Source organism: Actinophytocola sp. (assembly GCF_009379765.1).
In the GTDB taxonomy this organism is placed as follows: domain Bacteria; phylum Actinomycetota; class Actinomycetes; order Mycobacteriales; family Pseudonocardiaceae; genus Actinophytocola.
The window spans coordinates 1-54426 of sequence record NZ_WHTD01000017.1; the positions used below are offsets into that span (position 1 = coordinate 1).

Consider the following 54426-nt stretch of genomic DNA (forward strand, 5'->3'; position numbering starts at 1 on the left):
ACCACGTCCGCACCGAGCCACGCCAGGATCTGCGTGCACGACGGTCCACTTTGGACGTGGGTCATGTCGAGGACGCGAACACCCTCGAGAGCCTTTCCCATGAAAAGTCCCCTTACTTGTACATGGTCTGGTTCATCGTCCCGGGTGCGTACACCTCCGGGTCGACCCACACGTTGATCAGCGAGGGCAGGCCGCTCTCCCGCGCGCGTTCGAGCGCGGGACGGATGTCCTTCGGGTCGCGGACCTCCTCGCCGTACCCACCGAGCAGCCTGGCGAACTCGTCGTAGCGGACGTCGCCGAGCGTGTTGCCGACCCGGCCGCGGTCCGCGCCGTACTTCTGGATCTGGCCGTAGCGGATCTGGTTCATCGACGAGTTGTTGCCGACGACGCCGACGAAGGGCAGGTTGAACCGGACCAGCGTCTCGAAGTCGAAGCCGGTGAGGCTGAACGCGCCGTCCCCGAACAGGGCGACGACCTCCTTGTCCGGCCGCGCGTACTTGGCCGCCATCACGAACGGCACACCGACCCCGAGTGTCCCGAGTGGACCCGGGTCCATCCAGTGGCCGGGCGACTTGGGCTGCACGACCTGGCCGGAGAAGGTGACGATGTCGCCGCCGTCGCCGATGTAGATCGAGTCCTCGGTGAGGAACTCGTTGATCTCGTGCACCAGCCGGTACGGGTCGATCGGGGACGCGTCGGAGAGCTGGCGGGGCAGCCGCTTCTCATACGCCGCCAGCTCGACCGCGCGCAGCTCCTCGAGCCACGTCTTGCGGGCGACAGAGCCGTTGTCGACCCGGCCGGAGGCGGCCTGCGTGACCGCGGCGAGCACGGCGCCCGCGTCGCCGACGATGCCCAGGTCGATGTCGCGGTTCTTGCCGACCGTGCGGTAGTCCAGGTCGATCTGGACGACCGTGGCCTGCTGGGAGAGTCGCTTGCCGTAGCCCATCCGGAAGTCGAACGGGGTGCCGACGATGATGATCAGGTCGGCGTTCTGGAACGCGTAGCGGCGGGCGAGCTGCAGGTGGTGCGGGTCGCCGGGGGGCAGTGTGCCGCGACCGGAGCCGTTCATGAAGGCCGGCACGTTCAGCGTGCGGACGAACTCGGTGGCCGCGTCCGTGCCGCGGGTGGTCCATACCTGGCTGCCGAGCAGCACGCAGGGCTTCTCGGCGCCCACGACGAGGTCGGCGAGCCGCTCGACGGCCGCCGGGTCGCCCGCGGACCTGGTCGACGCGCGGTAGGCGCCCGTCTTGGGGATGCGTGCCTTCTCCAGCGGGACCTTGGCGTCCAGCACGTCGCGCGGGATCTCCAGGAAGGACGGCCCGGGAGCGCCGAGGAAGCACTCGCGGAACGCCATCGACACCAGTCCGCGGCCCGCTCGGTGCTCGGCACCGTGGCGGCGAACTTGGTGATCGGGTTCATCATGTCGACGTGCGGGAGGTCCTGCAGCGAGCCCATCTTGTGCTGGGACAGCGCCCCCTGGCCGCCGATCAGCAGCATCGGGCTCTCCGCCCGGAGCGCGTTGGCCACGCCGGTGACCGCGTCGGTGGTGCCGGGGCCCGCGGTGACGACCGCTACGCCCGGCTTCCCGGTGATGCGGGCGTAGCCGTCGGCGGCGTGCGCGGCGACCTGCTCGTGGCGTACGTCGATGACGTCGATGCCCTCGTCGACGCAGCCGTCGTAGATGTCGATGATGTGCCCACCGCACAGCGTGAAGATCACGTCCACGCCCTCGGCCTTCAGCGCCTTGGCCACCAGATGACCGCCGGAGATCATCTCCGGGTTCTCCTGACCGTCGCTGCCCGGTGTCTCCCGGACCGTTGAAGCCATGTGACTTGTCATCTCCTCATGTCATCCGTGTGTCGAGGTGTGGCGCATACTGCATACCGTATGACCTTAGTGAGGGCCAGGCCCCCCGGTCTACGTTTTGTCACTCGCGCCTGCCGAAGGCGTTACCTGGTCCCTGTCGAACTGGCCCGCCGGCCTGCCCACCGGCCGCCGCACGCCTCTGAGCAGCCGATCCATGCTCGTCTCTTCTAGTTTTGCCGAACATCTCATACTGTATGCTGCATACCAAATGAACACAAGAACGGAGCTTGCGGTGAAAGTTGCTGTTCTTGGGGCCGGCGCCATCGGCGCGTATGTCGGTGCCGCCCTGCACCGAGCCGGAGTCGAGGTGCATCTCATTGCCAGAGGTCCCCACCTGGAGAAGATCCGCGAGTCGGGTGTACGGGTCGAGAGCCCGCGCGGCGATTTCCAGGCCCGTCCACACGCAACCGACGATCCGACCGAGGTAGGGACGGTCGACCACATTTTCCTTGGCCTGAAAGCAAACCGATACGCCGACGCCGGTCCGATGATCAGGCCGCTGCTGCATGACGACACGACGATCATCGCCGCGCAGAACGGGATCCCGTGGTGGTACTTCCACGGTGTCCCCTCCAAGTACGAGGGCTACCGGATCGACAGCGTGGACCCCGGCGGTGCGGTGTCCGCGGCGTTGCCGGTGGAACGGGCGATCGGCTGCGTCGTCTACGCGGCCACCGAGATCGTCTCCCCGGGGGTGATCCGCCATCTGGAGGGCACCCGCTTCTCCATCGGAGAGCCGAGCGGTGAGATCTCCGCGCGCTGCACCTCCTTCGCCGAGGCGATGGTCGCCGGCGGGCTGAAGTGCCCGGTCGAGCCGGACCTGCGCAAGGACATCTGGCTCAAGCTGATGGGGAACATCGCGTTCAACCCGATCAGCGCGCTGACCCGGGCCACGATGGCCGGGATCTGCCGCCATCTGACCACCCGCGAGCTGGTGGTCCGGATGATGAGGGAGACCCTCGACGTGGCCGCCCGGCTGGACGCCCACCCCGAGATCTCCATCGAACGCCGCATGGCCGGGGCCGAGCGGGCCGGTGAGCACAAGACGTCGACCCTGCAGGACCTGGAGAAAGGCAAGCCGCTGGAGCTCGACGTGATCCTGAAGGCGGTCGTCGAGCTCGCCGACCTGACGGGGGCGGAGGCGCCGACGGTGCGGGTGGTCAGCGCGCTGGCCGACCTCCTGAACGAGCAGGTGGCGACGGTGCCCCGGCTGACCCCACCGACCCCGGGCTGACCGCCCGGCAGCTCCACGGCAGGGCGCGCCCCGGACGAGACCCGTCCGGGGCGCGCCTCATTCGTCCAGCGGGGCGCCGCGCCAGCGCCGGCCCGTCCGCCGCGGCTCGCCGTCGACCCGGCCCGTCGCCCACAGCAGCGACGCCCACGGCTCCTCGACCGTCACCTGGGGAAACATCCGTGCGAGTACGCGCGCACACGTCCCGCGACGGGTCGAGGGCCAGCCCCAGACCACGGGCGATGTCCTCGCCGTGCACGAGGAGCTCGACGCAGCCCAGCCCCGCGAACCCTGTCTGCCCAACTAAACTTTGCGGTTAATTAACCGACAAGTTGAATGTGGAGGGTTCACGAACGTGAGCCAGCCGCCGCTAGATCCGATCTAGCACCCCGTCTCGCGCCTGGATGGTGAGGCACGAGGAGGACCGATGAACGCACGGCTGCGGATCGCGGTGATCGTCGGCAGCACTCGGGAGGGCCGCGTCGGCGACGCGATCGCCCGGTGGTTCGTCGATCTCGTGAAGCAGCGCGGCGACGTCGAGCTCGACCTGCTCGACCTGGCCGATTTCGACTTTCCCCACCACTACCCGGAGGAGGCGACCCCGCGGATGACGACGTTCACCTCGGCGATCGACCGCGCCGACGGATATGTGGTGGTCACCCCCGAGTACAACCGCAGCTTCCCGGCGTCGCTCAAGCAGGCCATCGACTTCGCCTACGACGAGTGGCACGCCAAGCCCGTCGGCTTCGTGTCCTACGGGTGCCGCAGCCGCGGCCACTACGCGGTGGAGTCGCTGCGGGTCGTGTTCACCGAGCTGCACACGGTGGCCGTGCGCGACGAGGTCGCCATCGACCTGATGGCCGTGCGCGGCGACGGCACCCCGCGGGACAAGGCGGTTCTCGAGGTCGCCGTCACGACCATGCTCGACCAGCTGACGTGGTGGGCCCTCGCGCTGCGGGAGGCGCGCGCGGCCCGCCCCTACATCGCCTGACCCACGCTCGACATCTCGCTCGACACACCGCTTGACACACCGCTTGACACACCGCTTGACACGAGGGGAAGGAACCATGCCCGACCTGGCCATCGAGACATCAGGTCTCGTCAAGACATTCGGCACCACACGCGCGGTGGACGGCGTCGACCTCGCGGTGCCCGCCGGCACCGTGTACGGCGTCCTCGGCCCGAACGGTGCCGGCAAGACGACCGCGGTGAGGATGCTCGCCACGCTGCTGCGCCCGGACGGCGGGGAGGCGCGGGTGTTCGGCCACGACGTGATCCGCGAGGCGGACAAGGTGCGCAGCCTCGTCAGCCTCACCGGCCAGTACGCCTCGGTCGACGAGGACCTGACGGGCACCGAGAACCTCGTGCTGATCGGCAGGCTGCTCGGCCATCGCAAGCCCAGGGCCCGGGAGCGGTCGGCGCAGCTGCTGGAGGCGTTCGGGCTCACCGACGCCGCCGGCAAGCAGGTCAAGAACTACTCCGGCGGCATGCGGCGGCGTATCGACATCGCGGCGAGCATCCTCAAGACGCCGGACGTGCTGTTCCTCGACGAGCCGACCACCGGTCTCGATCCCCGCAGCCGCAACCAGGTCTGGGACATCATCCGGATCATCGTCGCGCAGGGCACCACGGTCATGCTCACCACACAGTACCTGGACGAGGCCGACCAGCTCGCGTCCCGGATCGCGGTCATCGACCACGGCAAGGTGATCGCCGAGGGCACGCCCGGCCAGCTGAAGGCGTCGGTCGGCGCAGGCTCCATCCACGTGCGGCTGCGCGACGCGGCGCGGCGCGAGGAGGCGCTGCGGGTGCTGACCACGGTGCTCGGCCCCGCGGTGCATCTCGACCCCGACCCGGTGGCACTCACCGCGCAGCTGTCCGGCGAGGACTCCGACCGGGAGGCCGCCGAGCAGGCGTCGCGGGCGCTCGCCGAGCTGGCCGCGGCCGGCATCACCGTCGACAACTTCTCCTTGGGCCAGCCGACCCTCGACGAGGTGTTCCTGGCCCTCACCGACCACCTCGCCACCGAGTCCGAGGAGGCCGCGGCATGAGCAAACCAACCACCGTGCTTCGCGCGAATGCCGCCCACGCCGAGCGGAGCGAGGCAGGTGCCACAGCATGAGCAAACCAACCAACGCAACCACCGTGCTTCGCGCGAATGCCGCCCACGCCGAGCGGAGCGAGGCAGGTGCCACAGCATGAGCAAACCAACCAACCCAACCACCGTGCTTCGCGCGAATGCCGCCCACGCCGAGCGGAGCGAGGCAGGTGTCACAGCATGAGCACCACAACCACCGAGCCCGCTGTCAGCACCTACACGCCCGCGGCGGAGAGCCTGAACGCCGTGCTCGCCGCCGGCGAGCAGCCGCCGAGACCGAGTGCCTGGTCGGCGTCGCTGACCTTCGGCTGGCGGGCCATGCTCAAGATCAAGCACGTGCCCGAGCAGATGTTCGACGTCACCGCGTTCCCGATCATGATGACGTTGATGTTCACCTACCTGTTCGGCGGCGCGCTGGCCGGGTCGGTCACCGAGTACCTGCAGTTCCTGCTGCCGGGCATCATGGTCACGAGCGTCGTCATGATCACGATGTACACCGGTATGGGCGTGAACATCGACATCGAGAAGGGCGTGTTCGACCGCTTCCGCACGCTGCCGGTGTGGCGCCCGTCGGCACTGGTCGGCGCCCTGTTCGGCGACGTGTTCCGCTACATCACGGCCGCGGCGGTCATCCTCGTGGTCGGCCTGATCCTCGGCTTCCGCCCGGGCGGCGGGGTGCTCGGGGTACTGCTCGGGATCGTGCTGCTGGTCGGCTTCTCGTTCGCGTTCTCCTGGATCTGGACGATGTTCGGTCTGTTCCTGCGGTCGGAGAAGTCGGTGATGGGCGTCAGTATGATGGTGCTGTTCCCGCTGACCTTCCTGTCGAACGTCTTCGTCGAGCCGGAAACGATGCCGGGCTGGCTGCGCACGTTCGTCGAGGTCAACCCGATCACCCACCTGGTGGCCGCTGTCCGCGGCTTGATGCAGGGCACCCCGGACGCCGGTGAGATCACCTGGGTCCTGGTGGCCGCCGTGGTGATCATCGCGATCTTCGGCACCCTGACGATGCGGCTCTACAACAGGAAGTGACCCGGGGGGCGGTAGCGGCGGGGCCTTCTCAGCGCGAGGAGGCCCCGCCGAGGCGCCTTGCGCAGTCCGCATGATTACGCCAGGAAACCTCAGTCGGTGGCTCAGGCTGCGTGGGTGTGGGGGTGGTGGAGGGTGTTGCGTTGGGGTGTTTGGGTGGGGTCGATCCATGGGGGTGGGATGAAGTGGACTCTCGGAGTTCAGGCCGTAGTCGCGCTCGACCACGACGCGTTGCCCACCCGTGAGTGCTCGGACCTGCTCGCCGCCGCCCTGGACGCCCTGGCAGCCGCGGCGTTCGCCATGCGGAGCCGGTTCGGCCCCGCCTTCGGCGAGCCCTGGTCGACGATCACCGTCCTGACCCGCGGACGGCTCCTCGCTCTGGCCTCGACCGGCTGAGCCACCGGCATCGGTCCTGGCCGCGCCCTGCCTTCTTTCGTCCACGCACGACGAACCCGCGACTCGTCGACGCGACCGGCGGTCCTGCTCACCCATGAATCCGGCACCATGCCGACGAACACCGGCACGTGCCGATGACACCGTCCACTTTGACCGAATCCCGGTCGGCACGGCTAACGCCCGCTCCATCGCATTTTCAGCGCCGGGCAACATCCGCTGATCGTGCGGGTCCTTCGTGCCCTGTCGCTCCGCACCAACTGGCCCGTCCTGGTGACTTACCCGGGGTGGTGGAGGGCAGTTCGGGACAGGTGGGTGACCTGCGAGAACATCTCGCCGCGGTGCCGGATCCCCGTGCTCTTCGTGTCGTGGAGTGCGGCACACCTTGGGTCGATCCTGCTCGTCGCCGCGGCCGCGGTCCGTGCTGGTGCCCGGTCTGTCACCGCGATCGGCGCGTGGTTCTCCGGCCGATCAGGAATCACTCAGCTAGTGTCGCGTGATCCTGTTCCTTTGCGTCCGCTGTGGATCAACGTGGTTCCTGGCAAGGCGGAGGAAAGTCGCTCGTACTGGATGTACTTGGGCTTCTCTCCAACGCTGTAACACAGACAGGGCCGCTGTTGGCCGCAGCGGCGTAAAGGTTTCAGGGTCACGCGACACTAGAGCGTCCAGCGGGTCGGGCTCGGCGGCTGGTAGCAGCACGTGGCGCCGGTCGATACCGAGTCGCGGAGGTGGGTGGCCAGCTCGGGGTGGCGGTCGTCCAGTTTGCGGAGGGTGTCGCGGATTCTCGCGGTCACCGTCTTTCGTGCGCGTTCGGCCTCGTCGCCCAGGCGGCGTTGGCGGACGCCCAAGCCCGTCGCCTTGCGGAGCTCGTCCAGCAGGGCCTCGCGTTCCTGGTCGTGGGCCGCTGCCTTCTCGTCGTCGCCGCGGAGGGTGGCGGCATCGATCATCTCGTCCAGTGTGGACAGTCGGCGCCGGTAGGCCGCGCGGGCCCCGGCGTCGAGGACGTCGTCGCCGCTCAGCCGGGCCGCGGCCACGACCTCCTGGCCGCCTTCCGGGTTCAGCAGGCGGGTCGCCGAGACCTCGGTGCCGGGAGAGGACAACAACACGTGCAGGTCTCTCAGGCCCTTGGCATCCGGGACGTGCACGGTGCGGCCGGCCATGGTCAGCGACCAGGTCTCACCCGTGTAGTGGAACTCGTTGCGGGGCGCGGAAAGCGCCGGCACGAGGCCCGCGCGATGGCGGATGTCCAGCTCGGCCGCCTCGCGGGACGCCTCGTCCCGCAGGACCGCGGCCCGCGCCTCGTCCCCCGCGGCGGACAGCACGCCGGCGAGGCCAACCTTGGCCTCGACGACCCACGGGCGGGCACCCAGGGTCTCGGCCGAGCGGAGGGCCTCGGCGTAGCTCGACTCCGCCGCGTCCCGGTTGCCCAGCGCCGACTCGACCGCGGCGAGCCACAGGTCGGCCGGACCGCCGATGTCGCAGCCGTACAACGCGACCAGCCACTCCCCCGCGTGCGGCGCCAGCGCCGACCGCGCGCGGTCGCCCAGCGACGGGTCGCCGGTGAGCGAGGCGGCCTGGGCGAGCAGCCGCAGCCACAGCGCGCGGAACGGCCCCGGCACCGGCCGGTCCCGCGCGTCGGCCTCGGCCACGCACCGCAGAGCCGTCTCGCGGTGGCCGCGCGCGGCGGCCGTGATGCCCTCGAGCAGCTCCGGGAACGGGTAGCGCACGTCGAGCGCGCGCAGGCGCAGCTCGTCGAGGTCGTCCCACCTGCCCTGCAGCTGCAACGACGCCCAGCGCAGGTGATGCACCGCGTGCCGCATGTGTGGGTGGTCCGTCTCCTGCGGCACCGACATCGCCTTGGCGAACATGGCGTCGGACTCGGCGAACCGCCCGCACATGGCCGCGATGATGCTCTGGTCGATGTCGGCGCCGACCACCATCGAGCCTTCCGGCCTCTGCTCGGTCAGCGCGACGAACCGGATGAACCTGTCGTGGTAGCGCGGGTCGCCCAGCTCGAGCAACGCCACCCAGCTCAGCGACGTGGCCCACTGCTCCATCTCGGCGTCGTCGAGGCGTCGGCCGATGGCCGCCAGCTCGTCGCACAGCTCGAGCCGCTCGGCCCCGTGCCCCGGCTCCCACAGCGTGTCGTGCATGGTCCACAGCGAGAAGCCCAGCGCGTCGTCGTCGTTGCCGCTCCGGGCCATGGCGACGACCTGCAGGATCACCTCGCCCACCAGCTGGTCGGGCGACTTGCCGTCCTGGTCGGTGCCGACCATCCTGCGGTGCGCCGCACGCAGCAGGCGGGCCTTGAGCTCCGCCCGGCCGTCCGGGCTGCCCACGCCATGGAGCGTGAGCGCGACCCGGGGCAGCATCTCGGTGTCGTCCAGCCGCAGCGCGACCTCGGCCGCCTCCCCCAGCCAGTTCCACGCCTCCCCGACCGGGCCGAAGTGGTACAGCTGGCTGCCGAGGTCGAGGCTGAGCCTGGCCCGCCGCGGGTCGTCCCGGCCTACCAGCGCGAGCGCCCGACGGTAGTGCGCCGCCGACTCCTCGACCGCCATCCGCTTGCGCGCGTCGCGGGCGGCGGCGGTGAGGAGCTCCACGACCACGTCCGGCTCGATCTCGGCACCCGCCAGGTAGGCGTGCCGGGCGCGGTCGGCGGGGAAGATCCGTTCGGAGAGCGCCGGTGACCGGCCGAGCGCGCCGACGACCGCGGCGTGCCGGCTCCGCGCCTCGGCCTCGTCGAGTGCCTCGTACAGCGTCTCCCGGACCAGGTCGTGGGCGAACGCGAACCGGCCGTCGCCGAGCGCGACCACCAGGCGAGCCGCGATCGACTCGGCCAGCAGCCGGTCGACGTGCGGCACCGGCGCGGCCACGACCGCGGCCAGCACCTGGCGGTGGAACTCCCGGCCGAGCACGGCCGCGTCGGTGAGCAGCGTCGACACCATCGTCGGCAGCAGCGACAGCCGGCGGCGCACCGCGTCGCGCACGCCGGGCGCGACCGTGGTGAGCGCGCTGCCGCTGTGCCACAGCCGGGCGGTCTGCTCGACGAAGAACGGGTTGCCGCCCGTGCGCAGGTGCACCTCGGTGACGAGGTCCGCGGCCGGCTCCGCGCCCGTGGTGCGCGCGATGAGCGCGCCGACCTCGGCCTCGCCGAGCCCGGTGAGCGTGACCGTGGTGGCCCTGGCCAGGAGCGGCAGCATGAGCGGGGCCAGCGGGTGATCGGCGGCCTCCACCTCGACGTCGCGGTAGGTGCCGACGAGCAGCAGCCGCTCGAACCAGGTGTGCTGTGCGACGAACTCCAGCAGCCGCACCGACTCCGGGTCGGCCCAGTGCAGGTCGTCGAGCACGACCACGACCGGCCGGCGCTGCGCGACCGCCACCAGCGCGCTGGTGACCGCGTCGTACATCTGGAACCCGTCGGCCTGCTCGCCCCGGGTGTCGCCGAGCAGGAACGCGAGCGGCGGGCCCGCCGCCTCCTGCACCGCCATCCACTCCTCGGCCGTGGCCTGGCGGCGCAGCCCCCGGACCACCTGCACCCACGGCCAGTAGCCGGGCGCCGCGGTGGAGTCCCAGCACGACCCGGACAGCACCAGCGCGCCGTCCCGCCGCGCGGTCTCCATGCCGGCGGTGACCAGCGTGGTCTTGCCGATGCCGGCCTCCCCGGTGACCAGCACGAGCCCACCGTGGCTGCCCGCGGCGCGGCCGATCTCGGCGCGCAGCACCCCGGCGGGGTGGTCGCGGCCGATGAGCTCAGCTGTAGCCATGTCCGGTTCGCCGCCTCTGGGAGGATCTGGGGGATCTGGGCGGGCTCGATAGTAGGCAAACCCACCGACAGTCCGCCTGTTCCTTATCCGCCGGAGCCGCCGGAGCCGTCGTCGTCGTGCATCTGGTCGGAGAACACGAACACCCGGATGGCGCTGCCGGTGTCCGGGTGGACCTGGGCGAGGTAGGCGGTGGCCGGCCTGCCCACGATGCCCTCGACGGCCTCGAGGAAGTCGGCGCGGGTGGCCTCGTGCAGTGCCTCGTGGTGGCGGATCACCGCCTCCCGGTGGCCGCGCTCGCCGAGCACGGCGTCGGCGACGGTGAGGCTGTCGATGGACAGCACGACGAGGCTGACGGGGTCGTCGTCGCTCACCGAAACCTGGACGTTGCGCGGGCCGCGGCCGTAGAACGTCCGCTCGAGGCTGGTGATCCGCTCGGCTACCGCGTTGCGTTGCGCCCTGGTTATCCGCATGGCGCCATTCCCTTCGCCGGCTGCCGGGCCCATTGTGCCCGCACTCCCCCGCCGGATACTCTCCCTGGTGAGCGCATCGCTCACCCCACCGGGAAACCATAGTGGCTGATCGGGCTGTGCCGCAGTGCGCCCGTCGAACGCGGGCGGGCCGCGCGGCGGGACGACTCGAGCGAGACACCACTCGTGATGGCCTCGACCGAAGGTCGTGAACAGCGACCGGCGAGCGAGGACACCGCGGGTGCCAAGCGAAAGGGCTTGTCTCGTGGAAATGCATCGCCAATCCGTCGCGCCTTCTTTTCCGACGAGTTCGGATCCACATTATTCACCGCAGGAACTATGCGCGATGGTCACCGAAATTGCCGGCTCGCCCATTCATTGGACGAACTCCGTGCGATTCGACCTGACCGAACGCTTCTACTCCCGGCTGCACGTCGACGAGGCCGTCGAGGTGTGGCTGATCTGCTGGGACATCGGGCAGGACACGCTCCTGCACGACCACGGCGGCAGCGTCGGCGCGTTCACCGTGGCCAGCGGCTCGCTGCTGGAGGATTTCGGCGCGGTGCACCGAACGGGGTTGCGCACCCGCCGGCACGCGGCCGGGGACTCGGTCGGTTTCGGCGTCGACTACCTGCACAACCTGGTGAACGTCGGCACCGAGCCGACGGTGTCCATCCACGCCTACTCCCCCCCACTGAGCGCGATGAACTTCTACTGCTGGCTGCCGACCGGGATGCACCATCTGCGCGAGATCCGGTGCGACACCCCGGAGCCGGAGGTCACCGCGCTCGAGGCCGAGGCCGTGGGGCTCCGGAAGGCGGCGTCGTGACCGACATCGTGAGCGGGCTCCTGGAGCACGCGCGGTCGCGGATCACCCGGTACGCGCCGGCCGAGGCGGCGGAGGCCATGCGGCGCGGCGCGATCCTGGTCGACCTGCGCCCCACCGAGTTCCGGTGGCGGTTCGGCGAGGTGCCCGGTGCGATCGCGGTGTCCCGGCACGTGCTGGAGTGGCGGCTCGACGTCACCAGCGAGCACCGGCTCAAGGAGTTGCGCGCCGGCGACCGTGACCAGGAGATCGTCCTCATGTGCAACGAGGGCTACACCTCCAGCCTCGCCGCGCACCAGGTGATGACCCAGCTCGGGCTGACCAACGTCACCGACGTGATCGGCGGGTTCGCCGCATGGCACGAGGCCGACCTGCCGACCGTGTCCCGGCTGACCAGGTAACCTCGACTAGAACGTGTTCTAGTCGAGGCGGCGGCTGGCACGCGGGGCGCGGGTCGCCGGCGGCGCGAGCGGCATCGGGCGCGCCTGTGCCGCCCGGCTCGCGGGTGGCGGGCTCGACGTGGTCACCATGGACCTCGCGACCGGCGCCGACCTGCGGGCCACCGACACGGCCGCGGTGGCCGGCGCCGTCGAGCGGGTGGGCCGGGTCGACGTGCGGTGAACAGCGCCGGCGTGGCCGGCCCCGGCCGAGCCCCTCGCCGAGGTGACCGACGCGGAGTGGGCGGCGACGTTCGCGGTCAACGTGACCGGGCTGACCAAGGCGCTGGGCAAGGAGCTCGCGATGACCGGGGTGCTGGTGAACGCGGTCGCGCCAGCGGTGATCGAGACACCCATGAGCGCGACCGCCGATCCGGCGGTGATGGCGAGCCTGATCCCAATGGGCCGGCTGGCTCGGTTCGGATCGTTGCAGCTTCTCCACTGACGCGGTCTACGACATCAGCGGAGGCCGGGCGACCTACTCGGAGCTGTACTAGGCGCTCGCGCGGTTGGGAGTCAGCACCAGACCGGGCGTACGGTCGTCCGGCAGCGCGAGCATGGCGCCGAGGACCGCGTCCACCGGTCCGACCTCCCGCCAGAACACCCGGCTGGGCGCCAAGATGTCCTGGTCGGGGGGCACTCGGGCGGCGACGACCTCGTCCTCGCCGTGCAGCTGCACCACGTCGACGACGTTGTGGTGGGCCCGCACGCCGACGACCGCCACGATGTCGCCGTTCTCGTCTCTGGGGTCGACGAACCGGAAACCGCGCGCCACGAGCGCACGGAGCTGGGCATCGGTGCTGGTCGCGGCGCGGGCCGACGACGCGGCACTGGCGGCCATCAAACCCCCCGCTTCCGCACGTCGCCCAGGAAGGCGACCAGGTCGGTGCGGGAGTACACGAGCACCGGACCGCCCGGGTTGCGCGAGTTCCGTACCGCGACGACCTCGCGTCCCGGCCAGGTCAGCTCGACGCAGTTGCCGACCGCGCCGCTGCGGCTGCTCTTGCGCCACCTGGCGTTCTCGAGCCGATCCGCGGACATGCCGTTACGAACTTTGCCTGCCATGATCCCCACCTCAATTCCGACTACTACAGTGGGTGCACCTGCACGTGCAGTTGCATACACTCAAGATAACATGTGCTAGTGCAGCGGTAAATGCACGTGCAGATGAATGCGCAGGGACGCGGGGGATTGATCGGCTACCAGTTGTGTTCGCCCAGGTAGAGCCTCATGGACCGGTCATCACGAGGACCAGGCACTTATCGTGACCACCTGATCAGGTGACACCCACGGGTGAGGAAACCGCGTGGACTAGCCGAGTTCGGCGCGGAGCTTGGACAGCGTCTGGCGACTGCGGTCCGGGGTCTCGGCGTCGACGGCGAGGCGGTCGATCACGCGGCCGTAGACCTCGATCTCGTTCGGGCGGTCGAGGTACAGGGCGCCGTTGAGGTGCTCGATGTAGACCACGTCCGGCAGGGTCGGCTCGGCGAACCGCAGCATGCTGAACGAGCCCTCGGCCGAGTAGCCGCTCAGCGAGTACGGCACGACCTGCAGCGTGACGTTCGGCTGCTTGGTGACCTCGAGCAGGTGCTCGATCTGCCGCCGCAGGGTCGCGATGCCGCCGAGCGGGCGGTGCAGCACCGACTCGTCGATGACCGCCCACATGCGGGGCGCGCCCTGGCGGAACAGCACCCGCTGCCGCTGCACGCGCAGGTTCACCCGGCGCTCGGTCTCGTCGTCGATGCGAGCCGGCTGGCCGTGGCTCGCGACCGCGCGGATGTACTCCTCGGTCTGCAGCAGGCCCGGCACGAACAGCAGCTCGTAGTTCTGGATGAGCGACGCGGACTCCTCCAGGCCGACGAAGTTGGAGAACCAGTCGGGCATGAGGTCGTTGTAGCGGTGCCACCAGCCGCGCTCGTTGGACTTGCTCACGAGGTCCAGATAGAAGGCACGCTCGTTCTCGTCCTCGACGCCGTACATGGTGAGCAGGTCGGCGACGTCGCGCTCCTTGAAGCCGACCCGGCCGAGCTCCATCCGGCTGATCTTGGAGTCGGAGCCTCGGATGGCGTAGCCGGCGTCGGCCCGGGAGATGTCGGCGGCCTCACGCAGCCGCCGCAGCTGGGCGCCCAGCACGATTCGGCGGGCCGTCGGCGCTCCGCTGCCCTCGCCACCGGCGAGCGTGGCAGACTCGGCGGCACCGCGAGGGTCGTCCGCGGCCATCTCCGCCTCCCCAGCTCTCGATCTTCGCGTCACCATCGGACAACTCAGAGTACGTGTTCGAGGGTCGTGCCGGGAAGTCGCACCGCCGTTCGCCAGGTCGAACGCACCCGGCGAACGGCGGCGGAAAACGCGTCAGCCGACCGGTAGCTGCAGCTCAGTGACCCAGCGGTCGAATTCCCCCCGCGGGCACTCCAGGTCGACTTCACGCGGATAGCCCAACGACCGGTACCCGTGCCGCTCGACCCAGGCGGCCAGCGCCTGCTCGGTCGGCAGGATGTTCTCCATCTCGCCGCGGTGCACGATCGTGGTCGCCTTCGCCAGCGGCGGCAGGTCGACCACGCCGAACCCGGCGCCGTCGGCGCCCAGCGGGCGGTCCACCGGCAGCGTCGCGTGCACGACGACCTTGCCGCCGCCGTCCGGCACGTCCTCGTACCGGGCGACCGCGGGCCCGGTCGGCGTGACGCCGGCCTTGTCCAGCTGGTCGCACAGGTCGCGGTACAGCGGCTGGATGACCGGCCCGATGTCCTCCGGCGCCCAGCTCGCCGCGATGGCGGTCAGCTCGGCGACGCGTTGCGCCGGGATGCTCTTGAGCACGACGTCCTCGGTCGGCATGTGACCCTCACTCTCGATGAGCCGGAGCCTCGCCTCGACCCGGCGCAGCCGGTCGGTCTCCTCCGCGATCCTGGCCTGGACCTCGGCCTGCCGGAGCTGCAGCATGCCGCGCAGCCGCTCCCCGCCGACCGGCTCGTCGAGCAGCTCGCCGACCTGGCCGAGGGTGAACCCCAGGCCCTTCAGCGCGATGATCCGGTTGAGCCGGGCCAGCTGGCGCGCCTGGTAGAGGCGGTATCCGGTGGCGTGGTCGACGTGCGCGGGCCGCAGCAGGCCGAGGGCGTCGTAGTGGCGCAGCATGCGCACCGACACCTGGCCGTGCCTGGCGAAGTCTCCGATACCGAACATGACGGGTCAGTTCTACGAGCTGACACGGTGTCAGGGTCAACACCGCCGCGCCCTGGGTGGGCGCGGCGGTGCGCACCTTACTTATGCCGTCACCAGCGAGAGGCCGTACACCCCCAGCACCTCGTTGACCGGCTGGAACCAGGTCTGCCCGCCACTGGAGCAGTTGCCCCACCCGCCGGAGGTCATGCCCTGGGCCTGGTCGCCGGTGATGAACGAGCCGCCGGAGTCGCCGGGCTCGGCGCACACGCTGGTCTTCGTCATCTGGTACACCGCGCCCTGCGCGTAGTTGACCGTCTCGTTCTTGGCCAGCACCGTGCCGCAGTGCCAGTGCGTCGTGGAGCCCGAGCGGCAGATCGACGAGCCGACCGGCGCCTCACCGGAGCCGCGCACCAGCCGGTCCGGCACCGTGCCCCAGCCCAGCACGACCGGCGCGCCCCACCAGCCGTTGCCGATCCGGATGAAGGAGTAGTCGTTGCCCGGGAAGGACGAGCCGGCGAAGGTGCCCATCCACGAGCCGTCCCAACCGACCACCGAGCTGCCGACCCCGCCGCAGTGCCCGGCGCTCACGAAGCCGCCGTGCACGGAGAAGCCGATCGAGCAGCGGGTGTTGCCGTTGATGTAGTACGAGTCGCCACCGACCGTGCCGGCCGAGAACGGTCGCGGCAGCTGGTCGGTCTCCTCGACCGTCACCGGCCCGGCTTTCCGCGCCAGGTCGAGGAAGTCGGCGACCTCGGTTCCGGCATCGGCCCGCACCGGCCCGGCGGCGGCGCCGCGCCGGATCGTGACGACCACGCTGCCGCTGCGCGGGTCGACGCGCCAGCCGGCGACGTCCGCGGGCGCCTTGACCGCGTCCAGCTTCGCCTTGACCGCGTCCAGCTCGGCCTGGGTGTGCGCCACCGTGGCCACGCCGGCCCCGGTCGCGCGCACGGCCGCCGCGGCCGCGGGGTCCGGCGTGGCCAGCCCGACCACGAGGGAACCGCTGGCCGGGTCGAACCAGGAGCCGCCGTAGGCCGCACCGGCCGCGTCGCGCGCGGCCGGCTCGATCTCGATCGCCACCGACTCCTGCGCGAGGCGGGTGACCGCCTGCGCTTCGGACAGGCCGAGGTCACGCTGCATCGCCGCGACCACGCCGGAAGACGCGATCGCGCTGTCCACCTCCGCGGCCGACGACGTGCCGCCGGCGACGATCGTGCTCAGTGCCGCGAGCGCACACGCGCCCACCGACCCGAGCAACCTTGCTCGCTTCATGGTGCTCTCGTTTCTCAGCAGGGGTGAGAGAGGTGAGAGCGCTCTCATGCACCAAAGTGGTATATCCGGCGGCGCCCCGTCAAGGTCTAGACCAAATTTCGTCCACTCCTAAGGTGGGCGGATGACCTCCACGGCCCACGACATCACCTCCCCCGCCCCGCCGCGTGTCGAGGAGGTGAGCGACGGCGTCTTCGCCTACCTGCAACCGGACGGCACTTGGTGGATCAACAACACCGGCTTCCTGGTGGGTGCGCGCGGCGTGCTGAGCGTCGACGCGTGCGCGACCGTGCGCCGCACCCGCGCCTACCTCGAGGCCATCGCGGCGGTGACGCCGCGGCCGGTGCGCACCCTGGTCAACACCCACCACCACGGCGACCACACGTTCGGCAACTTCCTGTTCGAGGGTGCGACGATCGTGGCGCACGAGGCGACCCGCGACTCGGTACTCGCGTGGGGCAAGCCGTTCGACGAGCCGTTCTGGACCAAGGTCGACTGGGGCGAGGTGCGGATCGAGCCGCCGTTCCTGACCTACACCGAGGGCGTCACCGTCTGGGTGGACGACCTGCGCTGCGAGGTCCGGCACACCGGCACCCCCGCGCACACCACGAACGACTCGATCCTGTGGGTCCCCGAGCGCCGCCTGCTGTTCTGCGGCGACCTGCTGTTCAACGGGGGCACCCCGTTCCTGCTGCAGGGCTCGGTCGCCGGCGCGATCGAGGTGCTCACCGAGGTGGTGCGGCCGCTGGACGCGGTGACGATCGTGCCCGGCCACGGCCCGGTCGCCGGCCCGGAGCTGATCGACGACGTGCTCGGCTACCTGCGGTTCGTGCAGACCACCGCGCGGGACGGGAAGGCCGCGGGGCTCACGCCGCTGGAGGTCGCCCGCGAGACCGACCTCGGCGACTTCGCGGCGCTGCGGGACCAGGAGCGGATCGTCGGCAACCTGCACCGCGCGTACGCCGAGCTCGACGGCACCGAGCCGGGCGGGCAGATCGACGCGGTGGCCGCGCTGCGGGACATGGTGGCCTACAACGGCGGAAAGCCCCTGACCTGCCTGGCCTGAACGCCGGAAGCGAAACCGGCCGACGAACCGATCCCGGACAAGGGACACTGGACCCGACCGACGCCCACGGCCGCAGGGGAGCTCAGGTGACCGAGGCCAGTACGCAGGCGGCCGGCCAGGACCCGCTGGTCGGCCGAGCCGTCCGGCTGTTCGAGTTCCTCGGCCGGACCCAACAGCTGCGCAACCTCCCGCCACCCACCGTCGACGGCTACCGCTCGGTGCTCTGGCTCCACGACCTGCCCGAACACCCGGCGGTCACCGCCGCGCACCGCGGCGAGCCGGGGCTGGACGACCCGTTGCTCACCGTCGACCGGGTCGCCCGGGTCGAGCCGCCCGCGCCGGACGGGTTCACCCTCGACCGCTGGGACGACCCGGAGCTGCCGCCACCGCCGCCGGAGGACGCGGTGCTGCGCGCGCGGTACGACGAGTGGCTCGCCGGCTGGCGGGAGTGGGCGGCGCAGGAGCTGCGGGACCAGCCGGTGCGTGCCTGGTACGGCCGGCTCTTCGCCACCTATGTCGCCGCCACCGGCAACCCCGAGGAGCTGGAGCTGGTCGTCGGCCTCGGATGCCTCGCGTGGGCGCCGCCCGGGCACCCCGCGGTCCGCCGGCACCTCGTCACCGCGCCGGTGGGCATCACGCTCGACGACGACACCGGGCGCCTCGCGGTGCGGCGGGTCGAGTCGGTCGACGCGGCGGACGTCGAGCTGGACATGCTCGACCCCGGCCTGATCCCGAACCCGCGGCACGTCAACGACATCCGCGCGCAGGCCCGCGAGCTCGCCGGCCACCCGCTCGACCGGGCCGGAACAGGCGCGCTGGTCCGCCGCACGGTGCACACGCTCGACGCGGGCGGCGAGTACCGCGACGCCGACACCGTGCCCGCGCCGGCCGGGCACGCGGTGGCCGTGTTCGCCCCCGCGGTGATCCTGCGCAGGCGCTCGCAGCAAGGCCTCGTCGAGATCTTCGGCACGATCGTCGACCAGCTCACCGAGTCCGGCGAGGTCCCCGACGGGCTGCGGCCGCTCGTCGACCCGGACCACCGGCCGCGCCCGCGGACCACGCCGCCCGAGGCCGGCGCGCTGGTCGCGGTCGACGACGACGAGTTCCTCCCGCTGCCGGTCAACGACACCCAGCTGCGGATCGTCCGGCAGGTCGACACCCAGGCGCAGACCCTCGTGCAGGGCCCGCCGGGCACCGGCAAGACGCACACCGCCGCCGCGCTGCTGTCGCACCTGCTGGCGCAGGGCAAGCGGGTACTGGTCACCGCGCACACCGACCGCGCGCTGCGCGAGGTGCGGGACAAGCTGCCGGCGGAGATCAAGCCGCTGTCGGTGGCCGTGGTCGGCACCTCGCGCGAGGACATGTCCGACCTGAAGGTGGCCGTCGAGCGGATCGCCGCGGCGGCCACCGAGCACGACCCGGAGGCCGCGAAGGAGACGATCCGCGGGTGCCTCGACGCGGTCGAGCGGCTCCGGCTGCGCCGGGCGGAGCTGCACGCGCGGCTGGTCGCGGCGCGCGAGGACGAGGTGCGGGAGCACTCGCACGCCGGCTACACCGGCACGCTCGCCGCGATCGCCCGGTCGCTGGAAGCGTGGCGGCCGCGGTTCGGCTGGCTCACGTCGCCGGCCGACGTCCGGGCCGACGAGGAACCGCCACTGACCACCGTCGAGATCGTCGAGTGGCGGGCGCTGCTCCTGGACCGCGCACTCGCGGACGACGAGCTCGAGGCCGGCGGCCGGCTCGTCGACCTCACCACGGTGCCCCCGCCGCCCGGGTTCGCCGACCTGGTCCTCGCCGAGGGCGCGGCGGCCGCCGACGACCAGCGGCACGACGTCGAGAAGGCACACCTGGCCTTCGACGCGGTCCGCCGGGTCGACGGCGCCGCGCGGGAGCAGCTGCGCAGGCGGCTGCGCGAGCTGGCCGACGAGGCCGACGACCTGGCCCGGCGCCGCGAGACGTGGATGAACGACGCGCTCGCCGACATCCGGTCCGGGCGCGGCCGGGCCTGGCACGGTCGCGCGCAGCAGATCACCGCGCTGGTGGCCCAGGCCGATCAGCTGGTCGCCCGGTTGGGTCCACTCACGACGGTCGAAGTGGACGGTCAGATACAGCTGCTGCTGCCGGTGGCGCGGCAGTTGCACGCGCACCTCGCGGGCGGCGCGCTGAGGACAGGGCCGGACGGTATGCCCAAGGTCGGCGCGCTGGCGCCGCGGCCGGTCAAGCAGGCGCAGGTGCTGTTCGCCCAGGTGCGGGTGGACGGGCTGCCGCCCACGAACACCGGCCAGCTGACCGCGTTCCTGGTGTGGGCCGACCTGACCAAGATTCTCACCGCGCTGGACCGGGCGTGGCCCGCCGGTGCCGTGCCGCCGGCCGGGTCCGCGCACGAGCGGGTTCAGTGGCACAGCACGGAGCTGGACCAGCTGCACCGGGTGCTGCGGCTGTCCGAGGCGCTGGAGACCGAGCAGCGGCTGCTGCACGACGCCGGCCTGCCGAGGCCGGACTGGGCAGACCTCGACGCGGTGCGCCTCTACGCGAACCTCGTCGACGTGGCCGCGGCGGCGGACGCGCACGCGGCGGCAACCGTGCCGCTGCGCCGGATCGAGGCGACGCTGTCGGTCGCGGCCGGGCACGCCGACGCGGCGCCGTGCGTGCGGGCGTTGCGGCAAGCGGCAAAGCAGCGCGATCCCGACGAGTACGCGGTCGCGCACAAGCGGCTGGAACGGCTGCACGAGGTGCGCCGTCTCGTTCTGCGCCGCGACGGCCTCGCGAGCCGGATCCCTCCCCGACTGCGCACCGCCGTCGAGTCCACCGCCGCCGAGTCCACTTGGGACGATCGGCTCGCCGGGTTCGCCGACGCGTGGGTGTGGGCGTCGACCGGCGCGTGGGTGCTCGACCAGGGCACGGCGGACGTCAACGCGCTGCAGGCCGAGATCGGGCTGACCGAGCACCGGATCCGGCGCGAGGTCGAGACGCTGGCCGCCACCAAGGCGTGGGGGCACGCGGTGTCGCCGGACCGGCTGACCGGCCAGGCGCGGGCGAACCTGGAGCACTACGCGTACCTCGTGCGCCGGCTGGGCAAGGGCACCGGGCGGTACGCGGCGCAGCGGCGGGTCGAGGTGCGCCAGGCGATGGACCGGTGCCGGCCGGCCGTGCCGGTGTGGATCATGCCGGTGTACCGGATCGCCGAGCAGCTGGCGATCCGTGCGGACATGTTCGACGTGGTGATCGTCGACGAGGCGTCGCAAGCCGGGCTCGAGGCGACGTTCCTGCAGTACCTGGCGCCGCGGATGGTCGTGATCGGCGACGACAAGCAGGTGTCGCCGTCCGCGGTCGGGGTCGACCAGCAGCAGCTGCGCGACCTCGCCGGCCAGTACCTCGCGGACGACCCGTACCGGTCGGCGTGGCAGGACCCGCAGCGCAGCCTCTTCGACGAGGCCAAGATGCGCTACCGCGGGCTGCTCACCCTCACCGAGCACCGGCGGTGCGTGCCGGAGATCATCGGGTTCTCCAACCGGGTGGCCTACGAACCGGACGGGATCCGGCTGGTGCCGGTGCGCCAGTACGGCGCGGACCGGCTCGAGCCCGTGCGCGCGGTGTACCTGCCGGACGGGCACGTCGTCGGGACGACCGACAAGGTCAACCCCGTCGAGGTCGAGGCGCTGGTCGAGCAGCTGGAGAAGTGTGTCGCCGACCCGCGCTACGACGGCATGACCTTCGGCGTCATCTCGCTGCTCGGCTCCGCGCAGGCCAAGGCGATCGAGCGGCGGCTGCTGGAGCGGATCGCGCCGGAGGACTGGGCGGCGCGGCGGATCCAGTGCGGTGACTCGGCGGACTTCCAAGGTGCCGAGCGGGACGTGATGTTCCTGTCGATGGTGGCCGCCGGGCCGGCGCAGGTGCCGCTGACCCGGGACCTCTACGTGCAGCGGTACAACGTCGCCGCGTCGCGGGCGAAGGACCAGATGTGGCTGTTCCACTCGATCCCGCCGGGTGCCCTGGACAACGCCGAGGACATGCGGTTCCAGCTGCTCGACCACTGCTACGGGGTGCTCGCGTCGCCGCCGGACGAGTCCCTGCGGATGGTGGCGCCGGAGGACACGCTGGTCGAGCCGTTCCCGTCGCTGTTCACCCAGCACGTGGCGAACCGGTTGGTGGCACTGGGCTACTCGGTCGTGCCACGGTACACAGTGGACTCCTACGTGCTGGACCTCGTGGTCGTCGGCGCCCGGGCCCGGCTCGCGGTGCTGTGCGAGGGCGACGAGTGGCGCGGCGCGGCCGCGTACGAACGGGACCTGGCCAGGCAGCGGGACCTGGAGCGGTGCGGGTGGCGGTTCTTCCGCATCCGCGCGTCGTCGTTCTACGTGGCCCCGGCCGTGGTGCTGGAGCGGCTCACGGCCGCGCTGCGCCGGCTCGACATCGTGCCTACGCCGCTGCCGGCGGGAAGCCCGGCGGCACCGGGTCCGACCACACCGGGGTGATCCGGGCGCCGTCGAAGCGCCAGCCCTCCTCGGTTCGCCTGGCGGTGAAGTCGTAGCGGGTGCCGGCCTGCCGGTGCGGTGGCTGGCCGTCGCGGAAGAAGATGTTGAGCAGGTTGGCGGAGACGTCGGCCCGGTCGCCGGCCACATCGACCAGGACGTCGGTGGAGAGGTGCTGGGTTCGCCCGCCGTCGACGGTGCTGCTGGTTCGGGCGCTGACGAGCACCTCGTCGAAGCCGGTCGACATGCCGCGCGGGGCGTGCACGACGGCGTCCTTGGCGAAGACGGTGCGCAGCCCGTCGTCCTCGCGCGGGTCGTCGAGCCAGCGGCCGAGCTTCACCACCAGGTCCGTGAGCTCCAGTCGGTCCTCGATCATGGTTCCTCAATTCGTTGGCCATACCAATGTTGGCACGACCAACAGTACACGATCGTTGGCCCGACCAACTAATATGGGCGCCATGTCTCCCCCGTCGCGGTTGTCCTCGTTGCCGAGCTGGCTGCTCACCCAGCTGGCCAGGCACGCGCAGCGGCTGGTTTCCGCGGGCTTCGCGGGGGCCGGGGCGCGCGGGTACCACTACCGGCTGCTTGCGGCGCTGCGCGAGTTCGGCCCGACGAGCCAGGCCGAGCTGGGGCGGTGGTGTGCCATCGACCGCAGCGACGTCGTGGCGGCGATCAACGAGCTGGCCGCGGCGGGGTACGTGTCGCGGTCCCCCGACCCGGTGGACCGGCGGCGCAACATCGTCGAGATCACCCCGGCCGGCGAGCGGCAGGCGGCCCGGCTGGACGAGGCGGTGGACGGCGTGCAGGACGAGCTGCTGGCGCCGCTGTCGGCCGCCGAGCGCCGCCAGCTCACGGCACTGCTCGGCCGGTTGCTCGACCACCACGCGCCGCCCCACTAGGGGGCGACCCGGAATCCTCCCCCATCTATGGCGTCACCGCTGGCAGAGGGGTGGAAATCGGGGTGACCATAAGGGTATGAGTCACGAGCTGAGCAGCGCAGACCTGATGGCCATCGCGCACCTGAAGGACGATCCGACGCGCCGCTTCGAGCTGACCGCCGAGATCACGATCGTCGTCCACGACCTGGACGCGCTCAGGGCGGCGGCCCGCAAGTCCTTCGACCACGGCCGCTTCGCCAGTGAGAAGGAACGGGCCCGGGCCTGGGCCGCGATCGAGGACAACCCCACCGGCCTGATCTCCCAGGCCATCGACTTCGCCCGGCTGACCGAGGACATCCCCGGCCTACTGGGCCACACCGCCGACTGGACCGTCCGCCGCGCCACCCCCGACCCATAACCCCCGCGAGTCCAACACTCCGGAATGTTGGACTCGCGGGTTCTGGGCGTTGGACTCGCGGGTTAGCGGCGGTTGCGGGTGCCTGGGAGGTCGGCTTCCACTCGGGCGGCGGCCTTCAGCAACGGTGGCAGCAGGTCTCGGCGCATGGCTTCCAGGCTCGTGCGGCTCGCGTGCGCGGAGACGTTCAGCGCCGCCACCACCTTGCCGGTCCGGTCGCGGATCGGGACGGCCAGGGCACGCAGGCCCTCCTCGAGCTCCTGGTTCACCAGCGCCCACCCCTGGGTCCGCACCCGCGCGATCTCCCCGCGCAGCGCCGCCACCGACGACACCGTCCGGGCGGTCAGGCGCTCCAGCCGCACGGCGGACAGGTAGTCGGTGAGCTCGGGGTCGGGCAGGCCGGCCAGCAGCACCCGGCCCATCGACGTCACGTACGCCGGGAAGCGGGTGCCCACGCTGATCGACACCGTCATGATGCGGCTCACCGGGACGCGCGCGACGTACACGACATCATGACCGTCCAACACGGACACCGACGACGACTCGTTCACCTCGCCGACCAAGGCTTCGAGGTGCGGCTCCGCCACCTCCGGCAACGAGAGGCTCGACAGGTACGCGTACCCGAGCTCCAGCACCTTCGCGGTCAGCGAGAAGAACCGGCCGTCCGACCGCACGTAACCCAGCTCCGCCAGCGTCAGCAGGAACCGCCGCGCGACGGCGCGGGTCACGCCGGTCACCGCGGCGACCTCGCTCAGCGTCAGCTCCGGGTGCTCGTGGTCGAACGCGCGGATCACCGCCAGCCCACGTTCCAGCGACTGCACGAAATCGGACCCACGTCCGGCCATGACACACCCCGACCAAGAACTAGATGCTGAAGAAGACTGTCTCACGCTCGCCCTGGAGCCGAATGTCGAACGCGTACCCGTCATCGGTGAGCCTCGCCACCAGCGTGCTGCGCCCCGGCTCCGGCACCGTGGCCAGCACCGGATCGTCCACATTGGACGGCTCGTCCGGCAGGTACACCCGGGTCACCACGCGGTCCAGCAGACCGCGGGCGAACACCGACAGGTCGATGTGCGGCGCCTGCAGCCGGCCGTCCGCGCCGGGCACCCGACCGGGCTTGACCGTCCGGACCCCCCACCGGCCGCCGTCGTCGGTGAGGGAGCGGCCAAAACCGCGGAAGCCCGGCACCGGGCCGCGGGGGTCGTCCGGGTGGTCGAACCGGCCGTCGGGCGAGGCCTGCCAGCTCTCGATCAACGCGTCCGGCACGGGCTCGCCTGCGCCGTCGAAAACCATGCCGCGCAACCAGAAGGCGCCCGGGGCGCCCTCGGCGACCACATCCGGACCGTCCAACCAGGTCAGTGCGTGCGAGAAGAACGGGCCCAGGGTCTGCGAAGGGGTCAACCCGTAGCTCACTGCGACTCCATCGGCGTCTGGTCCCGGCCACGCAGGACGATGTCGAACTTGTACGCCAGCGCCCATTCCGGCACCGTCTCGGACAGGTCGAACGACGAGATCATCCGTCCCCGGGCCGCCGCGGGAACCGCGTTGTAGATCGGGTCCTGGTAGAACAGCGGGTCGCCCGGGAAGTACATCTGGGTCACCAGGCGCTGCACGAACGCCCGGCCGAACAGGGAGAAGTGGATGTGCTGCGCGCGCCAGGCGTTCTCGTGGTTGCGCCACGGGTACGCGCCGGGCTTGAGCGTGACGAACCGGAAGTGCCCGGTCGAGTCGGTCATGCAGCGCCCGACGCCGGTGAAGTTCGGGTCTAGCGGCGCCGGGTGTTGGTCGCGCGAGTGCGAGTAGCGGCCGGCCGAGTTGGCCTGCCACAGCTCCACGAGCGTGTCCGGCACCGCGCGGCCGTCGCTGTCGAGCACCCGGCCGTGCACGATGATGCGCTCGCCGAGCGGCTCGCCCTCGTGCTGCCTGGTCAGGTCGTGGTCGGTCGGCAGCACCCGCCCCTCCCCCAACGCCGGGCCGGTGATCTCGGTCAGCGTATGCGGCAGCGGCACGGGCTCCTGGCTCGGCGCACGCAGCACGGTCGAGCCGTACCCCGGCGAGGCGAGCGGCGGGTGTGTCCCGCCGGGGTCGCGCCGGTAGCCGGGCACCACCAGATCCGTCATGATGGACTCCCCTCCACGAGCCGGCGCAGCACCGCCAGCTCCTCGTCGGTCGGCGGCTCGGTCACCGCCACCTCGTCGGCCACCTTGAGGCCCCAACCGGTCGCGGCGAGGACATCGGCCACCGCCACCCCAGGATGTACCCGGGTCAGCGTGAGCTCACGCGTGACCGGGTCGGGTTCGAGCACCGCGATGTCGGTGACCACCCGCACCGGCCCCTTGCCGCGCAGGCCGAGCCGCTCCCGCGAGCCGTGGCCGTCGCCGTAGCCGACCGAGGTGATGAAGTCGACCCGGTCCACGAACGTCCGCAGGCTCTGCCGGACCATGATGAACACCTCGCGGCAGGACGCCGCGATCTCCGGAGCGCCACCGGAACCCGGCAGCCGCACCCGCGGGTGCTTGTAGTCGCCGCCGATCACCGTCGTGTTCAGGTTGCCGAAGCGGTCCAGCTGCGCGGCGGAGAGGAACCCGACGCCGATCCGGCCGGGCTGCAGCCAGTAGTTGAACACCTCCGGCACGCTCACCACGGCGTCCGCGGTCAGCGCCAGCTCACCGTCCCCGATGGACAGTGGCAGCACGGACGGCTTGGCGCCGATCGCGCCGGACTCGTAGACCAGCACCAGGTCCGGCGCGTGCACCCGGCGGGCCAGGTTGGCCGCGGTGCTCGGCAGCCCGATGCCGACGAAGCACGACGTGTGGCCGGCGAGCGCCCGCGCGGCCTCTACCGACATCATCTCCTCGGCGGTCCATGTGATGGCGCGGTCCGTCATGCCGACTCCGCGGTCTCGTAGATGGTGTCGGCGAGCCAGGCGTTGAACGTCTCCCGGTCCCGGCTCACCTCGTCCCACGCGCGGTAGGCGTCGTTGTCGCGCTCGTAGTAGTCCTGTGCGTAGGACGGCCGCGCGCCGCCCGGCACCTCGGCCACCGCGGACACCACCCAGGTCGGCAGCACCACCGCGTCCGGCCGCGGCTCCAGCTCCTCGACGATCTCCTCGACGGTCACGAGCGACCGCGTCGACGCGAGCACCGCCTCCTTCTGCACCCCCGCGAGGCCCCACAGCTGCACGTTGCCGCGCCGGTCGGCGCGCTGCGCGTGGATCACCGCGACGTCCGGCCGGATCGCCGGCACCGCGGCGAGCTCCTCACCGGTGAACGGGCAGATGACGGTCCTGATCGTGTCGGTGTGCTCGGCGAGGTCGGTGCCCTGGTAGCCACGCAGCACCGCGAACGGCAGGTCGGAGGCGCCGGCCACGTACCGGTTCGCCATGCCCGCGTGACTGTGCTCGTCCAGCTCAAGCGGCGCTGGCCAGCCGTTCTCCACCGCGTCCCGGAAGCGGTGCAACGAGCCGACGCCGGGGTTGCCGCCCCACGCGAACACCAGCCGGCGCGCGCAGCCGGCCCCGATCAACTGGTCGTAGACGATGTCCGGGGTCATCCGGACCAGCGTGAGGTTGCGTCTCCGCTGGCGGATGATCTCCTGCCCCGCCCGCACCGGAATGAGGTGGGTGAAGCCTTCCAGCGCCACCGTGTCCCCGTCCCGCACCAGCTCGGCGATCCCGTCGGCCAGTCCCACCACCTCGGCCACGAGCGGGCCTCCCGTGTTGTACGCATAACGAACGACTGTTCTCTTGTCGCACAATAGGTAACCACGTCGTCGCACGTCAATGTATTGACGGTCGGGTGGCGTACCTCTACGTTCTCCCTGAGAACGAGCGTGCGATCTCCGAACAATGCCGTTTCAATCCTCTTCCCGGGTGGATGGAGTCCCGCCGATGCGCCGACACCTCGCTGTTCTCTTGGCGACAACACTGCTCCTCACGGCCGCGTGCGGCTCGGACGACGGCGGGGGCGAAGCCTCCGGTGACTCCGGCCAGCCGGACAAGGTCACCGTCGGGGTGATCCCCATCCTGGACGTCGCGCCGATCTACCTCGGCGTGGAGAAGGGCTTCTTCGAGAAGCGCAACATCGACATCACGCTCGAACAGGCCGAGGGCGGCGCGGCGATCGTGCCGGCGGTGGTCGCGGGCCAGTACCAGTTCGGCTTCAGCAACATGATCTCGTTGCTGCTGGCGCACTCCCAGGGCCTGCCGCTCAAGGTGGTGTCCAACGGGGTCAACTCCACCGGGGTGGAGGACGAGGACTTCGCCGCGCTGATGGTCAAGGGCGACAGTCCCATCGAGAGCCCGGCCGACCTCGAGGGCAAGACGGTCGCGGCGAACACGCTGAAGAACATCGTGGACACCAGCGTCCGCGCGTCGGTGCGCAAGGCGGGCGCCGACCCGGCCAAGGTGAAGTTCGCCGCGCTGCCGTTCCCCGACCAGCCGGGCGCGCTCGCGTCCGGCCGGGTCGACGCGGTGTTCGTGGTCGAGCCGTTCCAGCAGGCGGTGCTGGCCGAAGGTGGCCGCAAGATCGCCTCCAGCTACGTCGACGCGGCGCCGAACCTCACCGTGGCCGCGTACTTCGCCTCGCAGCAGCTGATCGGTGACAACCCGGACCTGGTCAAGCGGTTCGGCGAGGCCATGCAGGAGGCACTGTCCTATGCGGACTCCCACCCGGAGGAGGCGCGGGAGATCATCGGCAGCTACACCGACATCGCGCCCGACGTGATCGCCAAGGTCACGCTGCCGAAGTGGCCCGCCGACGTGAACAAGGAGTCCGTGCAGACGCTGGCCGACCTGGCGCTCGAGGACGGCCTGCTGTCCGAGGCGGCGGATGTGGACGCACTGCTGTCGTGAGAGGGTCGAGGGTCTTTCTGGGTGTGGCGGGGCTGGTCGGCTTCGGCCTCCTGCTGGAGGTGGTGCCGCGGATCGGGCTCGTGTCCGAGCGGTACGCCCCGCCCACCAGCCGGATCCTCGCCACGCTCGCCGAGCAGGCGGCGGAACAACAGTTCTGGCTCGCCGTGTGGGACACGGTCCGCACGTGGCTCTTGGGTCTGGCCATCGCGGTGGCACTCGGGGTGGTCGTCGGTGTTCTCGTCGGCACCATCCCGATCCTGCGTGCGGCGACGTCGTCCACCATCGAGTTCCTGCGGCCGATCCCGTCGGTGGCGCTGATCCCGCTCGTGGTGGTGCTGTACGGCTCGACGATCACCTCGACGCTCGTGCTGGTCGTCTACGCCGCGTTCTGGCAGGTGCTCATCCAGGTGCTGCACGGGGTCGCCGACATCGACCCGGTCGCCCGCGACACCGCCCGCTCCTACCGGCTCGGCCGCTGGGACCAGGTGCGCTACCTGGTCTGGCCGACCGCGCTCCCCTACGTCGTGACGGGTGTCCGGCTGGCCGCGACGGTGGCGTTGATCCTCGCGATCACCGGCGAGCTGGTCATCGGCTCGCCGGGCCTCGGCCAGGAGATCGCCACGGCCCGGTCGAGCGGCGCGGTGCCGGCGATGTACGCCCTGATCGTGGTGACCGGCGTGTTCGGCGTGGCGGCGAACCTCCTGACCCGCGCGGCCGAACGGCGCGCGCTGCACTGGCACCCGGCGATGCGGGTGGAGGTGCCGGCATGACCACACCAAACCCGCGAGTCCAACGTTCCCGACCCGCGTGTCCAACGCTCGGGACCCCTGAGTTCGCCGTTCGCGACCCGAGGCCGGCGCACGAAACGTTGGACTCGCGGGTTCTGAGCGTTGGACTCGCGGGTTCTGAGCGTTGGACTCGCGGGTTCCGAGTGTTGGACTCGCGGGTGGGGGTGGGCTCGTGACCGCCGGGGTGCTCAGGCGGGTCGGGCTCGCGCTCGGGCTGCCGATCGTGCTCGTCGTCGCGTGGTGGTTCACCAGTGCCAGCTCCACCGACTTCTACTTCCCGCCGCTGAGGAAGATCCTCGAGGTCTTCCCGGACACCTGGTTCGGCGCGCGCATGTACGACGACGTGCTGCCCAGCCTCGGCCGGCTCGGGGTCGGGTACGCCGCCGCGCTCGTGCTCGGCATCGGCATCGGCATGGCGATCGGGTCGAGCCGGTGGCTGCGCGCGCTCGTCGAGCCGCTGCTGGAGTTCCTCCGCGCGATCCCGCCGCCCGTGCTGGTCCCGATCCTGGTGCTCATCGCCGGCATCGGGAACACGATGAAGATCCTCGTCATCATCTCGGGCTGCCTCTGGCCGGTCCTGCTCAACGCCGTCGAGGGCGTGCGTGCGGTCGACGAGGTCCTCGCCGACACGTGTCGCTCCTACCGGATCCGCGGCCGGCTGCGCTGGTGGCACCTGGTGCTGCGCTCGGCGAGCCCGCAGATCGTCGCCGGCGCGCGGCAGGCGCTGTCGGTCGGGATCATCCTCATGGTCATCAGCGAGATGTTCGCCGCGAGCAGCGGTATCGGCTTCACCGTCATCCAGTTCAAGGACGGCTTCCAGATCCCCCAGATGTGGAGCGGCGTGATCCTGCTCGGCCTGCTGGGTGTGCTGCTGTCGGTGCTGTTCCGGATCGCCGAGCACCAGGTGCTCGGCTGGTACCACGGCAGCCGGGCCCAACAGAAGGAGCGATGATGCTCGCCGTCAAGGAGCTCCACAAGGTCTACGGAGGCGGCCCGGGCGGTCGCGGCCGCCGGGTCGAGGCCATCGGCGAGGTCAGCTTCGCCGTCGAGGAGGGCAGCTTCGTCTGCGTCGTCGGCCCGTCGGGCTGCGGCAAGACCACCTTGCTGCGCTGCATCGCGGGCCTGCTGCCGCCGACGAGCGGCGAGGTCGAGGTCGACGGCGCCCGCGTCACCGGCCCGCCGGACGGGCTCGCCGTGGTGTTCCAGGAGTACGGCCGCAGCCTCTTCCCGTGGCTGCGGGTCGCGGACAACGTCGAGCTGCCGCTGCGGGCCGCCGGCACGGCCAAGGACAAGCGACGGCGGATGGTCGACGAGGCGCTGCACGCGGTCGGGCTCGGCGACGCGCACCAGGCGTACCCGTGGCAGCTGTCCGGCGGCATGCAGCAGCGGGTCGCGATCGCCCGCGCGGTCGCCTACCAGCCGCGGGTGCTGCTGATGGACGAGCCGTTCGCCGCGGTCGACGCGCAGACCCGGGCCGACCTCGAGGACCTGATCCGCTCGGTGCACCAGCAGCTGGGCATCACGATGCTGTTCGTCACCCACGACATCGACGAGGCGGTGTACCTCGGCGAGCGGGTGATCATGCTGTCCTCCTCGCCGACCCACGTGGCCGAGGACCTCGTCATCGACCTGCCGGCCGAGCGCGACCAGCTCACCACCCGCGGCGACGCCCGGTTCACCGAGCTGCGCGGCCGGGTGTACGCCCAGATCCAGAAGGCCAAGCAGGAAGGGAAGACGCGATGACGGCCGTACTCGACCCCGGCACCTTCGCCGGCAGTGTCTACAGTGGAGGGTGGGTCGCCGCGCACGGCGGTGCCGCCCCCATCGTCGAGCCGGCCACCGGCGCCGAGCTCGGCAGCACCGGCGTCGCCGACGCCGAGGACGTCACCGCGGCCTGCGCCGCGGCCGCCGCCGCGCAGCGCGACTGGGCCGCGGCGAGCTTCGCCGACCGCGCCGCCGTGCTGCGCCGCGCCGGCGCGCTGATCGAGGAGCACGCCGACGAGCTGCGCGGCTGGGTCACCCGGGAGACCGGCGCGGTCGCCGGCCTCGCCGGGTTCGCGGTCGGCGTCGCCGCGCAGGAGTGCTACGAGGCCGCCGCGCTCGCGTCCCGGCCGCCGGGCGAGATCCTGCCCACCGCCGAGCCGCGACTGTCGCTGCTGCGCCGGGTCCCGGTCGGCGTCGTCGGCGTGATCTCGCCGTTCAACGTGCCGCTGATCCTGTCGATCCGCTCGGTCGCGCCCGCGCTCGCACTCGGCAACGCGGTGGTGCTCAAGCCCGACCTGCGCACGCCGGTGAGCGGCGGGTTCGCGATCGCCGGCGTGCTCGCCGAGGCGGGCCTGCCCGACGGCGTGCTGCACGTGCTGCCCGGCGGCGCCGAGGCCGGCATCGCGCTCGTGGCCGACCCTCGGGTGCGGGTCGTGTCGTTCACCGGGTCCAGCCGGACCGGCCGCGCGGTCGCCGAACTGGCCGCCCGCCACCTCAAGCGGGTGCACCTGGAGCTCGGCGGCAACTCGGCGCTGGTCGTGCTGGACGACGCGGACATCGACCGCGCGGTGTCCGCCGCCGCCTGGGGCTCCTACCTGCACCAGGGCCAGATCTGCATGACCGTCGGCCGGCACCTGGTGCACGAGAGCGTCGCCGACTCCTATGTGGAGGCGCTGTCCGCGCACGCCAACGCGCTGCCGGTCGGCGACCCCACCGGCGAGGTCGCGCTCGGCCCGCTGATCGACGCCGGCCAGCGGGACAAGGTGCACTCGCTCGTGACGTCCACTGTGGACGCCGGAGCCCGGCTCGCGGCCGGCGGCAGCTACGACGGCCTGTTCTACCGGCCGACCGTGCTCGACGGCGTGCGCACCGACATGCCGGCCTACGCCAACGAGGTGTTCGGCCCGGTCGCGCCGATCGTCCGGTTCGCCGACGCCGAGGAGGCGGTGCGGCTCGCGGCGGAGAGCGAGTACGGCCTGTCGCTCTCGATCCTCACCGGCGACGCGATGCGCGGCCTCGCGCTCGCCGAGCGGATCCCGACCGGCATCGTGCACATCAACGACCAGACCGTGAACGACGAGGCCGTCGCGCCCTTCGGCGGCGTGCTGGACTCCGGCACCGGCGCCCGGTTCGGCGGCTCGGCGAACCTCGACGCGTTCACCGACTCGCGCTGGATCACCATGCGCGGCCAGATCCCGGAATACCCTTTCTAGATGCCCCGCACCCAGGTAGCGATCCTCGGCGCCGGTCCGGCCGGCCTGCTGCTCGCCCACCTGCTGCACCTGCGCGGCATCGACTCGGTCGTGCTGGAGCGGCACACCCGCCCCTACGTCGAGGCGCGGATCAGGGCCGGCGTGCTCGAGCAGGGCAGCGTCGACCTGCTGACGAAGGTGGGCCTGGCCGACCGGCTGCACCGGGAGCGCCTGGTGCACCACGGGCTGGAGCTGCTGTTCGACGGCGTAGGCCACCACCTGCCGCTCACCGAGCTGGCCGGCCGGGAGCTGACGATCTACGGTCAGCACGAGCTGGTGAAGGACCTCGTGGCGGCGCGGCTGGAGACCGGGCGACCGCTGCTGTTCGACACGCCCGCGGTCGGCATCGACGGCCTGGACACCGACTCGCCCGTGGTCCGCTACGTCCACAACGGACAGACGGTGGAGCTGCACTGCGACGTCGTCGCGGGCTGCGACGGCTTCCACGGGGCGAGCCGGCCGGCGGCTCGCGGGCTCACGACCTACGAGCACGTGTACCCGTACGCGTGGCTCGGCGTGCTGGCCGAGGTCGCCCCGTCGTCCGAGGAGCTGATCTACGCCTCGCACGACCGAGGGTTCGCGCTGCACAGCATGCGCTCCCCCACCCTCACCCGGCTCTACCTGCAGGTGGCGCCGGACGAGCAGGTGTCGGCGTGGCCGGACGAGCGGGTCTGGTCGGAGCTGGCCACCCGGCTCGACCGCACGACCGGCTTCGCGCTGACCGAGGGCCCGATCGTCGACAAGGCCGTCGCCGCGCTGCGCAGCTTCGTGGTCGAGCCGATGCGCTACCGGCGGCTGTTCCTCGCGGGCGACGCCGCGCACATCGTGCCGGCCACCGGTGCGAAGGGGCTGAACCTGGCGGTCGTGGACGTGGCGGTGCTGGCGTCCGCGCTGGGCCGCTGGTTCGCCGACGGCGACCCCGCCGGTCTCGAGTCCTATTCGGACACATGTCTGTCGCGGGTGTGGCGGGTACAGCACTTCTCGTGGTGGATGACCTCGATGCTGCACCGCGCGCCGGACGCGGACCCGTTCACCCGCCGGCTGCAGCTGTCCCAGCTGCGCTACCTGACCAGCTCGGCCGCCGCCGCGACGTCCTTCGCGGAGAACTACGTCGGCCTGCCGTTCCCGGATTGGAGCTTTCAATGACACTCAACACCGTGCCCCCGTTCCGCGCCGACCACGTCGGCAGCCTGCTTCGGCCGGCGGCGTTGCTGCGGGCGCGCGAGGACCGTTCGGCCGGCCGGATCTCCCCCGAGGAGCTGCGCGCGGCCGAGGACGACGCGATCCGGTCCGTGGTGGCGATGCAGGCCGAGGTCGGCCTGAGGACGGCGACCGACGGCGAGTTCCGGCGGACGTCCTGGCACATGGACTTCATCTACCAGCTCGGCGGCATCGGCCAGTCCGACGAGTCGATCAAGGTCCGGTTCCAGAACGCCGACGGGCTGATCGAGTTCAGCACCGCGGCCTTGCACGTGGACTCGCCGGTTCGGCTGCAGAAGACGATCTTCGCCGACGACTTCACCTTCCTCCGCGAGGTGGCCGGCGACGCGGTGACGCCGAAGCTGACCATCCCGTCGCCGAGCATGGTCCACTACCGGGGCGGCCCGGCGGCGCTGGACCCGGCGGTGTACCCGGACGAGGACCAGTTCTGGGCGGACCTGTCCGAGGCCTACGCGCGGCAGGTCGCCGCGGTGGCCCAGCTCGGCTGCCGCTACCTGCAGCTGGACGACACGAGCCTGGCCTACCTCAACGACCCGAACCAGCGCGCGGAGCTCACCGCCCGCGGCGACGACGCCGAGCACCAGCACCTGCGCTACATCAAGCAGATCAACACCGCGCTGGCCGGCCGCCCGGACGGGCTGCGGGTGACGACGCACATGTGCCGCGGCAACTTCAAGTCCTCGTGGGCGGCCGAGGGCGGCTACGACTTCGTGGCGGAGGCGCTGTTCTCCGAGCTCGCGGTGGACGGCTTCTTCCTGGAGTACGACGACCCGCGCTCGGGCTCGTTCGCCCCGCTGCGCTTCGTGCCGCCGGGCAAGCAGGTGGTGCTGGGCCTGGTCACGACGAAGCGCGGCGCCCTCGAGTCGAAGGACGACATCAAGCGCCGCATCGACGAGGCCGCGAAGTACGTCCCGCTGGAGCAGCTGTGCCTGTCCCCGCAGTGCGGCTTCTCCTCCACTGTGGACGGGAACGCGCTCAGCTACGACGAGCAGGTCGCGAAGCTGTCGCTGATCGTCGAGATCGCCGCCGAGGTGTGGGGCGACTGACTCACACCGGGACGACCTCGACCAGATCGGTCACGCCGACGAGATCGCTCGCGTTGCGGGTGTAGAGCCGCGCGCCGTGCGCGTGGGCGGTCGCGGCGACCAGCAGATCCATCGTGCGTGCGCGCGGTCGTCGACCCGCTTCGGCGACCGCCGCCGCGAGCTGCCCGTAGCTCACGGCGACGGCATCGTCCACGGGAAGCGCGTCGAAGTGCTGCAGAAGAGCGCTGAGCCTGCGCAAGCGGTTGGCCCTCGCCTTGGCATCCGTGGCAACGAGCACACCGAGGTGGAGCTCGGCCACGGTGGCCGCGCTGATCGCCAGCTCCCCCGCGAGCAGCGGGATGTCGGTGGCGATCACGACGCTGGTGTCCAACACCGCCTTCATTCTTCGTCTCAGGGGTCGCGCAAGCTCTGGTCGATCTGGTCACGGTCACGTTCCCAGTCCGGATCGGGATCGCCCTGGAAGACGGCCGCGATGTCGGCATGGCTCCGCCACGTCCGCGGCTTGATCGGCACAAGGCGCGCGCTCAGCCTTGGGCATCGCGGGTAAATGTGCAAGCAGAACCGAACGGTCGTGCTAACCTGGCCGCATGAGCAAGGGGGAGGCCACCCGCGAGACCATTCTCGACGCTGCCAGCACGCTCGCCGGCACCGTCGGGCTGGGCGGCATGACCATCGGCACCCTCGCGGCCAGCACGCGGCTGTCCAAGAGCGGGCTCTACGCCCACTTCAGGTCCAAGGAGTCGCTGCAGGTCCAGGTGCTCGAGCACACTCGGGCCCGGTTCGTGGCCGAGGTCGTCGCGCCCGCGCTCACCGTGGCCCGTGGGGAGCCGCGGGTGCGCGCCATGTTCGAGAACTGGCTCGCGTGGGACGCCCAGCCCGGCGGCTGCCTGTTCGTCGCGGCGTCCAGCGAGCTCGACGACCAGCCCGGACCCGTGCGCGACCGGCTCGTTCGCGACCAGCGCGACTGGCTCGACACCCTCGCCGCGGTGTTCCGCACCGGCCTCGCCGAGGGGCACTTCCAGGCCGACGCCGACCCCGAGCAGTTCGCCTTCGACCTCGACGGCGTCATGCTCTCCTGCCACATGAGCAACCGGCTGCTCGGCGACCACACGGCCGAGGGCCGCGCCCGGCGAGCGTTCGAAGCGCTCCTGGCCACCGCCAGGGCCTGACATCCGCACACCCATGGGAAAGGCAGATATGTCGACGCAAAAAAGCACGATCGTTCGTTTCAAGGAAACGGCGAAAATGACCGCCGTCCGCACCGCGTTCGGCACGCTCGAGCGGCTCGCCCCGGGTCTCGGTGGCCGCTGGGCCGAACGGCTGTGGCTGACCGTCCCGCCCTACCGGGGAAGACGCGCGGACGTCATCCCACCGGGCGAGCCGTTCACCGTCACCGTCGACGGCCGGCGGGTGGCCGGGCGCACCTGGGGCAGCGGACCGGTCGTCTACCTGGTGCACGGCTGGGGCGGGCAGAGCGCGCAGCTGCGCGCCTTCCTCGACCCGCTGCTCGCCGCGGGCCACCGGGTGGTCACGTTCGACGCGCTGAGCCACGGCGACTCCGACCCGGGCGCCCTCGGCCCGCGCCGGACGACGGTCACCGAGATGGCCGCGGCGTTGGAAGCCGTCGCCGAGAAGCACGGCCCCGCGCACGCGATCATCGCCCACTCGCTCGGCGGCAACGCGGTGTTCTTCGCCCTGCGGCGCGGGCTGCGCGCCGGCCGGCTCGTGTTCCTCGCCCCCATGACCCAGCCGATGCCCTACACCGCGATCTTCGCCGCCACGCTCGGGTTCGACCACCGGGTCCGCGCCCGCATGCTCGAGCGGGTCGCCCGGCGCGCCGGCGTCCCGTGGTCGGCGTTCGACATTCCCAGCCAGGTCCCCGACATCGCGCCGCCACCGCTGCTGACCGTGCACGACCCGAACGACCGGGAGACCCGGTACGCGGACAGCGTCGCCCTCGCCAAGGCATGGCCGGACGCGGAGCTGGTGACCGTGCAGGACCTGGGGCACTGGCGGTTGCTGCGCGACCCGGCCACGGTCGCGCGGGCGGTCGGCTTCGTGACGGCGGGCAACGCGGGCACGACCGGCGGCCGGGCGGCGGCCGGCTGACGGCTCACCCGAGCCGCGGGTGCAGGCGGGCGGCGTTCCCCGCCCCGACGCCGAAGGCGAGCCGCTCGGCGGTGCCGATGTCGACCATGTCGTCGGCGAGCCACGAGTCGAGCAGCCGACCGAAGTGGTGCCGCCACAGCACGGCGCCGAGGTGGTGGAGCTCGGGCAGGACGCTCCCGTCCGAGGAGTAGAGCACCGAGTCGAACGGCGCGAGCTCGAGCGCCTCGGCGAGCACGTCGTCCGCCCGCACCCCGACGAACGGCAGCGTGAGTCCTATGTCGACGGACACGTGGTCGAACACGTGCGCCAGGTAGGCGGCGTTGCGGTGGAACGGCCAGCAGTGCAGCAGCACCACCGCGACGCCGCTGTCCCGGGTGGCCCGCAGGAAGTCGGTCAGCAGCAGCGGGTCGACCTCACGCAGGTGCAGGTCGTCGTCGCCGAAGCCGGTGTGGAACTGCAGCGGCAGCCCCAGCTCGGCCCCGATCCGGGTGGCCTCGTGCACGACCCACGCGTGCAGCACCGGGTCGTTCAGGCGGGTGCCGCCGGAGCGCAGCCAGCCCTCGGCGGCCGCGGCGGCGTCGCGGTCCGGCGGGCACTCGCCGGGAACGTCGAGCCCGGACCGGTAGGCCACGACGGTCTTGAGCGCGACCGCGCCCGCGGCCCGCTCCCGGAGTCCCTCCCGGAACCCGTCGAGGAGCCCGGCGGGCGACTCCACCCGGGACGCAAGCGTTTCCGCCACCTGCTCGATACGCACCACCTCGTGCCCGGCGCCGCACACCTCCCCCGGCCCGAGCCCGGGCGACGGCGCGTGCCCGGTGTCGACGAGCCAGTGCTCGACCCCGGCCGCGCGCAGCAGCCGCTGGGTCGCCTCCCACCAGCCGAGCTCGGCGCGGCGCTCCAGGTAGTCCTCCGGCGACGCGTGCGCCGGCAGGTCGAGCACCGGCGCGCACCACCGCCGCACGGCAAGGCCCAGCGACGAGTGCCACCGGTCCCGGGTGCCGGCGGTGGCCGCCTCGGTGAGCCCCCCGGCGAACTCCGCCGGCTCGGGGTCCCGGGCCAGCACCGCGTGGCAGTGCTGGTCGATCAACGGCACGTCGTCCGTCACCGTCACGGGGTCACCAGCGCCAGCGGACGGCGGCCGACAGGCGGTGGGCGTCGAGCTCGGTGCAGCGCTTCGACTCCTCGCGGCGGACGGTCAGGATCGCGTCGTGCAGCTCCGGGCCCAGGGCCTCGGCGAGCACGGTCGACGCGGCCAAGGCGTCCGCCGCGTCGGGGGCGGAGGCCGGCAGGCGGGTGATGCCGGCGGCGGTGCGGTCGGCGTCGGAAAGCAGGGCCGGGTCGCCGGTCACCGGGGCCGGCAGCCGCAGCTCCGCAGCCACCCCGGCCAGGCCCGCCGCCACCACGCAGCCCACCAGCAGGTACGGGTTCGCGGTCGCGTCGAAGCACTTCAGCTCCGCGTTCGCCGACTCCTCGGTACCGGAGATCATCCGCAGCGCGGTCTCCCGGGTCTCCTCGCCCCAGCACCGCCAGATGCCCGCCCACCGGGACGGCTGCAGCCGCAGGAAGCTCGCCGGATGCCCGGCCCCGACCGCCACCAGCGCCGGCAGCTCCCGCAGCACCCCGGCGAGGAACGCGTCGCCCGCGGGGCGCATGCCGGCCAGCAGGTTCCCCGACGCGTCGTGCACGGACAGGTGCAGGTGACCACCCGACCCGGCGCCGTCCGGGTCGACGCTCGGCGCGAACGTCGCCCGCCAGCCGTGCGCGAGGCTGCGCGATCGCACGGTGTGCCGGACCAGCACGGCGTCGTCGGCGGCCGCCACCGGATCGCGGGGCGCCACCGACACCTCCAGCTGCGCCTGCGCGTACTCCGGGTGGAACTGCTGCACCGCGAGCCCCTGCGCGGACAGGTCGCCGACCAGCTCCGCGGCGTAGCCGGCCACCTGCTCCAGCCGGATCTGCCCGTACGCCGGCCCGGTGAACGCCGGGACGAACCCGTCGGCGTCCGCGCGGCCGAGGATCCACTCGTGCTCGAACGCCATCCGCAGCGCCAGCCCCCGCTCGGCGGCCGCCGCGACCTGCCGGGCCGCGAACGCGCGCTGGCACGCGACGAACGGCGCGCCCGCCTTCGTCATCTTGTTGGCCGGTGCCCACGCCCAGCCCGGCAGCGCGGACAACGCGACCGCCCGCGCCAGGTCCGGCACCAGCCGCAGGTCGCCGTCCGGCCCGCCGAGGTACTCGCCGGCGACCATGACGTCGTCGGAGCCGAACGCCTCGAAGCACGGCGACGCGCCGACGCCGGTCACGGCCACCGCGTCGAGCCGGTCCAGCGGCACGGTCTTCACCCGGGTGATGCCGGCGTTGTCCACGAACGACAGCTCCACCATCGTCACGCCGGCCGCGCGCAGCTCGTCGATCATCCGCCCACCCTTTCGCCCAGGTGTGCCAGCAGGTCGTCGACGAGCTGCTCCGGGCTCGCGTTCCCCTTGCCGCCCTCGGCCAGGTGCCCGGCGGCGGCCAGGTCCGCGGCGCCGTGCGCGGTCGCGCGCAGCAGCGACGCCAGCCGCACCGGGTCGCCGGCCGGCAGCGCACCGGCGGCCTGGGTGGCGGCCACGAGGTCGACGAGTGCGGTCTGCGCCGCGTGCGCCGCCTTGGTCAGCTCGTCGGACTCGACGTTCCACGGGCCGAACACCAGCCGGAACCGGGCCGGGCGCTCGAGCGCCCAGGCGATGTAGTGGTGCAGGACCGCCCGCAGCACCGCCTCCGGTGAGCGTTTGCGCCGGACGGTCGCGGCGATCTCGACGGCCCGGCGCGCCAGCTCCGCCGCCGCACCGCGGCCAGCAGCAGCTCCTTGCTGGCGAAGTGCTTGTACGGGGCGTTGTGCGACACGCCGACCTGCCGGCCCACCTCGCGCAGCGTCACCGCCGCCACCCCGCCCTCGTCGAGCAGCGCGGTGGCCGCGTCGACCAGCGACTCCCGGGTTCCCATCGCGCCATCGTAACCGTGGTTGACACTGTCAACCTGAGGCGTTAGGTTGACAGTGTCAACCAATGAGAGGAGTGGACATGCGAGCGGTGGTCACCGGGGCGACGGGTGGCATCGGGGAGGCGATCGCGCGGCGGCTCGCGACCGCGGGTCACTCGGTCGTCCTCATCGGACGGAGCAGGGAGCGGATCGCGGCGGCACAACGGCGGATCGCCGCGGCCGTGCCGGACGCGGACCTCCACGGCGAGGTCGCGGACCTGTCGCTGCTGGCCGACGTCCGGGACCTCGCGACCCGGCTGGACCCGTTGCCGGACATCGCGATCAGCAACGCGGCGGTCGTCGCGCCCATCGACGCGGTCACCGGGGAAGGGCTCCAGCTGACCTTCGCCACCAACCACCTGGCGCCGTATCTGCTGCTGCGCACGCTGGCCGAGCGGATCGGCGCGGGCCCGGCGCGGTTCGTGATCGTCGGCGCCGCGCCGCGTGCGCTGGCCAGGGTGCCGGTGGACCTCGACGACCTCCAGTGCCGCAACGCCCGCACGCTGGGTCCGCTGCCGAGCTTCCGGCCGTTCGCCGCCTACGGCCGCACCAAGAACATGAACGCGATGTTCGGCTACGCGCTGGCCCGCCGGCTCGCCGGCACCGGGATCACGGTCAACGGCGGCCATCCGGGGATCGTCAAGCAGACCGGCCTCGGCCGGCACGCGCGGGGCGGGCTGAAGGTGTTCACCAACCTGCTGAACCCGTTCGTGCCCGGCGTCGACCACGGCGCCGACAACCCGGCATGGCTCGCCACGGCGTCCGAAGTGGAGGGTGTGACCGGCCGCTACTTCGTGCGACGCAAGGAGGTCACGACCGCGCCGCACACGACGGACGTCACCCGCCAGGACCGGCTGTGGGACGAGAGCGCCCGGCTGGTCGGCCTACCCGCCACCCACTGATCCGCGAGTCCTCCGCTCAGATCGCCAGCCGTCCACCGCCCGCCCCGACGCCCCGACGACTCGCCGCCGTCGAGCACGTGGCGAGAGCACGGGAAACTCCGCCGACAGCCCCCGCCCCGCGGGCCGGTGATATCCCCGGCCGCGGAGGTTCGTCGCGTACCGCCCGTCCGAGAACAGTGCGGCGAGCCGCAGCCCACCATGCGCACGGTCGACCTCGCCGAGCACGCCACCGGGCATCGGGAGGAACTCCTCGCGCCCGCGCGGTGGCCGCGAGGCGTAGACACCGACCTCGATGGTCAGGTGCTCCGGCCAGCAAAGCGCCGGCCCGAGCGTGACACGGACATCGGTTCCCCGGGCGAGCACCCGCTCCCACGGCAGGCTCGCCGGCAGCACCGTCTGCCGCGGCGGCAGCGCGCGGTGCCGGTCTACCCGCGGCTCGGCCAGCTCGTCCGGTTCCGCGACGACGCTCTCGACGAAGCTCACGTCCCGCGGGCCCCCGTCTCGCGCAGCCAGGCGAGCAGGGTGGCCGCGTCCTCGGCGAACGCGGCCGGGTCGTCGTCGCGGACGAACTCCAGCAGGGCGTACCGGGTGGCCGGCAGCGCGGCCAGGACCGGGCGCCACAACGTCTCGCCCGCCGCCAGCGGGAGCCGGCGGCCGGCGTCGTCCCAGGTGAAGACGTGCGCGGTGACCGGCCGCAGCGCCCGGACCGCCGCCAGCGCGCCGGCCGGCCGGTCGCCGATCGGCGGCTGCCAGTACGGCCGCACCGCCGGCACCGCGGCCAACAGGTCCACAGTGGACTCGAGGGTGTCGGTGAGCGTGTTCGCGTGGTACTCCACGCAGATCTCCACGCCCTCGCCGGCGGCCATCGCCGCGACCCGGGCGAGGTCGGCGACCACCGCGGCCCGGTCGGGCTCCGCGGCCGAGCCGTGCCGCCCGGCCCAGACCCGGATCCGCGCCGCCCCGAGCGCGACCGCGGTCGCCAGCACGTCCGCGAAACCGTCGCCGGCACAACGGTAGTAGGACCCGTACGCGGCGATCTCGACGCCCGCGGCGGCACACCGCGCGGCGGCGTCGCGGGCCGCCACCGGGGTGGGCACGTGCACGTCGCCACCCCACTCGATCGCCCGCAGGCCCGCGCCGGCGACGAGCGGGACGATCTCCGCGACACCCAGGTGCCGGAAGGTGACCGACACCAGGCCGGGGACGGGCGTCATGCGGTGGCGGTGTTGTCCCGCGGCACCCAGCCGAGCTCGCTTCTCGCCTTGGCCAGGCTCATCGTGCGCTCGCCGCCGTCGCCGCTGATCGAGTACACGTCGAAACCCTTGCCCCGCCGGGCGAGCGCCGCCTCGAGCGCGGCCGCGACGTCGCGGGCCGAGGTCGAGATCGCGCGCTGGAACGCGGTGCCCTTCTTCGGCCACGTGTCGTCGGCGGTCGGGAAGCACAGCCGCAGGCAGACCGCGTCCATGCCCCACGCGGTCGCGGTGCGGCAGACCTCCTCGCCCAGCCGCTTGGCGAGACCGTAGAAGTCACGCGCGTCCGGCGGCGTCGACTCGTCGGGATACCAGCCGAGGCGGCCGTCCACGCGCACCTCGCCCGGCGCCGGCTCCGCCTCGCCCACCATCGGGTAGCGGAACACCGACATGCTGCTCGTGTAGACCATGTGCCGGACCCCGGCCCGGTGCACGCCGGTGAGCGTCGCGTACATCCCGGGCACGGCGACGTCGAGGTGCGCCCGCGCGTTGGCCGGGCTCCCCCAGCCGGCGCTGGGCCCCATCGCCATGAACACCAGCGAGTCGACGCCCTCGGCGAGCCTGGCGACCAGGTCGACGTCGTGCAGGTCGCCGGCGTGATACTCCACATCGGACACAGGTGCGGCGGGCCCGGCGAGGTCGAGCACCCGGATCTCGTGCGTCGCCGCGAGATGCGGCACCACCATCGACCCGACCGACCCGCAGCCACCGACCACCAGCAAGCGCATGCCAGCCCCCTCAGACCTGGACGTGCACGTCCCTTCCGGCGCGCAACCCCACCACAGTGTGCACGGCCGCGACCCCGACGAGAACCGCGAGCGGCACTTTCCATCCGCCGGTCGCGTCGTGCAGCGCGCCGATCGCCACCGGCCCGATCGCCGCGAACAGGTAACCGATCGACTGACCCATCCCGGACAGCGACGCCGACGAGCGCGGGTCGGCCGCACGCAGGCTGAAGAACGCGAGCGCGAGGAAGAACAGCGTGCCCGCACCGGTACCGGTGACCAGCGCCCACAGCACCGCGAGGTCGGGTGCGAACAGCAGGCCGAGATAGCCGAGCATCGCGAGCGTCGAGCCGCCCGCGGCGATCAGCCGCTGGTCGGGCAGCCGGACGAGCACCAGCGGGACGACGATGCTCATCACCACACCGATGATCTGGTACAGGAACAGCATCCAGCCCGCGTAGTCCTCGCTCGCACCGGTGCTCACCACGATCGACGGGAACCACGCGAGCATCGTGTAGAAGCCGCACGCGGACAGCGCCATGAACGCCGAGACCTCCCACGCGAGCGGCGAGCGCCACGGCGCCTTGGGCTTGACGGTCACCGGCTCGGGATCGCGGCCACCGCTGGCATCGCGGCGCAGCTGCGGGGCCCACACGGCCACCGCCACCAGCGCGAGCCCGGCCCAGCAGCCAAGCGACGCACGCCAGCCGCCGGGCAGCACGCCGGCCAGCGGCACCGCGATGCCGGCCGCGGTGGACGCGATGACGCCGATCACCGCGGTGTAGACGCCGGTGGCCGCGCCGACGTGGTCGGGGAAGTCGCGCTTGATCATGCTCGGGATCAGCACGTTGCCGACCGCGATCGCCGCGCCCAGCAGGACCGTGCCGACCCACAGCAGGCCGGTGACGGGCAGCGAGCGCAGCACGATGCCGGCCATGAGCGCGACCATCGCGCCCCAGAGCATCCGGTCGGTGCCGAACCGCCTGGCCAACCGCGGCACCTGCGGCGACACCGCGGAGAACGTGAGCAGCGGCAGCGTCCCGATGAACCCGGCCTCGCCCGCAGTAAGGCCGATGTCCCGGCGGATCATCTCCAGCACCGGCCCGACAGAGGTCAGCGCCGCGCGCAGGTTGGCCGCGATCAACAGGAAGCCGACGATCAGCAGCACCCGGCGGCGCAGCCGCTGGTCCTTAGCAGTCCTCACGACCGTCACGCTGCCAAGGTGTCACACCCGTGCCGGGCCGGGCAAACCATCAGGCCTTCAGCACGTCTCCCCGCCGGACGTCCTCGCGGCGCAGGCCGGCCAGCACGAGGCCGACGTTGTCCCCCGCCCGCGCGACGTCGGTCTTCTTGCGGAACTGCTCGATGCCCTTGACCGTGGTGGTCGTCATCGGCTCGTTGTTCCGCATCAGGTCGACCTGGCCACCGACGCCGATCTCGCCGTAGGTCACCCGCCCGGTCACGACCGTGCCGCGGCCGGTGATGACGAACACGTCCTCGACGGTCAGCTGGAACCCCGGGTCCGACGGCACCGGTGTCTCCCGCGGCGCGGGGTAGTAGTCGGTCGGGGTGTCCTTGCGGCGGCGGCTGAACAGGCCCATGCGGCCGACGCTACCGTCGATCACCCGATCTGGTGAGATGGCCCCGTGACCTGGATCGAGCTGGAGAACGCCGTCAACGCCCGCGACCTCGGCGCACTGCCGACCGAGGGAGGCGGGCGGACCCGGCCCGGGCGGCTGCTCCGGGCCGACAACCTGCAGGACCTCTCGCCCGCCGACATCACCCGGCTGGTCGACGAGCTCGGCCTGACCACCGTGATCGACCTCCGCAGCACCAACGAGGTCACGTCCGAGGGCCCCGGCCCGCTCGCCGCGGTGGACGCCGTGGCACACGTGCACCTGTCGGTGCTGCCGGAGAGCCTCGGCATGACCGACGCGGCCGCCGAGGCACTCGCGACGAACAGGCAGCGGGCCATCGAGCGCGACCCGTCCGACCTGCTGCTGTCGTTCTACCTCGGCTACCTCGAGGACCGGCCGGAGAACATCGTCGGGGCGCTGCGCGCGATCGCCGGCGCACCCGGCGCCGCGCTCGTGCACTGCGCGGCCGGCAAGGACCGGACCGGTGTCGTCGTGGCGATGGCGCTGACCGTGGCGGGCGTGCCGCGCGACCTGGTGGTGGCCGACTACGCGGCCACCGGCGAGCGGATCGAGCTGGTCCTCGACCGGCTGCGGTCCACGCCGACCTACGCCGACGACATCGACCGGGTGCCGGCCGAGGAGCACCGGCCGCGCGCGGAGACGATGGACGCCTTCCTCGACCGGCTCGACGCCGACCACGGCGGCGTGCTCGGCTGGCTGGCGGCGCACGGTTTCGGCGCGGAGGATGTCACGCTGTTGCGAGCCGAGCTGCTGGAGGTCTGAATGGCACGGTCGGTGCTGGTCACCGGGGGCACGGGCGGGCTGGGCAGCGCCGTCACCACGGCGTTCCTGGACGCGGGCTGGCGGGTGGTGGTGCCGTGGGTCGCCGAGCGGGAGCTGGCTCGGATGCCGTCCCACGCCGCGCTGGAGCTGGTCGAGGCCGACCTGTTCGACGAGGAGTCGGTGCGGGCCTGCGCCGCCGCCGCGGCGGCCTCGCCGGACGCGCCGCTGCGGGCCGTGGTGAACCTGGTCGGCGGCTTCGCGGCGGGCGGGCGCGTGCACGAGACGCCGGTCGAGGAGTTCGAGACCCAGCTGCGGCTGAACCTGCGGGCCACGTACCTGACCTGCCAGCAGACGCTGCCCCACCTGACCGCGGCCGGCGGCGGGTCGATCGTGTGCATGTCCAGCCGGGCGGCGCGGCACCCGTTCGTGGGCGCGGCGGGCTACGTGACCTCGAAGGCCGCCGTGCTCGCGCTGGTCGACGTGCTGGACCTGGAGTACGCGGGCGCCGGGGTGCGGGTCAACGCCGTGCTGCCCGGCGTCATCGACACCCCGGCCAACCGCGCGGCGATGCCGGACTCGGACCGCGAGGACTGGGTGGCCCCGGCCGACATCGCCCGCACGATCCTGTTCCTGTCCGGCGACGAGGCGTCCCCGATCAGCGGCGCCCACGTCCCCGTCCACCGCGCCTGACCGGGGGACTCGCGGGTTCTGGGGGTTGGACTCGCGGGTTCTGAGCGTTGGACTCGCGGGTTCTGAGCGTTGGACTCGCGGGTCCTGGGCGTTGGACTCGCGGGTCAGAGGTCGGCGAGGCGGGTCGCGATCGGGGCGCCCAGGGTGTCGACCCACGCCGCGGGGGCGTCGCCCGGAGGCATGACGATCGCGGTGTCGACGCCCAGCGCGTGGTACTCGGCCATCTCCTTGACGAAGGCGCCGACGTCCGTCGGCCGGTCGTTGACGCTGATCGTCTTCTGGATCGTGTCGTAGTCGCGACCGACCTCGTCGCAGTGGCGGCGCAGCACGTCCAGCTTGTGCGCGACGTCCGCGACGCTCGTGGTGAACAGGTTGCACGCGTCGGCATACCGGGCCACCAGGCGCAGCGTCTTCTTCTCGCCACCGCCGCCGATGAGGATCGGCGGCTTGCCGATCGGCAGCGGCGAGCACAGCGTCTCGGCCAGCCGGTAGTGCTCGCCCTCGAACGGGCCGGTGTCCTCCGGGTCCCACATCTGCTTGCAGATCCGCAGCGTCTCCTCAAGGCGCTCGAACCGCTCCGCGACGGGCGGGTACGCCACCCCGAGACCCTTGTGCTCCCGCTCGTACCAGGCGGCGCCGATGCCCAGCTCGGCCCGGCCGCCGGACAGAACGTCCACAGTGGCCACGATCTTGGCGAGCAGTCCGGGGTGCCGGTAGGTGACGCCGGTGACCAGCAGGCCCAGCCGGGTGGTCGACGTGTGCGCGGCCAGGAAGCCCAGCGTGGCGTAGCCCTCCAGCATGGGATCGGTGGCCGGCATGAGCTGTTCCATCTGGAAGTAGTGGTCCATGACGGACAAATGGGTCACCCCGGCGGCCTCGGCCGCCTGGCCCACCCTGGCCAGCTCGGGCGCGATGCCGGGGGTGCCGTCGGGAACCGTGAACGCGATGACGTGAATTCCGAGGTGCACGACGAAAGCCTAGGAGCTGGAGCACACTCCAGCGCAAGTCACAGCGCGGCGATCGCCGTCCCGAGCGTGCCGACCGACTCCGCCGTCCACGGGCCGCTCGTGATCAGCACGACGTGCCCGATCCCCCACTCCGCATACCGGGCGCAGCGCTCGGCGAAGGAGGCGGCGGGCTCGTCCGGCAGCCAGCGCGTGCTGAGCGTCTTCTCGATCTCCTCGTACGGGCGGCCGACGTCCGCGCAATGCCGGGCGAGCACCTCGAGCTTGCGCGTGACGGTCGCGCCGCCGTCCGGGATGTCCGGCAGGTTGCAGGCGTCGCCGTACCGTGCGACCAGCCGCAGCGTCTTCTTCTCCCCCATGCCGCCGATGAGGATCGGCGGGTGCGGCCTGCGCACCGAGCTCGGGTTGTTGACCGGCTGCGCGAGCCGGTAGTGCCGCTCGGCGAACGCGCTGTCGTCGCCCGCCCACATCCGCAGCGCCAACCGCAGCGTCTCGTCGAGCCGCTCGAACCGCACGGACTTCGACTCGGGCAGGTCGAGACCGAAGTCCGCGGCCTCCTTCTCGTGGTATCCGCTGCCGATACCGAGCCAGGCCCGGCCGCCGGAGAGCACGTCGACCGTCGTGACCGCCTTGACCAGCAGTGCGGGCGCCCGGTAGGTCGTCGCGGTGACCATGGTGCCCAGCCGCACCCGCCGAGTGGACGCGGCGAGGTAGCCCAGCGTCGTGTACGCCTCGAGCATCTCCTTCTCCGGCGAGCTCGTCGGATCGGCCTGCAGGAGGTGGTCGGAGACCCATACGGTGTCCACGCCCGCCTCGTCCGCGGCGCGGGCCACCGCCCCCAGGCTCGAGCCGATCTCCGAGGGCCAGGAGTAGTTGGTCACGTTCAGGCTGATCCGCATGCGACCACCCTGCCAAGGTCGACCATGGTCATGTCGCGGTTCGCTCAAGAACCACTCGGGTGATCGCTACCGCCCGGGGTACCGAATCCCCTAAGGGTATTTTCCAGGGTCGGGCCGGATGTCGGCGTCAGCCCGGGGCAATAGTGTTCGGCCCGTGGTTCTCATCGAGACTGAGGCGCTGGAGAAGCGCTACGACAACAGGTGACCGCGCTCGCGGACCTGACGGTCGCCATCGAGCCGGGGGTCGTCGGGCTCGTGGGGGTGAACGGCGCCGGCAAGAGCACGCTGATCAAGCTCGCGCTCGGCCTGCTCGCCCCGACCGGGGGGAAGATCCGGGTGCTGGGGCTCGACCCGATCGCCGAGGGGGAAGCGGTGCGCGGCCGGGTCGGGTACATGCCCGAGCACGACTGCCTGCCGCCCGACGTGATCGCGGCCGAGTTCGTCACGCACATGGCGAGAGTCAGCGGGCTGCCCGCGGCGATGGCCCGCGAGCGCGCGTCCGAGACGTTGCGCCACGTCGGGCTCTACGAGGAGCGGTACCGGCGCATCGGCGGCTACTCCACGGGCATGAAGCAGCGGGTCAAGCTCGCCCAGGCGCTCGTGCACGACCCGGAGCTGCTGCTGCTCGACGAGCCGACCAACGGCCTCGACCCGGAGGGCCGGCGGGCCGGCGGGCCATGCTCGACCTGGTCCACCGGATCGGCACCGAGTTCGGCATCTCGGTCGTGGTGTGCTCGCACCTGCTCGGCGAGATCGAGCGGATCTGCACGTCGCTGGTCGCGATCGACGCCGGCAGGCTGCTGCGCTCGGCGTCGCTGTCGTCGATGACCCAGCACAGCGACCTGCTGATGGTGGAGATCGACGAGGACCCCGCCGCGTTGCTCTCGCTGCTGGTCGCGGCCGAGCTCGACGTGCGCGTCGAGGGCCGGGCGCTGCTGGTACGGCTGGGCGCGGAGAAGGCCGAGGAGACCTACGACCTGATCCGCGACGCGGTCGCCGACCTCGACCTGTCGCTGCACCGGCTCGAGCGGCACCGCCACCAGGTCGCCGACCTGTTCCGGGACCTGCCCGCCGTGGAGGCCAGCTATGCCTGACAGTGTCGCCAGGAGCGGTGTCACCGGTGTCATCCATGACATCGGCTACCAACGTTACGAGGGACCACGGCTGGGGCGCGGGTACGCGTCCCGGTCGCTGTTCGTGCACAGCGTGCGCGGCGCCTACGGCCTGGGGCGAAGCGCGTGGGCGAAGGTGCTGCCGATCGGGCTCCTCTCGCTCGCGTGCATCGCGGCGCTCGTGCTGGTGGTGGTCAACACCCAGCTGCCCGTACAGGTGATCGACTACGTGGGCATCGGGTCCACCTTCACCTACGCCGCGACGGTGTTCGTGGCGGTGGTGGCGCCCGAGCTCGTGTCGGTCGACCTGCGCAGCAACCTGCTCTCGCTGTACCTGTCCCGGCCGCTGCGGCGCACCGACTACGCGCTGACGAAGCTGGCGTCGCTCACCGCCGCGGCGTTCGTGATGCTGGCCGCGCCGATGGTGATCCTGTTCCTGGGCATGGCGTTCAGCACCGACGACGGCATCGCCGGGGTCCTCTCCGAGGTCGGCGGGCTGCTCGAGGGCTTCGTGGTCGCGGCGATCCACGCCGCGGTGCTGGCCGCGCTCGCGCTGCCGTTCGCGGCGCTGACCGGCCGGCGGGTGTTCGCCTCGGGCATGATCATCGGCGTCTTCCTGCTGACGGCCCCGGTCTCCGGCGCGCTGCTGGCGTTCAGCTCCGGCGACGGCGCGTACCTCGCGGGGCTGATCAACCCGGTGAACCTGCTCAACGGCGTCGACCGGTGGCTGTTCGACGGCGGGACGTTCGACATCGGCTCCTACGGCCCGGTCTACGGCCTGGTGTCACTCGCGGTGTTCGCGGTCGGGACGGCATGCACGGTGTGGCGGTATCGGAAGGTGAGGTCATGACCGTAGTGCAATCGGCCACGGTGCACTCGACCACTGTGGAACTGTCCGCGGTGTCGCGCTGGTACGGCAACGTGGTCGCCGTCAACGACGTGACGCTCACCGTCGGACCGGGGCTCACGGGGCTCCTCGGCCCCAACGGCGCGGGGAAGACGACCGTGCTGCACCTGATGGCGGGGCTGCTCGCGCCGTCGCAGGGCAGCGTGCTCGTCGGCGGGGACTCGGCGTGGCGGAACCCGGAGATGTACCGGACGCTGGGCCTGGTCACCGAGCGGGAGAGCGTGCCGGGTTTCCTCACGGCGTGGGAGTTCGTACTGGCGTCGGCGAAGCTGCACAAGCTCCCCGACCCGGCCGCGGCGGCCCGCACGGCGCTGGGCATCGTGGAGATGCAGGACGCGCAGGACCGGCGGATCTCCACGTACTCCAAGGGAATGCGCCAGCGCACCCGCGTGGCGGCGGCCCTGGTGCACGACCCGCGGGTGCTCCTGCTCGACGAGCCGTTCAACGGCATGGACCCGCGGCAGCGGCTGCACATGATGGAGCTGCTGCACCGGATGGCCGAGGAGGAGGGTCGGACGATCCTCTTCTCCTCGCACATCCTGGAGGAGGTCGAGCAGCTGTCCGGCACGGTGCAGGTGATCGTGGCCGGCCGCCTCGCCGCTTCCGGCGACTACCGGCACATCCGGCGCCTGATGACCACCCGGCCGCACGTGTTCACGATCCAGTCCTCGGACGACCGTCTGCTTGCGACAGTCCTGATGGGACAGGACTCCGTCTCCGGGGTGTCCCTGGACGACGGCACCCTGCAGGTGCACGCCTCGGACTACGGCACCTTCACCCGCGCCCTGGCGAAGCTGGCCAAGGCGTCGGACATCCGGCTGACGGGCATCCTGCCGGCCGACGAGTCCCTCGAGAAGGTCTTCTCCTACCTGGTGGCAACCTGATGAACGCGACGATTATCGGCCTCACCGCGCGCGCCCTGCTGGGCAGGCGCCGGGTCCTGATGCTGCTCCCGATGCCGTTGGTGCTGATCGGCCTGACCATCATGGGCATCACCTCCGGCGTCCCCGACGCGGACTGGGGCCCGCCGGTGTTCGCGACGCTGGGCCTCAGCGTCATCCTGCCGCTGACGGCGCTGATCGTCGGCAGCAGCGTGCTCGGTCTGGAGATCGACGACGGCACGATCACCCACCTGCTGACCAAGCCGTTGCCCCGCGGCGAGATCGTGCTCTCGAAGCTGTTCGTGGCCTGGGCGGTGACGACGGTCGCCACCGCCGTCCCGCTCGCCGCGGGGGCCCTGATCGCGGGCTCCGCGCCGCTGGCGGTCGGCCTGGTGGTCGGCGCGGCGCTCGGCTCGCTGGCCTACTGCGCGCTGTTCCTGGCGTTGAGCCTGGTGACCAAGCGCCCGGTGGCGGTGGGCCTCGTGTACATCATGTTGTGGGAGAACCTGCTGGTCAACTTCGTGAGCGGGGCCCGGGTGTTCAGCGTGCAGCAGCACGCCACCGCGGTCGCGGACGCGATCGCCGAGAGCCCGATGCTGGCGCCGTCGGTCTCGCTGACCACCTCAGTGGTCGTGGCGATCGTCTTCATCATCGCCGGAACCGTCGGCGCCACCGCGAAGCTGCGCAGCTTCGCCCTCACCGGCGAGGCGAACTGACACCTCGGCGAGGTTCTTCCTGGCGACCCGAACGAAGGGATGCTCGGGCCCGAACGCCTCGACGAGGAACGGCAGCACGCCGCGGAGCTCTGCGGAGGACTCCTCGTAGCGGCCGAGGTTGCCGAGCGAGAGAGCAAGGTTGTTGCGGCTGACGAGGGTGTGCTCCCGATGCTCGGCGAGGGCCTCGTCGTGGCGGCCGAGCGCGTCCAGCTCCAACCCGATGTGGTTGCGCACCGTCAGGGTTCCGGGGTCCTCCGGGCCCAGCACCCTGACGCAGGCCGCCAGAGTCGCGCGGTGCTCGGCGAGGGCCTCGTCCGTCCGGCCCAGGTCGGCGAGCACGCTGGCGAGGTTCGCGCGGGTGGCCAGGGCCGCTCCAGACGGCCCAGCAGCAGCTTGTTCGGCACCGCGAGCACCGCGCCGGCGAGCGCGAGCCCGGCCAGGAGCCACGGCCAGTCCCAGCCGAGCGGCTTGAGCAGCGTGGCCGCCGCGGCGAGCGATCGCACCGGCGGCGACCCACTGGGCCCACGCGTGCCTCATCCGAACCTCCTGAACCGAGCGTCGCGGTGGGCACGCCCGGTGTGACACCGGAAAGATAGCGGGCATCGGAGTAGCCGAGACGGACACGAGGAGCACGCATCCATGACCGCTGTCGAGTTCGCTGCCAAGCTGCGTGGGCGGGAGACCGTTGTCGGGTACTGGTCCGCGCTCGACGCGCCGCCGGCCACCGAGCGGATCGCGGGGCTCGGGTACGACTACGTATGCCTCGACGGGCAGCACGGGTATCTCGGGTACTCAGGGCTGCTCCACTCGCTGATGGCCGTCGACGCGGCCGGGGTCGCCGCGGGGATCGTCCGGGTGGAGGCCAACGACATCACGCCGATCGGCCGCGCGCTGGACGCCGGGGCGTGCGGGGTGATCGTGCCGCTGATCGAGACCGCCGCCGACGCGGCCGACGCGGTGGCGTCCGTGCGGTACCCACCGGAGGGCAGGCGGTCGTTCGCGCCGAGCCGGGCCGCGCTGCGGGTGGGCACGAAACCGGCCGAGGCCAACGCGGTGAACGTGGTCATCGCGATGATCGAGACGCCGACCGCACTGTCCGAAGTGGACGCGATCTGTGCCACCCCCGGGCTGGACGGGGCGTACGTCGGGCCGTCGGACCTGAGCCTGGCGGTAGGTGGGGCGTTCCCGATGGACCCGGCCGTCGCGGAGGAGTTCGAGCAGGCCGTGACGAGGGTCCGCGAGGCTGCCCGGGTCGCGGGGATCGCCGCCGGGATCCACACACCCAGCGGGGAGGTCGCCGCCCGGCGGCTGGGTGAGGGCTTCACGTTCGTGTCGATCGCGTCGGACCTCGCGCACCTGGAGCAGGCCGCCCGCGGGCACCTGGACGCTGCCCGGAAGTGAACGCCACGGGCCGGCTGACCGTGCTGGCCGGCACTGTCTTCGTCGTGGCGCTCACACTGTGGCGCTCACGCTGTGGCTGTTCGGCGAGGGCATCGTCGAGCTGGTTTTCGGCCTGCTCACCGCGCTGGCCGCGGTCGTTCTGGTGGTGCTCGCGGTGGTCGGTGCGGTCGTCGAGCACCAGCCGGGCCGCGTGCTGGTGACGCTGGCGTTCCTCGGTGTCGGCCTGCTGCTGACCGCGGTCGTGTTCGGCTTCGCCTACCTCGGCGAGTCGCTCACCTACGTGCGCGGCGAGGCGACGACCGCGCGAGTGGTGTCGTGCGAGGAGGACGGCGCGGCCCGGCAGGGGCGGTCTCACCGTTCTGGTCGTGGCGGCCGGTGGGGTGGCGGTAGCGTCGCCCGTGCTCGCGGTCGGCGCCTACCTGAGGCTGCGCGGTCGCCGGGCGACCGAAGGGGGCACACATGGTTGAGACGGGGTTCGCACGGCTCTACGGTCCGCTGGCGACGTTGTTCGTCGTGCTGTCGTTCCTTCCGCTGTACGACGACGTGCGGGTGACCGAGGACTGGGGCGAGATGACCACCACCTATGGCTCCCTGTGGCACATGGCGGGACGCGACGGCGGCGGACCGGCGGTGATCGGGGTGATTCTGCTGGCGGTGTTGGTGACGCTGCTCGTGATCGCGACCTTCCGCCAGGCGACGGTCGTCCTCGCCACGTGGATCACCGTCGTGGCCGCCCTGATCGCGCTGATGCTCCTTCTCCGCCCCGGCACGGGCGACCCGTCACCGCCCCTGGCCGACACGGGCACCGCCGGCGTGGCTATCGCCTGCTGCCTGGTGGTGCTGTCGTTCGCGCACGCGATGTACCTCCTCTCCGAACGCCATCCCGCCAGGTACGCCGACATCCCCGAGGCCGACCGCCGCCGAACCGGCGAGTCCGACGTGGACACTCCCAACCCCTGACGAGCCGGCTGGCTGACCGGTCAGGCCACCTCGCGCCACCAGCCGTCCACGGGTTCCGGCGACGACACGTCCAGCGATTGGCCCGGTCTCGGGACCGCCACCCGCACGTCGTGGTCGGCGGCGTCGGTGAGTAAGCGCTCGATGGGCTCGGACCAGGAGTGCAACGCGAGGTTGAAGGTGCCCCAGTGCACCGGCACCAGCAGGTCGCCGCGCACCGCCAGGTGGGTTGCCACGCCCTCCTCGGGAGTCATGTGGATGTCCGGCCAGTACGGGGAGTACGCGCCGATCTGGATGAACGTGAGGTCGAACGGTCCGTACTCGGCGCCGATGTCGCGGTAGCCGTCGAAGTAGCCCGAGTCGCCGGTGTAGAAGATCTTGTGTGCCGAGCCGGCCACCACCCACGACGCCCACAGCGTGCCGTTGCCGCCGGGGCGCAAGCGGCCCGAGAAGTGGCGGGCCGCGGTGGCGGTGAGCGAGATGCCCGACACCGTGGCCGACTCGGTCCAGTCCAGCTCCTCTATGCGCGACGATGGGATCCGCCAGCGCTCCAGGTGGGCACCGACACCCAGCGGCACGACGAACCGGGTCTGCGGCCACAGGGCGGCGATCCGGCGGATCGTGGCCATGTCCAGATGGTCGTAGTGGTCGTGGGAGATCACCACCGCGTCCACCGGTGGCAGGTCCGCCAAGGGAACCGGCACCGGGTGCAGGCGGCGTGGACCGAGCACTGTGGACGGTGAGACCCGTTCGCTCCACACCGGGTCGAACAGGATGCGCCGGCCTTCCAGCTCGACCAGCACCGTCGCGTGGCCCAGCCAGGTGACCCGTAACCCGTCCGGCGGAGGCGTGTCCAAGGACGGCACAACCAACGGCACCGTGCCGGTCGGCTTGCGTTGTTCCTTGCCGAACAGCAGCTCGCGCATGACGCCCGGCCCGCTCGACGCCGGCGCGATGCCGGCCG

General features: G+C 71.9%; 60 protein-coding genes and 1 pseudogene (1 of these 61 only partly in view). 32 read left to right on the forward strand and 29 right to left on the reverse strand.

Going from position 1 to position 54426, the window contains the following annotated elements; translation table 11 throughout:
* Both GEV28_RS07365 and GEV28_RS42190 read right to left on the reverse strand, forming a co-directional pair.
* Positions 1-101 (reverse strand): CoA transferase (locus GEV28_RS07365; RefSeq protein WP_291410130.1); only part of this gene is annotated, 101 nt, incomplete at its 3' end.
* An 11-nt stretch (positions 102-112) separates the two neighbouring features.
* Positions 113-1827: pseudogene (locus GEV28_RS42190) on the reverse strand (thiamine pyrophosphate-binding protein).
* 247 nt (positions 1828-2074) lie between these two features.
* On the opposite strand from GEV28_RS42190, the gene GEV28_RS07380 reads away from it, so the two are divergent.
* From GEV28_RS07380 to GEV28_RS07405, 5 genes are all read left to right on the forward strand, one after another.
* Complete coding sequence (locus GEV28_RS07380; protein ID WP_291410134.1) at positions 2075-3100, forward strand: 2-dehydropantoate 2-reductase; 1026 nt, start codon at positions 2075-2077, stop codon at positions 3098-3100.
* Positions 3101-3524: 424 nt separating this feature from the next.
* A complete protein-coding gene (locus GEV28_RS07390; RefSeq protein ID WP_291409934.1) occupies positions 3525-4088 on the forward strand; it encodes an NADPH-dependent FMN reductase in 564 nt (187 codons plus the stop codon).
* Positions 4089-4164: 76 nt separating this feature from the next.
* Positions 4165-5148 (forward strand): ATP-binding cassette domain-containing protein, encoded by a 984-nt coding sequence (locus GEV28_RS07395; RefSeq protein ID WP_291409936.1) that lies wholly within the window; start codon positions 4165-4167, stop codon positions 5146-5148.
* 227 nt (positions 5149-5375) lie between these two features.
* Positions 5376-6224: an ABC transporter permease gene (locus tag GEV28_RS07400; RefSeq protein ID WP_291409939.1), complete on the forward strand. Its 849-nt coding sequence runs from the start codon at positions 5376-5378 to the stop codon at positions 6222-6224.
* Between the two features lie 177 nt (positions 6225-6401).
* On the forward strand, positions 6402-6617 hold the full coding sequence (locus tag GEV28_RS07405) for a hypothetical protein (protein ID WP_291409941.1): 216 nt from the start codon (positions 6402-6404) through the stop codon (positions 6615-6617).
* A 653-nt stretch (positions 6618-7270) separates the two neighbouring features.
* Here the strand turns inward: GEV28_RS07405 and GEV28_RS07410 are convergent.
* Together GEV28_RS07410 and GEV28_RS07415 are read right to left on the reverse strand one after the other, a co-directional pair.
* Positions 7271-10378 carry an AAA family ATPase gene (locus GEV28_RS07410; protein ID WP_291409943.1) on the reverse strand — a complete coding sequence of 1036 codons (3108 nt, stop codon included), beginning with the start codon at positions 10376-10378 and terminating at the stop codon, positions 7271-7273.
* Between the two features lie 83 nt (positions 10379-10461).
* The gene (locus GEV28_RS07415) at positions 10462-10848 is read right to left on the reverse strand and encodes a Na-translocating system protein MpsC family protein (RefSeq protein ID WP_291409945.1); all 387 of its coding nucleotides are present in this window, start codon (positions 10846-10848) and stop codon (positions 10462-10464) included.
* A gap of 343 nt (positions 10849-11191) precedes the next feature.
* On the opposite strand from GEV28_RS07415, the gene GEV28_RS07420 reads away from it, so the two are divergent.
* The 3 genes from GEV28_RS07420 to GEV28_RS07430 all read left to right on the forward strand — a co-directional run bounded on the left by GEV28_RS07420 (position 11192) and on the right by GEV28_RS07430 (position 12553).
* Positions 11192-11674, forward strand: a complete 483-nt coding sequence (locus GEV28_RS07420; protein ID WP_291409947.1) for a cysteine dioxygenase family protein — start codon at positions 11192-11194, stop codon at positions 11672-11674.
* A complete protein-coding gene (locus GEV28_RS07425; protein ID WP_291409948.1) occupies positions 11671-12072 on the forward strand; it encodes a rhodanese-like domain-containing protein in 402 nt (133 codons plus the stop codon). Before GEV28_RS07420 ends, GEV28_RS07425 begins: the two co-directional genes overlap by 4 nt.
* Positions 12073-12334: 262 nt before the next feature.
* The gene (locus tag GEV28_RS07430) at positions 12335-12553 is read left to right on the forward strand and encodes an SDR family NAD(P)-dependent oxidoreductase (protein WP_291409950.1); all 219 of its coding nucleotides are present in this window, start codon (positions 12335-12337) and stop codon (positions 12551-12553) included.
* A gap of 48 nt (positions 12554-12601) precedes the next feature.
* Here the strand turns inward: GEV28_RS07430 and GEV28_RS07435 are convergent, their stop codons facing one another.
* From GEV28_RS07435 to GEV28_RS07455, 5 genes are all read right to left on the reverse strand, one after another.
* On the reverse strand, positions 12602-12949 hold the full coding sequence (locus tag GEV28_RS07435; protein WP_291409951.1) for a hypothetical protein: 348 nt from the start codon (positions 12947-12949) through the stop codon (positions 12602-12604).
* Complete coding sequence (locus GEV28_RS07440) at positions 12949-13173, reverse strand: DUF397 domain-containing protein (protein ID WP_291409953.1); 225 nt, start codon at positions 13171-13173, stop codon at positions 12949-12951. Before GEV28_RS07440 ends, GEV28_RS07435 begins: the two co-directional genes overlap by 1 nt.
* Before the next feature lie 246 nt (positions 13174-13419).
* Complete coding sequence (locus tag GEV28_RS07445) at positions 13420-14328, reverse strand: helix-turn-helix transcriptional regulator (RefSeq protein WP_291409955.1); 909 nt, start codon at positions 14326-14328, stop codon at positions 13420-13422.
* Between the two features lie 132 nt (positions 14329-14460).
* Positions 14461-15285 carry a MerR family transcriptional regulator gene (locus GEV28_RS07450; RefSeq protein WP_291409957.1) on the reverse strand — a complete coding sequence of 275 codons (825 nt, stop codon included), beginning with the start codon at positions 15283-15285 and terminating at the stop codon, positions 14461-14463.
* Positions 15286-15366: 81 nt separating this feature from the next.
* On the reverse strand, positions 15367-16533 hold the full coding sequence (locus tag GEV28_RS07455; RefSeq protein WP_291409959.1) for a S1 family peptidase: 1167 nt from the start codon (positions 16531-16533) through the stop codon (positions 15367-15369).
* A gap of 121 nt (positions 16534-16654) precedes the next feature.
* Here GEV28_RS07455 and GEV28_RS07460 point away from each other — a divergent pair, with 121 nt between their 5' ends.
* Positions 16655-17596 (forward strand): MBL fold metallo-hydrolase, encoded by a 942-nt coding sequence (locus GEV28_RS07460; protein WP_291409961.1) that lies wholly within the window; start codon positions 16655-16657, stop codon positions 17594-17596.
* An 86-nt stretch (positions 17597-17682) separates the two neighbouring features.
* A complete protein-coding gene (locus tag GEV28_RS07465) occupies positions 17683-22071 on the forward strand; it encodes an AAA domain-containing protein (protein ID WP_291409984.1) in 4389 nt (1462 codons plus the stop codon).
* On the opposite strand, the gene GEV28_RS07470 is transcribed toward GEV28_RS07465, so the two are convergent.
* Positions 22016-22444, reverse strand: a complete 429-nt coding sequence (locus GEV28_RS07470; RefSeq protein WP_291409986.1) for a nuclear transport factor 2 family protein — start codon at positions 22442-22444, stop codon at positions 22016-22018. The two genes, GEV28_RS07465 and GEV28_RS07470, sit on opposite strands and share 56 nt — an antisense overlap.
* A gap of 82 nt (positions 22445-22526) precedes the next feature.
* Here GEV28_RS07470 and GEV28_RS07475 point away from each other — a divergent pair, with 82 nt between their 5' ends.
* Entirely contained in the window at positions 22527-22967 is a 441-nt protein-coding gene (locus GEV28_RS07475) for a MarR family winged helix-turn-helix transcriptional regulator (RefSeq protein ID WP_291409988.1), read from the forward strand.
* A 76-nt stretch (positions 22968-23043) separates the two neighbouring features.
* Positions 23044-23364, forward strand: a complete 321-nt coding sequence (locus GEV28_RS07480) for a hypothetical protein (protein ID WP_291409989.1) — start codon at positions 23044-23046, stop codon at positions 23362-23364.
* 62 nt (positions 23365-23426) lie between these two features.
* On the opposite strand, the gene GEV28_RS07485 is transcribed toward GEV28_RS07480, so the two are convergent.
* The 5 genes from GEV28_RS07485 to GEV28_RS07505 are packed head-to-tail and all read right to left on the reverse strand — an operon-like array spanning position 23427 to position 27066.
* Entirely contained in the window at positions 23427-24206 is a 780-nt protein-coding gene (locus GEV28_RS07485) for an IclR family transcriptional regulator (protein WP_291409990.1), read from the reverse strand.
* Positions 24207-24225: 19 nt separating this feature from the next.
* Positions 24226-24777 carry a protocatechuate 3,4-dioxygenase subunit alpha gene (gene pcaG, locus GEV28_RS07490; protein WP_291409991.1) on the reverse strand — a complete coding sequence of 184 codons (552 nt, stop codon included), beginning with the start codon at positions 24775-24777 and terminating at the stop codon, positions 24226-24228.
* Positions 24774-25484, reverse strand: a complete 711-nt coding sequence (pcaH, locus tag GEV28_RS07495) for a protocatechuate 3,4-dioxygenase subunit beta (protein ID WP_291409994.1) — start codon at positions 25482-25484, stop codon at positions 24774-24776. The genes pcaG and pcaH overlap by 4 nt, the downstream gene beginning before the upstream one ends.
* Positions 25481-26251: a CoA-transferase subunit beta gene (locus GEV28_RS07500; RefSeq protein ID WP_291409995.1), complete on the reverse strand. Its 771-nt coding sequence runs from the start codon at positions 26249-26251 to the stop codon at positions 25481-25483. The genes pcaH and GEV28_RS07500 overlap by 4 nt, the downstream gene beginning before the upstream one ends.
* Positions 26248-27066, reverse strand: a complete 819-nt coding sequence (locus GEV28_RS07505; RefSeq protein ID WP_291409996.1) for a CoA transferase subunit A — start codon at positions 27064-27066, stop codon at positions 26248-26250. The genes GEV28_RS07500 and GEV28_RS07505 overlap by 4 nt, the downstream gene beginning before the upstream one ends.
* 211 nt (positions 27067-27277) lie before the next feature.
* Here GEV28_RS07505 and GEV28_RS07510 point away from each other — a divergent pair, with 211 nt between their 5' ends.
* From GEV28_RS07510 to GEV28_RS07540, 7 genes are all read left to right on the forward strand, one after another.
* Positions 27278-28216: an ABC transporter substrate-binding protein gene (locus GEV28_RS07510; protein WP_291409998.1), complete on the forward strand. Its 939-nt coding sequence runs from the start codon at positions 27278-27280 to the stop codon at positions 28214-28216.
* Positions 28217-28239: 23 nt separating this feature from the next.
* Complete coding sequence (locus GEV28_RS07515; RefSeq protein ID WP_291410001.1) at positions 28240-28986, forward strand: ABC transporter permease; 747 nt, start codon at positions 28240-28242, stop codon at positions 28984-28986.
* 190 nt (positions 28987-29176) lie between these two features.
* Positions 29177-29956, forward strand: a complete 780-nt coding sequence (locus GEV28_RS07520) for an ABC transporter permease (RefSeq protein ID WP_291410004.1) — start codon at positions 29177-29179, stop codon at positions 29954-29956.
* On the forward strand, positions 29956-30747 hold the full coding sequence (locus GEV28_RS07525; protein WP_291410136.1) for an ABC transporter ATP-binding protein: 792 nt from the start codon (positions 29956-29958) through the stop codon (positions 30745-30747). Before GEV28_RS07520 ends, GEV28_RS07525 begins: the two co-directional genes overlap by 1 nt.
* Entirely contained in the window at positions 30744-32201 is a 1458-nt protein-coding gene (locus GEV28_RS07530; protein ID WP_291410006.1) for an aldehyde dehydrogenase family protein, read from the forward strand. The genes GEV28_RS07525 and GEV28_RS07530 overlap by 4 nt, the downstream gene beginning before the upstream one ends.
* Entirely contained in the window at positions 32202-33386 is a 1185-nt protein-coding gene (locus GEV28_RS07535; protein ID WP_291410007.1) for a 4-hydroxybenzoate 3-monooxygenase, read from the forward strand.
* Positions 33383-34507 (forward strand): 5-methyltetrahydropteroyltriglutamate--homocysteine S-methyltransferase, encoded by a 1125-nt coding sequence (locus GEV28_RS07540; protein ID WP_291410008.1) that lies wholly within the window; start codon positions 33383-33385, stop codon positions 34505-34507. Before GEV28_RS07535 ends, GEV28_RS07540 begins: the two co-directional genes overlap by 4 nt.
* A 1-nt stretch (position 34508) precedes the next feature.
* On the opposite strand, the gene GEV28_RS07545 is transcribed toward GEV28_RS07540, so the two are convergent.
* The gene (locus tag GEV28_RS07545) at positions 34509-34889 is read right to left on the reverse strand and encodes a type II toxin-antitoxin system VapC family toxin (protein ID WP_291410010.1); all 381 of its coding nucleotides are present in this window, start codon (positions 34887-34889) and stop codon (positions 34509-34511) included.
* 205 nt (positions 34890-35094) lie between these two features.
* Here GEV28_RS07545 and GEV28_RS07550 point away from each other — a divergent pair, with 205 nt between their 5' ends.
* Positions 35095-35676, forward strand: coding sequence for a TetR/AcrR family transcriptional regulator (locus GEV28_RS07550; protein WP_291410012.1), 582 nt, complete (start codon positions 35095-35097; stop codon positions 35674-35676).
* A 76-nt stretch (positions 35677-35752) separates the two neighbouring features.
* Positions 35753-36616 (forward strand): alpha/beta fold hydrolase, encoded by an 864-nt coding sequence (locus GEV28_RS07555; protein WP_291410014.1) that lies wholly within the window; start codon positions 35753-35755, stop codon positions 36614-36616.
* A gap of 4 nt (positions 36617-36620) precedes the next feature.
* Here the strand turns inward: GEV28_RS07555 and GEV28_RS07560 are convergent, their stop codons facing one another.
* The 4 genes from GEV28_RS07560 to GEV28_RS07575 are packed head-to-tail and all read right to left on the reverse strand — an operon-like array spanning position 36621 to position 39601.
* Positions 36621-37727, reverse strand: a complete 1107-nt coding sequence (locus GEV28_RS07560; RefSeq protein ID WP_291410016.1) for an amidohydrolase family protein — start codon at positions 37725-37727, stop codon at positions 36621-36623.
* A gap of 4 nt (positions 37728-37731) precedes the next feature.
* Positions 37732-39033 carry a glutamine synthetase gene (locus GEV28_RS07565; RefSeq protein ID WP_291410018.1) on the reverse strand — a complete coding sequence of 434 codons (1302 nt, stop codon included), beginning with the start codon at positions 39031-39033 and terminating at the stop codon, positions 37732-37734.
* Complete coding sequence (locus tag GEV28_RS07570) at positions 39030-39371, reverse strand: TetR-like C-terminal domain-containing protein (protein WP_291410020.1); 342 nt, start codon at positions 39369-39371, stop codon at positions 39030-39032. Before GEV28_RS07570 ends, GEV28_RS07565 begins: the two co-directional genes overlap by 4 nt.
* Complete coding sequence (locus GEV28_RS07575) at positions 39269-39601, reverse strand: TetR/AcrR family transcriptional regulator (RefSeq protein ID WP_291410022.1); 333 nt, start codon at positions 39599-39601, stop codon at positions 39269-39271. Before GEV28_RS07575 ends, GEV28_RS07570 begins: the two co-directional genes overlap by 103 nt.
* Positions 39602-39678: 77 nt before the next feature.
* Here GEV28_RS07575 and GEV28_RS07580 point away from each other — a divergent pair, with 77 nt between their 5' ends.
* On the forward strand, positions 39679-40539 hold the full coding sequence (locus tag GEV28_RS07580) for an SDR family NAD(P)-dependent oxidoreductase (RefSeq protein WP_291410024.1): 861 nt from the start codon (positions 39679-39681) through the stop codon (positions 40537-40539).
* Here the strand turns inward: GEV28_RS07580 and GEV28_RS07585 are convergent.
* Genes GEV28_RS07585 through GEV28_RS07605 form a run of 5 tightly spaced genes read right to left on the reverse strand, consistent with a single transcriptional unit; the run spans position 40522 to position 44115 of the window.
* Positions 40522-41022: a hypothetical protein gene (locus GEV28_RS07585; protein WP_291410026.1), complete on the reverse strand. Its 501-nt coding sequence runs from the start codon at positions 41020-41022 to the stop codon at positions 40522-40524. The two genes, GEV28_RS07580 and GEV28_RS07585, sit on opposite strands and share 18 nt — an antisense overlap.
* Entirely contained in the window at positions 41019-41753 is a 735-nt protein-coding gene (locus GEV28_RS07590; protein ID WP_291410028.1) for a TIM barrel protein, read from the reverse strand. Before GEV28_RS07590 ends, GEV28_RS07585 begins: the two co-directional genes overlap by 4 nt.
* Positions 41750-42517 carry an NAD(P)-dependent oxidoreductase gene (locus GEV28_RS07595; RefSeq protein WP_291410030.1) on the reverse strand — a complete coding sequence of 256 codons (768 nt, stop codon included), beginning with the start codon at positions 42515-42517 and terminating at the stop codon, positions 41750-41752. Before GEV28_RS07595 ends, GEV28_RS07590 begins: the two co-directional genes overlap by 4 nt.
* Positions 42518-42527: 10 nt before the next feature.
* Positions 42528-43718 carry an MFS transporter gene (locus GEV28_RS07600; RefSeq protein WP_291410032.1) on the reverse strand — a complete coding sequence of 397 codons (1191 nt, stop codon included), beginning with the start codon at positions 43716-43718 and terminating at the stop codon, positions 42528-42530.
* A gap of 49 nt (positions 43719-43767) precedes the next feature.
* Entirely contained in the window at positions 43768-44115 is a 348-nt protein-coding gene (locus tag GEV28_RS07605; RefSeq protein ID WP_291410034.1) for an EF-Tu/IF-2/RF-3 family GTPase, read from the reverse strand.
* A 45-nt stretch (positions 44116-44160) separates the two neighbouring features.
* On the opposite strand from GEV28_RS07605, the gene GEV28_RS07610 reads away from it, so the two are divergent.
* Together GEV28_RS07610 and GEV28_RS07615 are read left to right on the forward strand one after the other, a co-directional pair.
* Positions 44161-44934 (forward strand): tyrosine-protein phosphatase, encoded by a 774-nt coding sequence (locus GEV28_RS07610; RefSeq protein ID WP_291410036.1) that lies wholly within the window; start codon positions 44161-44163, stop codon positions 44932-44934.
* Entirely contained in the window at positions 44935-45624 is a 690-nt protein-coding gene (locus tag GEV28_RS07615) for an SDR family NAD(P)-dependent oxidoreductase (RefSeq protein WP_291410038.1), read from the forward strand.
* Between the two features lie 104 nt (positions 45625-45728).
* On the opposite strand, the gene GEV28_RS07620 is transcribed toward GEV28_RS07615, so the two are convergent.
* Together GEV28_RS07620 and GEV28_RS07625 are read right to left on the reverse strand one after the other, a co-directional pair.
* Entirely contained in the window at positions 45729-46592 is an 864-nt protein-coding gene (locus GEV28_RS07620; protein ID WP_291410040.1) for an LLM class F420-dependent oxidoreductase, read from the reverse strand.
* Between the two features lie 38 nt (positions 46593-46630).
* Positions 46631-47488, reverse strand: coding sequence for an LLM class F420-dependent oxidoreductase (locus GEV28_RS07625; protein WP_291410042.1), 858 nt, complete (start codon positions 47486-47488; stop codon positions 46631-46633).
* A 201-nt stretch (positions 47489-47689) separates the two neighbouring features.
* Here GEV28_RS07625 and GEV28_RS07630 point away from each other — a divergent pair, with 201 nt between their 5' ends.
* Genes GEV28_RS07630 through GEV28_RS07650 form a run of 5 tightly spaced genes read left to right on the forward strand, consistent with a single transcriptional unit; the run spans position 47690 to position 51104 of the window.
* Positions 47690-48316 (forward strand): ABC transporter ATP-binding protein, encoded by a 627-nt coding sequence (locus GEV28_RS07630; protein ID WP_291410044.1) that lies wholly within the window; start codon positions 47690-47692, stop codon positions 48314-48316.
* Positions 48313-48582: a hypothetical protein gene (locus GEV28_RS07635; protein ID WP_291410046.1), complete on the forward strand. Its 270-nt coding sequence runs from the start codon at positions 48313-48315 to the stop codon at positions 48580-48582. Before GEV28_RS07630 ends, GEV28_RS07635 begins: the two co-directional genes overlap by 4 nt.
* On the forward strand, positions 48575-49450 hold the full coding sequence (locus tag GEV28_RS07640) for a hypothetical protein (RefSeq protein WP_291410048.1): 876 nt from the start codon (positions 48575-48577) through the stop codon (positions 49448-49450). The genes GEV28_RS07635 and GEV28_RS07640 overlap by 8 nt, the downstream gene beginning before the upstream one ends.
* Positions 49447-50391, forward strand: coding sequence for an ABC transporter ATP-binding protein (locus tag GEV28_RS07645; RefSeq protein WP_291410050.1), 945 nt, complete (start codon positions 49447-49449; stop codon positions 50389-50391). Before GEV28_RS07640 ends, GEV28_RS07645 begins: the two co-directional genes overlap by 4 nt.
* A complete protein-coding gene (locus tag GEV28_RS07650) occupies positions 50391-51104 on the forward strand; it encodes an ABC transporter permease subunit (protein ID WP_291410052.1) in 714 nt (237 codons plus the stop codon). The genes GEV28_RS07645 and GEV28_RS07650 overlap by 1 nt, the downstream gene beginning before the upstream one ends.
* On the opposite strand, the gene GEV28_RS07655 is transcribed toward GEV28_RS07650, so the two are convergent.
* Positions 51012-51641: a tetratricopeptide repeat protein gene (locus GEV28_RS07655; protein ID WP_291410054.1), complete on the reverse strand. Its 630-nt coding sequence runs from the start codon at positions 51639-51641 to the stop codon at positions 51012-51014. The two genes, GEV28_RS07650 and GEV28_RS07655, sit on opposite strands and share 93 nt — an antisense overlap.
* A 102-nt stretch (positions 51642-51743) precedes the next feature.
* On the opposite strand from GEV28_RS07655, the gene GEV28_RS07660 reads away from it, so the two are divergent.
* From GEV28_RS07660 to GEV28_RS07670, 3 genes are read left to right on the forward strand one after another with little or no spacing between them, the layout of a single operon-like run.
* Complete coding sequence (locus GEV28_RS07660; RefSeq protein ID WP_291410056.1) at positions 51744-52505, forward strand: aldolase/citrate lyase family protein; 762 nt, start codon at positions 51744-51746, stop codon at positions 52503-52505.
* A gap of 58 nt (positions 52506-52563) precedes the next feature.
* Positions 52564-53058, forward strand: coding sequence for a hypothetical protein (locus GEV28_RS07665; RefSeq protein ID WP_291410058.1), 495 nt, complete (start codon positions 52564-52566; stop codon positions 53056-53058).
* A complete protein-coding gene (locus tag GEV28_RS07670; protein WP_291410060.1) occupies positions 52965-53465 on the forward strand; it encodes a hypothetical protein in 501 nt (166 codons plus the stop codon). The genes GEV28_RS07665 and GEV28_RS07670 overlap by 94 nt, the downstream gene beginning before the upstream one ends.
* 20 nt (positions 53466-53485) lie before the next feature.
* On the opposite strand, the gene GEV28_RS07675 is transcribed toward GEV28_RS07670, so the two are convergent.
* A protein-coding gene (locus GEV28_RS07675; protein WP_291410062.1) for an MBL fold metallo-hydrolase crosses the window boundary here: on the reverse strand, positions 53486-54426 show its 3' portion. Its footprint extends 178 nt past the window's final position; only the last 941 of its 1119 coding nucleotides appear in the window; the start codon falls outside the window, past its right edge; its stop codon occupies positions 53486-53488.

Coding starts and splice junctions, on each gene's coding strand:
- GEV28_RS07575 (WP_291410022.1), bottom strand. CDS start 39,601: ATGGGAACCCGGGAGTCGCTGGTCGACGCGGCCACCGCGCTGCTCGAC.
- GEV28_RS07440 (WP_291409953.1), bottom strand. CDS start 13,173: ATGGCAGGCAAAGTTCGTAACGGCATGTCCGCGGATCGGCTCGAGAAC.
- GEV28_RS07445 (WP_291409955.1), bottom strand. CDS start 14,328: ATGGCCGCGGACGACCCTCGCGGTGCCGCCGAGTCTGCCACGCTCGCC.
- GEV28_RS07485 (WP_291409990.1), bottom strand. CDS start 24,206: ATGGCCGGACGTGGGTCCGATTTCGTGCAGTCGCTGGAACGTGGGCTG.
- GEV28_RS07640 (WP_291410048.1), top strand. CDS start 48,575: ATGCCTGACAGTGTCGCCAGGAGCGGTGTCACCGGTGTCATCCATGAC.
- GEV28_RS07655 (WP_291410054.1), bottom strand. CDS start 51,641: ATGAGGCACGCGTGGGCCCAGTGGGTCGCCGCCGGTGCGATCGCTCGC.
- GEV28_RS07470 (WP_291409986.1), bottom strand. CDS start 22,444: ATGATCGAGGACCGACTGGAGCTCACGGACCTGGTGGTGAAGCTCGGC.
- GEV28_RS07605 (WP_291410034.1), bottom strand. CDS start 44,115: ATGGGCCTGTTCAGCCGCCGCCGCAAGGACACCCCGACCGACTACTAC.
- GEV28_RS07580 (WP_291410024.1), top strand. CDS start 39,679: ATGCGAGCGGTGGTCACCGGGGCGACGGGTGGCATCGGGGAGGCGATC.
- GEV28_RS07645 (WP_291410050.1), top strand. CDS start 49,447: ATGACCGTAGTGCAATCGGCCACGGTGCACTCGACCACTGTGGAACTG.
- GEV28_RS07565 (WP_291410018.1), bottom strand. CDS start 39,033: ATGATCGACGAGCTGCGCGCGGCCGGCGTGACGATGGTGGAGCTGTCG.
- GEV28_RS07480 (WP_291409989.1), top strand. CDS start 23,044: ATGAGTCACGAGCTGAGCAGCGCAGACCTGATGGCCATCGCGCACCTG.
- GEV28_RS07530 (WP_291410006.1), top strand. CDS start 30,744: ATGACGGCCGTACTCGACCCCGGCACCTTCGCCGGCAGTGTCTACAGT.
- GEV28_RS07410 (WP_291409943.1), bottom strand. CDS start 10,378: ATGGCTACAGCTGAGCTCATCGGCCGCGACCACCCCGCCGGGGTGCTG.
- GEV28_RS07550 (WP_291410012.1), top strand. CDS start 35,095: ATGAGCAAGGGGGAGGCCACCCGCGAGACCATTCTCGACGCTGCCAGC.
- GEV28_RS07460 (WP_291409961.1), top strand. CDS start 16,655: ATGACCTCCACGGCCCACGACATCACCTCCCCCGCCCCGCCGCGTGTC.
- GEV28_RS07540 (WP_291410008.1), top strand. CDS start 33,383: ATGACACTCAACACCGTGCCCCCGTTCCGCGCCGACCACGTCGGCAGC.
- GEV28_RS07400 (WP_291409939.1), top strand. CDS start 5,376: ATGAGCACCACAACCACCGAGCCCGCTGTCAGCACCTACACGCCCGCG.
- GEV28_RS07455 (WP_291409959.1), bottom strand. CDS start 16,533: ATGAAGCGAGCAAGGTTGCTCGGGTCGGTGGGCGCGTGTGCGCTCGCG.
- GEV28_RS07595 (WP_291410030.1), bottom strand. CDS start 42,517: ATGCGCTTGCTGGTGGTCGGTGGCTGCGGGTCGGTCGGGTCGATGGTG.
- pcaH (WP_291409994.1), bottom strand. CDS start 25,484: ATGACGGATCTGGTGGTGCCCGGCTACCGGCGCGACCCCGGCGGGACA.
- GEV28_RS07525 (WP_291410136.1), top strand. CDS start 29,956: ATGCTCGCCGTCAAGGAGCTCCACAAGGTCTACGGAGGCGGCCCGGGC.
- GEV28_RS07545 (WP_291410010.1), bottom strand. CDS start 34,889: ATGAAGGCGGTGTTGGACACCAGCGTCGTGATCGCCACCGACATCCCG.
- GEV28_RS07475 (WP_291409988.1), top strand. CDS start 22,527: ATGTCTCCCCCGTCGCGGTTGTCCTCGTTGCCGAGCTGGCTGCTCACC.
- GEV28_RS07450 (WP_291409957.1), bottom strand. CDS start 15,285: ATGTTCGGTATCGGAGACTTCGCCAGGCACGGCCAGGTGTCGGTGCGC.
- GEV28_RS07535 (WP_291410007.1), top strand. CDS start 32,202: ATGCCCCGCACCCAGGTAGCGATCCTCGGCGCCGGTCCGGCCGGCCTG.
- GEV28_RS07415 (WP_291409945.1), bottom strand. CDS start 10,848: ATGCGGATAACCAGGGCGCAACGCAACGCGGTAGCCGAGCGGATCACC.
- GEV28_RS07660 (WP_291410056.1), top strand. CDS start 51,744: ATGACCGCTGTCGAGTTCGCTGCCAAGCTGCGTGGGCGGGAGACCGTT.
- GEV28_RS07625 (WP_291410042.1), bottom strand. CDS start 47,488: ATGCGGATCAGCCTGAACGTGACCAACTACTCCTGGCCCTCGGAGATC.
- GEV28_RS07380 (WP_291410134.1), top strand. CDS start 2,075: ATGAACACAAGAACGGAGCTTGCGGTGAAAGTTGCTGTTCTTGGGGCC.
- GEV28_RS07650 (WP_291410052.1), top strand. CDS start 50,391: ATGAACGCGACGATTATCGGCCTCACCGCGCGCGCCCTGCTGGGCAGG.
- GEV28_RS07390 (WP_291409934.1), top strand. CDS start 3,525: ATGAACGCACGGCTGCGGATCGCGGTGATCGTCGGCAGCACTCGGGAG.
- GEV28_RS07500 (WP_291409995.1), bottom strand. CDS start 26,251: ATGACGGACCGCGCCATCACATGGACCGCCGAGGAGATGATGTCGGTA.
- GEV28_RS07405 (WP_291409941.1), top strand. CDS start 6,402: ATGAAGTGGACTCTCGGAGTTCAGGCCGTAGTCGCGCTCGACCACGAC.
- GEV28_RS07395 (WP_291409936.1), top strand. CDS start 4,165: ATGCCCGACCTGGCCATCGAGACATCAGGTCTCGTCAAGACATTCGGC.
- GEV28_RS07635 (WP_291410046.1), top strand. CDS start 48,313: ATGACCCAGCACAGCGACCTGCTGATGGTGGAGATCGACGAGGACCCC.
- GEV28_RS07420 (WP_291409947.1), top strand. CDS start 11,192: ATGGTCACCGAAATTGCCGGCTCGCCCATTCATTGGACGAACTCCGTG.
- GEV28_RS07615 (WP_291410038.1), top strand. CDS start 44,935: ATGGCACGGTCGGTGCTGGTCACCGGGGGCACGGGCGGGCTGGGCAGC.
- GEV28_RS07555 (WP_291410014.1), top strand. CDS start 35,753: ATGACCGCCGTCCGCACCGCGTTCGGCACGCTCGAGCGGCTCGCCCCG.
- GEV28_RS07590 (WP_291410028.1), bottom strand. CDS start 41,753: ATGACGCCCGTCCCCGGCCTGGTGTCGGTCACCTTCCGGCACCTGGGT.
- GEV28_RS07435 (WP_291409951.1), bottom strand. CDS start 12,949: ATGGCCGCCAGTGCCGCGTCGTCGGCCCGCGCCGCGACCAGCACCGAT.
- GEV28_RS07670 (WP_291410060.1), top strand. CDS start 52,965: ATGGTTGAGACGGGGTTCGCACGGCTCTACGGTCCGCTGGCGACGTTG.